Genomic DNA, 56,761 nt, shown 5'->3' with positions numbered 1-56,761 from the left:
ACTCCTCGCCGAACCGCCGGTCCCGCGTCGCACCCGGCGCGCGGTCAACGGTTACTGTTCTGCGCCGTGAGTGGTGAGAACGCGCTTCCGAGTCGCGCGGCAGGAGCCGGAGGGCACGGGTCATGATGCGGCGCAGTCCCAAGCGGCTGGCGCACCCCTTCATCGGTGGCCGCACCGACGAGGAGGAGCTGACCAGTCGGCCCGACCACGCGCTGGTGGGCGTGATCCGGATGCCGGGCAGCACGATCAGCCCGGTGCGCTCCATCATCCGCCGGATCATCGGCGCGATGCTCGCGCTGGCCGCCACGGTGTTCATCGTGTACTTCGGCCGGGACGGCTACCGGGACTCCGCGGGCGGCGAGCTGGACCTGCTGGACGCCGTCTACTACGCGACGGTGTCGCTGTCCACCACCGGCTACGGCGACATCACCCCGGTCACCTCACAGGCCCGGCTGGTGAACGTGCTGGTCATCACGCCGCTGCGGGTGCTGTTCCTGATCGTGCTGGTCGGTACCACACTGGAAGTGCTCACCGAGCGCTCTCGGCAGGCTTTCAAGATCCAACGCTGGAGGTCCAAGGTGCGCGACCACGTGGTCGTCATCGGATACGGAACCAAGGGTCGTTCGGCGGTCACCGCACTGCTCGGCGACGGCGCGGAGCCCGGGCGCATCGTGGTCGTCGACACCGACCAGCGATCGCTGGAAACCGCGTCCGCGCAAGGCCTGGTCACCGTCAACGGCTCGGGCACCCGCTCGGACGTGCTGCGCGTGGCGGGGGCGCCGCGGGCGCGGGCGATCGTGGTCGCCCCGGCCCGCGACGACACGGCCGTGCTGGTCACGCTGACCGCGCGGGAGCTGGCGCCGAAGGCGCAGATCGTCGCGGCGGTGCGGGAGGCCGAGAACGTGCACCTGCTGCGCCAGTCCGGCGCGGACTCGGTGGTGGTGTCCAGCGAGACGGCGGGCCGCCTGCTGGGCATGGCGACCTCGACGCCGTCGGTGGTGGAGATGTTCGAGGACCTGCTGACGCCCGACGCGGGCCTGGCGATCGCCGAGCGGGAGGTCGAACCGCAGGAGATCGGCGGCTCCCCGCGACACCTCTCGGACATCGTGCTCGGCGTGGTGCGCGACGGTCAGCTCTACCGGGTGGACGCGCCGGAAGCCGACGCGATCGAGGCCGGCGACCGGCTGCTCTACGTCAAGAAGGTGACGCCCGCGGACGCCTAGCGGGCACGGCACCGAATCCGGCGCACCGGCCGTGATCCCGCCATTGCCCCGAGTGATGGTCGGCGCCATCCGGCTTTCTGCCAATATCGGTGCCGTGGGAAGGCAACGAGGTTCGGCGTCGGTGGCGCCGATCCTGCTTGTCCTCGGAACGCTCGGGATCGCGGTGGCGGCGGTCACGCTGTGGCCGCTGGTGACGGAGGCCGGGCAGGCGATGCGACCGGCGACGGCGACCGTCATCGAGTCGCGCCCGTGCGGCACCGCCTCGGCGCGAGACCTCGTCGAGGTCCGGATCGACGGCGCGGTGCAGCGAGCGCCATTCGACGGCTGCGGCCACGCCCCCGGCCAGCAGCTGCCGGTGCAGGTGCCCGCCGACCCGGGCGAGGACTTCGTGGTCCGCCCGGCGCGATCGACCGACTCCGAGCTGAAAGGCCAGGAGCAGCGCGCCAACTGGGTCCTGCTGACCCTCGCCGCGGTCGCCGGCGGCGGTTACGGGCTGATGCTCCGCCGGTCCTGAGCCCCGTCAGTCGACGTCGGAGGCCGCCGCCCGCCAGGTGTTGCACTCCGTGATCCGGTTCTTCCGGAACCCCTGCTCCACCCAAGCGGCGTTGGTCGACGTGCTGCCGTGGTCGCGCACGTTGGTGTGCTCGTCGCCGCGATCGGAGGAGTCCTCCAGCGCCGGGAAGATGTAGTCGTTGCTGACGCCGCCGTTCTGCAACGCGGCCAGCGTCATGCCCTCGAAGCACGTCGCCTGCAGCTCGGAGCGCCGCGTCAGTTCCAGCCCGGCCGACGTGGAGCTGCCGCCCGCGTCGTAGGACGCGTCGCCGTAGGCGCTGTTGATCCCGGTCATGCCCTGCAGCGCATGGCCGAATTCGTGCGCGAACTGGCCGAGGTACACGCCGGCCTCGGTGCGCTGCTCGACCTGGGCGTAGTAGCGCCCGGTCATGTAGATCGTGTGGTTGCCGGGGCAGTACATCGCGGTCTGGTTCCACCGCCGCGTCCCGCAGGGCGTTTCGATGTTGTCGCCGGTGGTGATCACGGTGGGCGTCCGGACCGGCAGGTCGGCGTTCTCCAGCGCCGGCGCCCACGCCTGCATCAGGCAGGGCAGCGCGGCCTGGTAGAAGCGGTCCTGCGCGGTGACGTCGGTGCTGAAGCGGGGCAGGTCGCACGAGGTGTTCATCGCGCCGTTGCCCGGGATGTTCAACGGGTGGTCGCCCAGCGCCGAGACCGGTTTGACCTCGTCGTCGGAGCCCCTGGTCGACGTGGACGTCTCGGATTCCTCGTTGCCGCTGGTCGTCGTGCCGTCGGAGGTCTCGGTCTCGCTGGAGTTCGTCGACGTGGAGCGGCTGCTGGTGCTGCTGTAGTCGGAAGCCCGGCTCGAGGTGATCGAGGCGGCCATCGCGCCGACGGTGCCGACGCCGAGCAGAGCCACGCCGACCAGCACCAGCGCGACGATGACACCGGTGTTGCTCTTGCGCTGCGGCGGCCGCATGTGCGGCATCGGCTGCGGCGGGCGTTGCGTTGTCAATCGCACGGTCGTCTGCGGCGGCAGCGGGCGCGCGGCAGGAGGTGGTGCGATCCGACGGGTCGGCTGGTCGAAGATCGGCGCTCCCTGCTGCGGGCGCAGGGGTTGCGTGCCGGGCGGCGGTAACGGAGGACGGCGTTGCTGCGGCTGCGGGCCCGGGCCTTGAGGTGGCTGTGGCCGCGGGCCTTGCGGTGGTTGCGGCCTGGAGGCCGGACCTTGCGGTGGTTGCGGCCGGGGGACCGGACCTTGCGGCGGGCGGGGGGCCGGACGCTGTTGCCCGCCGCGCGGGCCCTGCGGTGGCCAGGGCGGGCGGGGTGGCCGCGGGCCGCGCGGTGGCGGGGGCGGCTGCGTCATGCGGTCTTCCTCGCGGAGTGTCGAATGTGGACCGTTGGTCCAGGTTCAGCTGGCCGCCACCGAGCAGTCATTTCCCCCGACTTCCTCGCCATCAATCCCACCGTTGTGGACCAGAGCTTAGCGACGGGCGGCTATCGTTCGGGCCGTGTTGACCAAACGGGGGCTGGCGGTCGCCCTGACCGGACTGCTGTTGGGCGCGCCGAGCGTGGCCTCGGCGCAGGAGCAACCGGTAGATGCGTTGCCCGGCACGGTTTCCAGCAGCGTGAACCTCAAACTGCAGCGCGACGGCCTGGTCTCGGTCACCGAGCGGATCAACGTTCCCACAGGTCAACAAGTCGAGCGCACGATGCCGCTGCGGCAGTCCGCGGGGCCCGGCGCGGACCGGGTCTTCACGGTCTCCGACGCCGTGCTCGACGGCGGCGGTGCGATCCAGGTCGAGGCCGACAAGGTGCATCTGACGCTGCAGCCCGGGGTCTCGACGCTGACGTACTCGGTTCGCGGTGCCGTGGCCGACGCCGGTGACCGGCAGGACGTCCGCTGGCAGGTGTCCGGCGGCTGGAACGTGCCGGTGGACCGCGTCGAGGTGTCGATGCTGTCGCCGAAGGTGCCGCAAGAGATCATGTGTCTCGCGGGCCCGCTCGGCAGTGCGAACCGCTGCGCCCAGTTCGAGATCACCCACACCCAGTCGATGCACGCGCTGACCTACGGCCTGCAACCCGGCGACCGGATGGACATCACGTTCAAGGTCCCGGCGGGAACGGTGCCGGCGAACGCGGTGACCGAGCAGTACTTCAGCCTGGCAAGGGCGTTCTCGCTGACGCCGGCGACGGCGGTCGGCCTGCTCGCGATCGGTCTGCTGCTGATCGGTGGCCTCGGCCTCGTCTGGTACGCCCGCGGCCGGGACGTGCGCGCGTTCGCCGAGGACGTGGGCCAGGTCGAGGTGCTGATGACCGATTCCCAGGGCACTGTCGAGTTCGCGTCCCCGGACGGCGTGCTGCCCGGCCAGATCGGCACGGTCATCGACGAGCGGGTGGACCCGGTCGACGTGACGGCGACGATCATCGACCTGGCGGTCCGCAACTACCTGTGGATCGAGGAACTCCCCGGCCAGGACTGGCGAATCGTCCGGCTGAACCCGGCCGACGATTCGCTGCGACCGTTCGAGAGAGCGGTCTACGACCTCCTCGTCGGGCAGGCGGAAGAGGCGCGGCTGTCCGAACTGCGAGACCTCGACGCAAGCCAGGTCCGCGCGGCGCTGTACGCGGAGGTCGTGGAGAAGGAGTGGTTCGCGCGGCGCCCGGACGTCGACCGGAACCGCTTCTGGTGGACGGGTCTCGGCGTGATCATCGGCGGAGCGGCGCTGACGACGGTACTGGCGCTGACGACTTCGGTGGCACTGCTGGGGATCGGCGTGCTGATCGCCGGCATCGCGATGATGTTCAGCGCCCGCCTGATGCCGGCGCGAACGCGACGAGGCAGCGCGCTCGTGGTGCAGGTGAGGGGCCTGCGCGGCTACCTGCACGAGGCGTCGGCGGAGTCGCTGCCGTCGAAGGACCGAGAGACGGTGTTCTCCCGATCGCTGCCGTACGCGCTGGTTCTGGAGGAAACGGACCGCTGGCTGGCGGAGTTCGCGGAACTGGACCTGGGAGTGGACGGAACGCCGGGCCTGTACTGGTACGGAACCCAGACCGAGACCCCGAATCCCCAGAACTTCCACCAAACCTTCCCGGCACTGGTGGAAACCCTGAACAAAAAAATCAACCGCTAACACCAGCGCCGGGCCCTCGGTTCATTGAGCTGGAGCACGCGCAGCGGAACTGGTTGAGGTGGCGTTCACCTCGGAGGTCACGGCCATTCGGGGCTCGAAAGGTCTGACGGCGACACGCATCACGATGGAAGAGCGCCGCTGGTCGGAGTTCTTGAGCGAGGTCACGTCGACGCGTGCGGCGAGTCGCGGAAGGTCGCCGAGCGCGTCTCACCAAGACCTCCGGAGTAAAGACAGGTAGGTCTCAGTGCCTTCGGCGTGCCAGGTCCAGGCTCTTCGAGCTAGAGGATGCTGCGGAAATGCTGGACGGATAGTCGAGCACTGCCTCCCAAACGGACCCGACATGATCGCAGCGCCATGAGAGCAGAACCCCGACGACACGAGGTGTTCAGTGACTGCGTTTTCCAAGCCCCTGATCGCAACGGCTGCGGGCCTGAGCCTGCTAGTGCTCACCGCATGCGCGGGCGGTGGTAAGACCGCCAGGAGTGGTGAGGAGACGTCTTCCGCTCTGGCCTCGGCGTCGAAATTCGCACTGGCGAGCTTCGATCCGTGCACGTTCTTCGAGTCCGACGAGCTGACTTCGTTCGGTGTTTCGACGAAGAGCGAGGAGTTCACGCAAGTTAGCTTCCAGCCAGGCTGCGAGTGGAGGGGAGAGGAGTTCACCCTCGGCCTCCAGAAGAACGCAGATGAGACGGTGCAGAGCCTTGGCGAGGGTGGTGGCTTCGACAGCTACGTGCCCACGACGGTTGGCGGTCGCGAGGGGGCAGAGCTGTTGGTTGCCGGGGCGACAGGGCAGGGCTTGTGCAACTACGTCGTTTCCACAGGTGGCGGAATTGCGATCTACCAGCTCACTGGCGCGATGCGAGACTCCGTGGCCGACCCGTGTGGTGATCTGAAGAAGATCGTCGATCAAACGGCTTCGCGGCTGCCGAAGTGACCGAGGAGCCGGCGGGAACGAAGCCGGCCCGGCCGGACTTCCGCCACCTCGCGTGATCGCTGTCTGCAATCACTTGGCGTCGGATCGTGACAACGCCGTTGACCTGCGGCTGAACGGGTGGGCCAGAGCTGCTTCAGGTTTGTCGGGAACCGTTACGGACGCCCCTGCGTCAGGTTAAAGTGTTCACCGTTACCTGGGGAGATCGCAGAGTCCAGAGGGGTCTGGGATGACAAGCGCAGACGCAAGTGGGTTCGCTGCAGCCAAGGAAGGGCTGAAGGCGATCAGCGGCCGCACGCAGTGGATCAACCAGCAGGTCGGCTCGGGCAAGCTGTCGCTTGATCCCGACGTCGCCGACAAGGCTGCGAAGCGCTGCGAGGAGGAGATCCGCGAGCTGGCTCGGCTTCTGCGTGACTCCGACCAGATCACGCGTTTGAGCGGACTGGGGAACTACCCGGATGGGCAGCAGCTGACGCAACGGTTCGTCGACAAGGCCTCGGCACCAGGTGCGGGCGCGCTCGATTTGGTCCGTCAGCTGCAGGACGAATTGCAGAAGCAGGCAGACGCGTTTCGAGCGGCTGCCAAGGACTACCGTGCGACCGACGAACAGATCTCCGACGACCTTCAGCGAGGTATTAAGTGAGTTTGGTTTCCCGGTCCTTGGCTGTCGGTGTCGCTGGCCTGGCGTTGGTTGGACTGTCTGCCTGCTCCGGTAGCCCGGGCAAGGGCAGCGAGGAGACGTCCACGCCCACGTCCGCGACGCAGAAATCCGGCTTGTCGAACTTCGACCCGTGCAACTTCTTCACGCCAGAAGAGCTCAGCGCGGCGGGTGTTTCCGGCCCTAGCCGCCCGGCGGACGCTTTGAGTTCACAGCCTGGCTGTGACTGGGAGGGCAAGGACGTACTGCTGACGCTCAGCAAGAACGAGACCGAAGATTTCGAGAAGTACAGCAAGAACAACTTCGAGACGTTCGATGTGATCGACATCAATGGCCGGAAAGCGGCGCGTGCTGTGACCGCTGGCTCTGGGGGGCAGGGGATCTGCTCCGCGATCATCAGCGCGGGTGGCGGCATCGTCGACGTGAACGTGGCCGGCATCATGCGCGACTCCGTGGCGGACCCTTGCGGCGAGGCGGAGAAGATCGCACGTCAGATCGAGCCGAGGCTTCCAGAATGACCGAGGAGGAGTGATGGGACTTCTCAGTACCCTCGACAACGCCGGTTCCCGGGTCTTCGGCTGGGAGAGCGCTGCGGAAGAGGAACGCAAGAAGCACGGCGAAGAGGCCAACAGGGTCGCCCAGCAGCAGCAGAGCCAGCTGGCGCAGCAGAACTCGGGCCTCAACGTCACCGGCTACGATTCGCCTGGCATCAGCCAGTGCATCAACTGGTCTGGCTTCAGCCATGGGCAGATCTACCAGACCAATCAGGAGTCGATCGATCAAGGCAAGGTCGGCCAGTCCGCCGAGGCGTGGAAGAAGCTCGCCACGGGCCTGCGCGAGCGCGGGAACAACTACGCCACGGACCTCGCCAAGATCGTCGACGGGGGCTGGGAAGGCGAAGCCGCTAACAACGCTCGCGAGGTCGGCAAGCCTGCTTCCGACTGGATGAAGGCCAGCGCCGACGCCTTCGAGATGACCGGGAACAACCTGCACGCCGCGGGTGAGGCCGCCGGTCAGGCCAGCAAGATGGTCGAGAAGCCCCAGGGCTTCAGCTGGGGCGAGGCCGCCTCTGCTTCTATCCCGTTCGGGCTCGCCGGCGGTGGCGTCAACGCGCTCAGCCAGATGGAGGAGCAGGAGCAGGCGGAGAAGGCCGCGCAGGAGACGATGGCGCGCGTCTACAGCCCCACGCTCACCCAGGTCGACGCGAAGATGCCGCAGTACAAGGGGCCCGACGGCAACACCAAGGAGCCGCCGCCCGTGCCGCCGCCGCCCCCCACGGAATGGGGCGGCGGAGGTCCTGGCAATCCCGGTGGTGGACCCGGCGGCGGAATGCCGGGTGGTGGGACCGGCAAGCTTCCCGGCGGTGGCATCCCCGGTGGCGGCATCCCCGGTGGCGGCATCCCCGGTAGTGGCATTCCCGGCGACGGGCGCCCCATCGGTGCATACGACCCCAATAATCTCGGTAGCGGTATCCCCGGTGGCGGCTACACCACGCCGTCCGGAACCGGCAGCCAGTGGGCCGATCAGCCCGGGCTTCCCGGCGGTGGCGGAGCCGGGCTCCCCGGCGGTGGCGCCGGTGGCGGGCTCGGCGGCGGTGCCGGCGGTGCCGGGATGGTCGGTGGCATGGCCGGCGGGATGGGTGCCGGAGCCGGTGGCATGGCCGCTGGTGGCCGGGCCGGTGTCGGTGGACTCGGTGCCGGGGCTGGTGCCGGCGCGGCCGGCGGAGCTGGTGCTCGAGGCGCCGGTGCCGGACGAGGCGCGATGGGCGGCATGAGTGGTGCCGGTCAGCGCGGCCAGGGCACCGAGGACCAGGAGCACGAGCGCCCGTCCTGGCTCGAGGAGCAGGACGACATCTGGATGAACGACATGCCGAAGACCGCCCCGCCGGTGCTCGGCGAATGATCCGGTGCTGACCGGTGGTGCCGAACTCGGCACCACCGGTCGGTCACGCTTGCAGCGGGCAATTCACAAGGGGAGAAACAACAGTGGGCGTGTTGGGGCGGTGGCAGCTTCAGCCGGTGCACTTGGACATCGTGCTCAAGTACCTGAAGATCGACGGTTTGACCCTGCCGTTGAGCAGCCGTTCTTTCGGGTACACCGCCGATCAGTTCAGCCAGATCGCGATAGGTGAGCTGGACCGGATGGCCGCCGCCGGCGTCGTGATCAACGACGAGGTCGCGCCGCCGCTGGTCACCGCGCTCAAGACGCTGGCCAACCCGTACCTGTGGGTCGACTCGCTGTGGTTCCCGCAGGTCGGCTCCGATCACTGCTGGCGGGCGCTGGCGGTGTTCACCGACGGCAACCGGGTCGTGCTCGGCGTGCAGACGCCGAGCGAGGATCCGCAGCGCGGCGGCATGCTGACCGTCGAGGTCCACGAGAACGCCCCGCTGCCGCAGGTCCTGCTGGCCACGCTGCCGCCCACCAAGCCGGGCGGCCAGGGGCCGGTGCGCGTCCCGCAGAGTTCGCTGGTGCAGCAGCAACAGCCCGACGACTACGACCAGATGAGCATGATGCAGTCGGCCACCCCGAACCGCGGCAGCAGCGGCGACCAGCAGGTCACGCTCTACGAGGCGATCGGGAAGGCGCCGCACGCGCGCATCGGCCAGATCTCGGCGAACACGCGCGACCAGTACGGCCGCCGGAAGCGTTCCCCGGTGGTGTCCTGGTTCGACAACGAACCGGACGGCCGCTACCTGAACCGCGTCGAGCGCGGCAGCTCCGGCGAGCAGGTCTTCGCGATCTTGCCGGCCGACGCGCGCACGATCGGCGCCGAGATCGATTCCCTCATCGCTCAGGTCCGCTGACCACGCCCCAGCACGCGGGCGCTGCTCCACCGCGGCTGGACGCTGCGCGCCGGGAATTCGCCACCTACGCCGGGTGATCACGACACGCCGAAGAGTGGCGAAGGGGGCGCCCACGACTTGACAGTCCGCACGTAGGCTGCATGGCATGGTCGAACCCCAGCTGCATCGCGTTACTTTGCCCAATGGGCTGCGCGTGGTGTTGGCACCGGACTCGGCGGCGGGCCAAGCGTCGTCGGGGCAGGCCCCTGTGGTCGGTGTCAGCGTGCACTACGACGTGGGCTTCCGCTCGGAACCGGAAGGGCGCACCGGTTTCGCGCACCTCTTCGAGCATTTGATGTTCCAAGGCAGCGAGAGCTTGGAGAAGCTCGCGCACTTCCGGCACGTCCAGGGCTCCGGCGGCACCTTCAACGGTTCGACGCACCAGGACTACACCGACTACTACCAGGTGCTGCCGTCGGCGGCGCTGGAGCGGGCGTTGTTCCTCGAAGCGGACCGGATGCGGGCGCCGAAGATCACCGAGGAGAACCTGCGCAACCAGGTGGACGTGGTCAAGGAGGAGATCCGCCTCAACGTCCTCAACCGCCCCTACGGCGGGTTCCCGTGGATCTTGCTGCCGCCGGTGCTGTACTCGACCTTCGCCAACGCCCACAACGGCTACGGCGACTTCACCGACCTGGAACAGGCGACCGTCGACGACTGCGCCGCGTTCTTCGACACCTACTACGCGCCGGGCAACGCGGTGCTGACGGTCTGCGGTGACCTCGACGTCGAGCGCACCATCGATCTGATCAACAAGCACTTCGGCGACGTGCCGGCGCGCGACGTCGCACCGCGGCCGTCGTTCGGCGAGCAGTTCCCGTCCGGAGAGCTGCGCGGCAAACACGTCGACGCGCACGCGCCGCTGCCCGCCGTCGCGCTGGGCTACCGCCTGCCCGACCCGGTCGGCGAGCTCGACGCCTACCTGGCGAACGTGGTGCTCGCGGCGATCTTGTCCGACGGTGACGCCGCCCGCCTGCAGCAGCGCCTGGTCTACCAGGACTCGCTGGTGGTCGACGTGCACGCCGGCTGCGGCCTGATGGGCTCCCCGCTGGACGCCCGCGACCCGGACACCTTCACCGTGACCGCGATCCACACGCCGGAGGTCGGCCTCGACCGGGTGATCGGAGCGGTCGACGAGGAGCTGGAGAAGCTGGCCGCCGACGGTCCCAGCGAGGACGAGCTGTCCCGCGTCACGGCGCGCTGGTCCGCCAGCCTGTACCGAGGGCACGACCGGGTGGTCACCCGGACTCTCGACCTGGGCAGCGCCGAGTTGCTGCACGGCCGCGCGGAGCTGATCTCCGAGCTGCCGAAGCGGATCGGCCAGGTCCGCGCGGAGGACGTCGCGGCGGCCGCGAAGGCGTTGCGGCCGGAGGCGCGAGCGGTGCTGGAGATCGAACCCGCAGGTGACGAGAACGCGACAGGAGGTGCGGCATGACCCCCGCAAAGCACCGCAGCGCCGAGGAGATCGGCCGCACCGAGCTCGGCCCGCGCCCGCTGCCGCAGCTCGGTGAGCCCCGCACCGGCCGCGCACCGGCCGTCGTGGACACCGTGCTGGACAACGGCCTGCGGGTGATCGCCGCCCGGCACGGCGTGGTCCCGATGGTCGAACTGCGCCTGCGGATCCCGTTCGCCGGCGAGGACCCGAAGCACCCGGCCCGCGCCGAGCTGCTGGCCGAGACGCTGCTGACCGGCACGGAGCGCCGCAACCGGGTGCAGATGGACACCGACCTGGCCGCGGTGGGCGCCGATCTGAGCTCGGTCGTCGACCCGGAGCGGCTCAGCATCACCGGCGACGCGCTGGCCACCGGGCTGGACACCCTGCTCGACGTGCTCGCGGACGCGCTGACCGGCGCGGTGTACCGCGACGAGGAGATCGAGGGGGAGCGCGCCCGGCTGGTCGAGCGGATCACGGTCGCGCGATCGCAGCCGCGGATGATCGCCCGCGAGGAGCTGCAGCGCCACCGCTACGGCGACCACCCGTTCGTCCGCGAGGTGCCGGTGGCCGAGGACGTCGCCGCGGTCACCGCCGAGGAGGTCCGCACCCTGCACCGCGAGTCGGTGCTGCCGCGCGGCTCGGTGCTGGTGCTGGTCGGCGACATCGACCCGGATCAGGCGGTGGCGGCCGTCGCGCGCAACCTGGCGGACTGGCAGTCCGAGGACAGCGCGCGGGAGCTCCCGTCGCTGCCCGCAGTTCAGGGTGGTGACGTGCGGCTGGTGCACCGGCCCGGCGCGGTGCAGTCGCAGCTGCGCTTCTCCGCGCAGGCGCTGCCGCGCACGGACCCGCAGTACCCGGCGCTGCAGATCGCGAACCTGGTCTTCGGCGGCTACTTCTCCTCGCGGTTGGTGGAGAACATCCGCGAGGACAAGGGCTACACCTACGGCGCGCACTCGTCGTTCGAGTTCACCCGGGGCAACGGCACGGTCCTCGTCGACGCCGACACCGCCAGCGAGGTCACCGCGGCCGCGCTGCTGGAGACCCGGTACGAGCTGGCGAGGCTTGCGCTGGTGCCGCCGACCGAGTCGGAAGTGGAGTCGGCCCGGCAGTACGCCATCGGAAGCCTGCTGACCTCCACGGCCTCGCAGGCCGGGATGGCGTCCACGCTCGCCGCGCTGGCCACGGCGGGGTTGGCGCAGGACTGGCTGGTCTCGCACCCCGAGCGGTTGCGGGCGGTCACGGTCGAGCAGGTGGCCGAGGCGGCGAGCTTGTTCGCGCCCACGTCGTTCACCGGAGTGGTCGTCGGCGACGCGGACAAGCTCGCCGACCAGCTGCGGCTGCTCGGGGGAGTGGTGCTGCCATGACGCGGTTAGACGGTGAGGCGGGCAGATGACTACCGAGGTATTGGCCGGGGCGGGTTTCCAGCTGGATTCCGCGCCCCTGCTGTCCAGGTCCACAGTGGACCGCAGAGAGACGCTGCGGGACGCCCCGGACGGCGGGGCCCAGCTGTGGGCCACCGGACGGGTCGTGCTGGTGGACGCCAAGGGACGCACTCAGATCGGCCAGGATTCGCGGCTCGTGGTGCACCCTGCGACGGACTTCGGCGAAGGCCCGGTCCCCAACGCCGTCCTGCTCGGCGTCGAGGACGAGATCGGCTACTGGGGTTTGCGCAGCGAGCGCGACGGAGCCCAGGACGACTGGCGGGACCTGCGCACCGGCGGTTGTCTGCTCAACGACACCGACGCCGGTCTGTTCACCACCGCTGTCGGCCTCCTCAGCTGGCACGACAATGCCCGCTACTGCGCGGTGTGCGGCGCGGCGACGAAGCGGGTCCGCGCGGGGTGGGCCCGGCGTTGCACGGGCTGCGATCGCGAGGAGTACCCGCGCACCGACCCGGCCGTCATCTGCCTGGTGCACGACGGCGCGGATCGCGTCCTGCTGGCCCGCCAGCCGATCTGGCCGCCGGAGCGGTACTCGGTGCTCGCCGGTTTCGTCGAGTCCGGTGAGTCGCTGGAGGCCTGCGTCTCGCGCGAGATCGCGGAGGAAGTCGGGGTGGCGGTCTCGGACGTCCGCTACCTCGGCAGCCAGCCGTGGCCGTTCCCGCGGTCGCTGATGCTGGGCTTCGCCGCGATCGCGGACCCGTCGGCGCCGCTGATTCCGGCGGACGGGGAGATCGAGGACGCCCGCTGGGTGCACCGCGACACGGTCCGGGCGGCCCTGGAGTCCGAGGGCGAGGCGGTCGACGGCTTGCGCCTGCCGCCGGGGGTGTCCATCGCCTACCGCATGATCAAGGGCTGGGCCACCTGGCAGGACTGATGCGAGGAGCCGGTCGGGACCTTCCCGGCCGGCTCCGCGCGTCCGCATGAGCAGCCCTCCTCCGCAGTTCAGCGCGGCTGCGGGCCCGGTTCTCGCCGGCGGATCACGGCCGACACGCGGTTGCGGGTGCCGGGGTGTGGCCTCGAACGCGGGAGCAGGTCTGCGAAGATGCCGGGCATGACCGAACAGCCGCGACTCCTGGAAGGTTTGGATCCGGAGCAGCGGCAGGCGGTCGTCGCACCACGCGGCCCCGTGTGCGTCCTGGCAGGCGCAGGCACCGGGAAGACGCGCACGATCACCCATCGCATCGCCTATCTCGTGCAGCGCGGCCTCGTCGCGCCGCAGCAGGTGCTCGCGGTGACCTTCACCGCCCGGGCGGCGGGGGAGATGCGCACCCGGCTGCGCGCGCTCGGCGGGGCCGGCGTCCAGGCGCAGACCTTCCACGCCGCGGCCTTCCGGCAGCTGCGCTACTTCTGGCCGCGCGTGCACGAGACGCAGATGTGGCAGCTGACGGACAACAAGTTCCGGCTGGTCATGCAGGCGGCGAACAAGCTCGGGCTGTCCACCGAGCGGGAGGACGTGCGGGACCTGGCCGGCGAGATCGAGTGGGCCAAGTCGTCGCTGATCGGGCCCGAGCAGTACCCGGCAGCCGCGGCCGCCGCCGGGCGGGAGACACCGGTGCTCCCGGAGCAGCTCAGCAAGGCCTTCGCGGCCTACGAGCAGCTCAAGAACCGGGCGCAGATGCTGGACTTCGACGATCTGCTGCTGCACATCGCGGCGATCCTGGACGACCAGCCGGAGATCGCCGAGGAGTTCCGCGGCCGGTACCGGTCGTTCGTCGTGGACGAGTACCAGGACGTCAACCCGCTGCAGCAGCGGGTGCTCGACTCGTGGGTGGGCAACCGCGACGACCTCACGGTGGTGGGCGACGCGAACCAGACGATCTACTCGTTCGCCGGCGCGTCGCCGAAGTGGCTGATCGGCTTCCCACGCAAGTACCCGGAGGCGACGGTGGTGCGCCTGGAGCGGGACTACCGGTCGACGCCGCAGGTGGTGGGCCTGGCCAACCAGGTCATCGGCGCGGCGCGGGAACGGCCGGCGGGCACCCGGCTGAAGCTGGTCGGGCAGCGCCCGCACGGGCCCCGGCCGGATTTCGCCGAGTACGACGACGAGACCGACGAGGCCGAGGCGATCGCGCGCAAGATCGCTCAGTTGGCCAAGCGAGGCGTCGCGCTGTCGGAGATCGCGGTGCTGTTCCGGGTCAACGCGCAGTCGGAGGTCTACGAGAAGGCGCTGTCCGACGCCGAGATCCCCTACCAGGTGCGCGGTGGCGAACGGTTCTTCGCGCGGGCGGAGGTGCGGCAGGCGATGGCCACGCTGCGCACCGCGATCGCGCACGGCGCCGATGAGGAAGACCTGCCCGCGACCGTCCGTTCCGTGCTCCGCGAAGTCGGCCTGACCGACGAGCCGCCTGCCGGTGGCGCCGCGCGTGAGCGGTGGGAGTCGTTGATCGCGCTGGTGGAGCTCGCGGAGGAGCTGACCGCCGCGGAGCCCGACGCGGGGCTGGCCCGCTACGTCGCGGAACTCGACGCGCGCGCCGAGTCCCAGCATCCGCCGACCGTCGAGGGCGTCACCCTGGCCTCGCTGCACGCGGCCAAGGGCCTCGAATGGGATGCGGTGTTCCTGGTGGGCCTGGTCGAGGGAACCCTGCCGATCATGCACGCCGACACCGACGCGGCCGTCGAGGAGGAACGCCGTCTGCTTTACGTCGGGGTCACCCGCGCCCGCGAGCACCTCTACCTGTCGTGGGCGCTGGCGCGCGCCGGTGGCCGCCGCTACCGCCGGCGCAGCCGCTTCCTGTACAGCCTGGTGCCGGACGAACATCCGGCGGCGCTGCCCAACAAGGTCAAGCAGCGCGAGCTGATGTCGCGGCCGAAGGCCGCGAAGCCGCATTGCCGCATCTGCAACGCCGCCCTGACGGGCACGATGGACATCAAGCTCGGCCGCTGCGCGGACTGCCCGTCTGATGTGGACGAAGATTTGCTGTCGCAGTTGAAGGCGTGGCGCAGCGAGCGGGCCCGGCAGCTGAAGGTGCCCGCCTACGTGGTGTTCACCGACGCGACGCTGACCGCGCTCGCCGAGCAGCGGCCGCTGGACGCGAGCGCGATGGTGGGCATCTCCGGGATCGGGGCCTCGAAGCTCCAGAAGTTCGGTTCCGACGTGCTCGCCCTGATCCAGGGTGACCGCCGAGACACGCGCTGAAACGCCTGGTCGCACGGCTTTTTCAAGCGATCGAGCGGATTCTTCGAAAAATACGTTGCGACCGGCACGGTGGTGCCAATAACCTGCAAGAGCGCGAGCCGTGGTTGGGAGAAACCGCGGCCCTGATCCCCGAAGGGAGGTGGCCTTGGTGTCCACGATTCTGATGTCGAGCACCCCGAGCCACCTCATGGCCGGGGCCATCGCGCCGTTCCACGTCACTTTCGCGCCATTCCCAGCTGCTGCCGAGCACGAAGCCGGCTATGGCCGAAAGTTCCAGCCGCGCTGGTTCAACGCGATCCCGCTGACTGTTGTCGACCCATGTCGGTCCGTTCGTAGGCGATTCCTCGATCCACTGATCTAGGAACGTCTCTCAGGCTTCTTGAAGGCCGCGGACCCGCAACGGGTCCGCGGCCTTCTTGTCGTTCCTGTTTTCCCTTCATTCACAACCTGCCGCCGATCAACTACTGGAGGAAGTTTCATGTTGACCGCGAGTGTGCCGATATCCAGCTCGGCCGAGGGCTTGCTGGCAGACGAGGACACCGTGGCCGGCCTGTTCGGCAGCCCCGCGACGCTCGAAAGCCGACTGCCCTGCCGCCAGGACCCCGACCTGTGGTTCGCCGAGAACCCGCGGGAGCTGGACCAGGCCAAGTCGCTGTGCGCCGCCTGCCCGATCAAGGCCGAGTGCCTGGCCGGGGCGCTGTCCCGCGGCGAGCCGTGGGGCGTCTGGGGTGGCGAGATCTTCGAGCGCGGCGCGGTGGTCGCCCGCAAGCGTCCGCGCGGCCGTCCGCGCAAGCACCCGCTGCCCGCCGACACCCCGGCCGCGGGCCGGCCCGCGCGGCGAGGCCAGGAGCGAGCGGCATGACCTACCACCGAACCATCGACCCCATCACCGGCAACCGGATCAAGAGCGAGGTACGCATGTTCATGCCCGAGGACCTGTCCCGGATACGAAGTAACGAGCTGATCGACGAGGCTCATCGACATCGGTTAGCCCGGGAGATCTCGGCCGGCCGCTGGTGGCGCTGGCTCGCCGACTACGCCGGTCGGCGCGCGCAGCAGGCATCGCGATGTCCGTGAGCCGCCCGAGATCGGGATCGGCTCGATAGCATTCGATAGCGGTGCAATTCTGAATTGGCTTGCGCCGCAACGGATTCCAGTCGTCGTTCCATGCGGACTTCCCGGCCGCGCCCGCCGGTCGGGAAGTCCGCGATCCCGGCGACCGGAATCCCTTGCGCAGGACGAGACTCGATGCGCTCGAGCGCTCGCGCACCTTGACAACACGGAGCACCGGCCGGGGCATTGCCCGTATCGTGATGCCCCGTGACTGGACACTCGCACGACAACATCGACTGGGACGAGCACCTGCAGCGGCTCCGGGACGGCGATGAGCTGAACGCGCCGGAGATCGCCGAACTCGTCGCGAAGCTGCTGCGCCCGACCGATCGCAACGTGATCGAGATAGGCGCCGGGGCGGGTGGCACGGCGGCGGCGTTCGCGGCGGAGTTGGCGGATTCCGGTGGTGCGCTGACCGTCGTGGACACGGCGCCGCAACTGCTCGCGGCGGCGGAAGCCCGCGTCAAGCAGGTCTCCGACCGGGTCGAGGTTCACGCCGTCCAAGCGGACGCCGCCGACGACTCGCTCGCGGAGGCCATCGCGAAGGCCGGGGCGCCCGCGCAGGCCGACGTGGTCTTCGCGGCGTTCGTCGTGCACCACCTGCCCGATCAGCTGGCCGGCGTGCGCCGGCTGGCGAACCTGGTGCGCCCGGGCGGGAGGCTGGCGATCGTCGAGTTCGGGCTCGAAACGAAGGTGCTGCCGCCGGACGTCGGCCTCGCCGAACCGGGGCTGGAAGCCCGGTTGACCGCCGCCCGCCAGGACTGGTTCCGGCAGATGCGGGCGGAGATGACCGGCACGGTCCGGATGCCGATGGGGTGGGGCAAGGCGCTGTCCGAGGCGGGCCTGGCCGACGTGCGCTCGTGGAGCTACCTCGTGGACCGCCCGGCTCCGGTGTCCGGAGTAGCCCTGCAGGCGGTGCTCCGCCGGTTGCAGTTCCTCCGCAGGGACGCGGAGAACCGCGTCGGGCCGGCGGACCTGGCGGCGCTGGACGAGCTCCTCGACGAATCCGGCGAGCACTACGCCGGAACCCGCGACGACGTGTACTACCTGACGGCCAACACGGTCCACCTCGGCACCCGGCCGGCGAGCTGAGGCCCACCCGGTCCGCGGTCCGCGAGTAAGCGATCAGTCGGAGAAGCCCGGCTGCCACCGGGCGATGATGTCGCGGGCGCCGACCTCGGCGTCGAGCTGGCAGAGGATCCCGGTGGCGCCCAGCGTGACCCGGTGGATCAGCAGGTAGTCCGGCGGCAGGTTCAGCGACCGTCCGGTCCGGAAGTCCGGGCTGCGCAGGTCGCCGACCCGCTCGGCCTGGCGCTGCAACCAGCGCCGGGTGAAGTGGAACATCGGCGTGCGGACCGGGTCCACGAACGGCGCCAGGTAGGCCAGCACGTCATCGGCCTGGATCTCCCGATCGGCCTGCACGAACCGCTCCGCGCGCAGCAATTCCAGCAGCTCGTCGGACTTGTCCTCCAGGGCGAGCCGGACCATGCGGCCGAACGTCGCGGGCACACCGTCGGGCAGCCGGGAGACCGCGCCGAAGTCGATCACGCAGAGCCGACCGTCCGGCATCAGCATGAAGTTGCCGGGATGCGGGTCGGCGTGCAGCAGGCCCGCCCGGGCGGGCGCGGAGTAGTGGAACTCGGCGAGCAGCCGCCCCGCCGCGTCGCGTTCCTCCCGTTCGCCGTCGGCGATGATCTGGGCGTACGGTTTGCCGGTCACCCACTCCGTGACGACCACCTTCGGGGCGCTGGCGATCACGGCCGGAACCAGGACGGCATCGTCGCCCCGGAACGCCTTGGCGAACGCCCGCTGGTTGTCGGCCTCGATGCGGTAGTCGAGCTCCTCGACCATCCGGTCCTGGAGTTCCGCGAGCAGCGGCTTGACCTCGGCGCCGGGGGCCAGCGACTGGAAGAGGCGGGAGAAGCGGATCAGCTGGCGCAGGTCGGAGCGCAGCGCCTCGTCCGCGCCCGGGTACTGGACCTTGACCGCGACCTCGCGTCCGTCGTGCCAGGTCGCCCGGTGCACCTGCCCGATGCTCGCCGCCGCGGCGGGGGTGTCGTCGAACTCGGCGAACCGCTTCCGCCAGGCGGAGCCCAGCTGCTCGGCGAGCACCCGGTGCACGCTGCTCGCGGGCATCGGCGGTGCCGCGGATTGCAGCTTGGTCAGCGCCTCGCGGTACGGGCCGGCCATCTCGTCCGGCACAGCGGCCTCGAACACGCTCAGCGCCTGGCCGAACTTCATCGCGCCGCCCTTGAGCTGGCCGAGGACCGCGAACACCTGCTCAGCGGTCTTGGCCGACACCTCGGCGCTGATCTCTGCCGGGTTCTGCCCGGTGAGCCGCTTCCCCCACCCGGCGGCCAGGCGGCCGGCGACACCGAGCGGCAGGCTGGCGAGCTTCGCGGTGCGGTGTGCCGCCCGGCGGGGAATGTCGGCCACGAATTCTCCTTGATGCGCGCAGGAAAACCCTCTCGACGTCCGAAGAGGTATTCGAAATCGAGAAACCCAGTCACATGCTAGAGGTTCCCTGCGGCACCTTGGGGCGTGATCGACGTGTTGGCCGTCAGGTTTGCGCCACCGGTCGCATTCGCGATTCCGCCGGACAAGGGCAAACAGGTCGGCTCCTCAGCCCTCCAGGCCGAGCTGAACACGGATGTATCCCCCTGGCTCCGGCGCGGCGGATGCGATGTCGAACGCCGGAGCGAAGCGTCGGAGATGCGGGCGGGTGGGCGGCCTGAGCGGCGGCCCACCCGTGCCCGGTCACGCCTTGCCGAGGATGCGGGTCATCTTGGTGCCGCAGACCGGGCAGGTGCCCTTCGCCATTCGGCGACCGTTGGTCTCCGAGACCTCGCCGGAAAAGTCGCGCTTCTCCCGGCACTTCACGCAGTAGCCGTTGTACGTCTCGGCCACGGCTCCCCTCCTTCATGTCGTGATCCAGCGTCGTTGCTGGCTCGTCTGCCCACCTCCGGGCGGCTGGGGGAACGGTACATGTGGGCCATTCGACATGCATGCATTACGAGCATCGCATGTTCGACTTAACGGAGTAATCCCTCGGGGGATCACGATGCGTGAGCGCTGAGGTCCGGCTCACAGCGCGGGCCGTTTGTCGGGCGCACTCGCTAAGGTCCACTCCCGTGGCTGAACCCCAGGTCGAGGTGCGCCGCAGCAAGCGCCGCCGACAGACGGTGAGCGCCTATCGCGACGGTGACAAGATCGTGGTGCTTCTCCCGGCGCGGATGAGCCGCGCGGAGGAAAAGCGCTGGGTGGCGGACATGCTCAGCCGCCTGCAACGCAGCGAGACACGTCGGCGCTCGCCCGCGCGGGAGTCCGACGAAGCACTGATCCAGCGGTGCCGCGAGCTGTCCGCGAAGTACCTCGACGGCCGGGCGCAACCGCAGGGTGTTCGGTGGGTGCCACCGATGCGCACGAGGTGGGCTTCCTGCACGCCCAGCGACGCCACCATTCGGGTGAGTCAGCGCCTCCGAGATGTACCCGGATGGGTGCTCGATTACGTGCTCGTGCACGAGCTCGCGCACCTGCTGGTGCCCGGCCACGGGGCCGACTTCTGGAAGTGGGTGCGCCGCTACCCGAAGACCGAGCGGGCCATCGGCTACCTGGAGGGGGTGTCCGCGGCCGTCCAGCTCGGCATCGGGCTGGACGACGACGCGGAAGAGGCCGAAGCCCGCACATGACGAGAGGCACCTCCGGGAGTCCGGAAGTGCCCCGTCCGCGCTCGGTCAGTTCTCGTCGCGCTTCGGCGAATCGTCGCCCTCGTCGTCGGACTTCGCCGCCTCGTCGGCCTCGGCGCGGCGGATCGCGGCGATCGGGTCGTCCAGGTCCGCGGAGCCCGAGCCCCAGCGATCGGCGAAGTCCAGCGGCTCGTCCAGGTCCGAGCTGTCCGGCAGCAGGTCGGGGTGGTCCCAGATCCGGTCCCGGCTCTCGACGCCGTGCCGCTCGGTCATCAGCCGCCACAGGTTCGCGGCGTCGCGCATCCGGCGGGGCCGCAGCTCCAGGCCGATGAGCGTGGCGAAGGTCTGCTCCGCCGGCCCGCCGGTCGCGCGCCGCCGCCGGACGGTCTCGCCCAGCGCGCCGGCACCTGGCAGCCGCTCGCCGATGGCATCGGCGACGACCACGTCGACCCAGCCTTCGACGAGCGCGAGCAGCGTCTCCAGCCGGTTCAGCGCGGCCTGCTGCTCGGGAGTGGTCTTGGGTTCGAGCATCCCGGAGCCCATCAGCTCCTGCATCGAGCTCGGGTTGGTCGGGTCGACCTTGCCGGCCAGGTCCTCCAGCGCCGAGGTGTCGATGTGGATGCCGCGGGCGTACTCCTCCACGGTCGCAAGCAGCCGCTGGCCGAGCCACGGGACGTGGCTGAACAGCCGGTGGTGCGCGGCCTCGCGGGCGGCGAGGAACACGGTCGCCTCGCTGATCGGCCGGTCCAGGCCCTCGATGAAGCGCTCGATGTTCGCGGGCAGCAGCGCCGCGGTACCGGCCGGGGCGAGCGGCAGGCCGACGTCGGTGGAGGTCAGCACCTCGCCGCCGAGCTGGGCGAGGCCGTTGCCGAGCTGCGAGCCGAAGGTCATCCCTCCCATCTGGCCGAGCATCGACAGCAGCGGGCCCGCGGCCTGCTTCGCCTCCTCCGGCAGCGCTTCCAGCCAGGCGCTGGACATCCGCTGCGCGACCGGGTCGCACAGCCGCTGCCAGGTGGGCAGGGTCTTCTCCACCCAGTCCACCGACGACCAGGTCTGCACCGACCGGACGCCGGCGGGCAGCGAGGTGGTGGCGTCGAGCCACAGCTCCGCCAGCCGGACCGCGTCCTCGATCGCCTTGACCTGGTCCTGGCTCGGGCGTTCGGTGCGCTGGTTGTTGTGCAGCTGCTGCACCGCGAGTTGCTTGGCGAGCTCGTAGTTCACCGGGCCGGAGCCGCTGCCGCCGGAATGGCTGAGCGCCTGGCCGAGTTGGGTCAACATCTGGCCGAGCTGGCCGATGTCGAAGTTCGGCATGCCGCCCGGTCCCGGCATGCCGCCGAAGCCGAAACCGGGCATGTCCCCGGAGCCTCCGGCGCCGCCCTCAGAGCGGCCTTGCGACGAGTCGCCCTTGTCGGGATCGTCGGGGTCCTGCGAGCTGAACCCGAACGGCAAGTTGGTCATAGTTCCACGGTACGCGGCCTTCGCCACCTCACAGAAGGTGTCCGGAGCTCGCTGGACGCGAACACGTACGCTGTCACCTCGTGAACCGCCGTACGTGGACGCTGCTGACAAGTGTCGTACTGGTAGTCGCCTTCGGTCTGCTCGGCGCGTTCGCCCGGGTGCCGTACGTGGCGCTCGGTCCGGGGCCGACCTACGACACCCTCGGGATGGACGGGAACGTCCCCGTGATCGGCATCGACGGGCAGCAGACCTTCCCGACCGGCGGGCACCTGAACATGACGACGGTGTCGGTGACCGATCAGCTGTCCCTGTTCGGCGCGTTGGGGCTGTGGGTGAGCGGCCGGTACGCGCTGGCGCCGCGCGAGCTGTACTTCCCGCCGGACAAGACCGAGCAGGAGATCGAGCAGGAGAACACCAAGGCCTTCAGCGACTCGCAGACCACCGCCGAGACCGCGGCCCTGCGCTACCTCGGCTACCCGATGAAGGTCCTGGTCGGCGAGATCGTCAAGGGCAGCCCGGCGGACGGCGTCCTGGAGCCCGGCGATCACCTGCTGGCCGCGAACGGCAAGCCGGTCACCGATCCGGCCTCGTTGAAGGCGGCGTTGGTCGGCACCAAGGCCGGCGACCGGGTGGAGATCCGGTTCCGCCACGCCGACCAGCCCGAGCAGGTCGCGAGCGTGCAGCTGGGCCCGAACCCGGGCACTGACCCGCAGGGCTTCCTGGGCGTGGCCGCGATCGACCGGCCGGACGTCAACTTCGACATCAAGATCAGCCTGGCCGACGTGGGCGGCCCGTCCGCCGGGCTGATGTTCACCCTGGCGATCATCGACAAGCTGACGCCGGGCGAGCTCAACGGCGGTCAGTTCGTCGCGGGCACCGGCGAGATCAGCCCGACCGGCGAGGTGGGCCCGATCGGCGGCATCCCGTTCAAGATGGTCAAGGCCCGCGAAGCGGGCGCGACGACCTTCCTCGTCCCGGCCGGCAACTGCGCCGAGGCCAAGGCGCAGGCGCCGGAGGGGTTGCAGCTCGCCAAGGTCGCCAACCTCGGCGACGCGACCAAGGCCCTCGATGCCCTGCGCGGCGGCCAGGTTCCCGCCAGCTGCTGATCCGCGGCGCGGTGGAGATCGGCACGCCGACCTCCACCGCGAACCGGTCAGTCCGCGAAGGTGGCGTGGAGCGCGGTGAGCAGGTTCGGGGCCAGCGACGGGTCCTGGATGAGCTCGTCGCCGGGCTCCGAGTCGGACGCGCGCAGGCGCATCACGCACGTCTCGCCACCGTCCCGCAGCACCGCCGCGACCAGTCGCGCTTCGTGGCGGGCCGGGTGTTCGGCGGCGACCTGCCGGTCCCGCTCGCTGTCGCCGGGCAGCTCCGCCTCCGCCTCCGGCGGCAGCACCACGATCTCTTGCACCACCGCGCAGCCGGCCACCTGCTCCGGCCACGCGATGCCGCTCAACGCCTCGGCGAGGTCTTCGGCGGGCAGCGCTTCCTGCGCGATCGGGGTCAGCGGCGAGGCCGGGTCGAGCTGGTCGGCCAGCCCGGGTTCGGCGGCCAGCAGTTGGCCGGTGGGCACGAGGGCGAACACCTGGGTGGGCTGGTCCCAGCCCGCGGCGTGGACGAACTCCTCGATCTCGCGAGCGGCCGACGGCAGCGCCGCGGCCAGGTCCTCGGGGGTCTCCGGTGGCATGCCGTAATGGTCGCACCGCCGGGCCGGGCGGCCGCCGCCGGCCGATCCGATGACCTGTGAAAGATGTCCGCTTAATCCAGTTCGCGAAGCCGCTTCCAGGAACTTCACGGAGGGGTCGTAGAGTTGAACATCACGAGGGCGGCCGAACCACCGGTACCGTCCCAGGCCTGCTGATCGTCACCAGGAGCGTGCGTTGTGGCCATGCGGCCCCCGGTAGGAATGCCGAAACTGTCCCGGAGAAGCCGGATCCTGCTGATCCTCGGCGGCATCGTGCTGGTCGCCCTGATCGCCGGATCGCGAATGCTGGGCACCTACGTGGACTGGCTGTGGTTCGGTGAGGTCCACTACCGGCAGGTCTTCACCACCCAGCTGCTGTCCCGCGTCGGACTGGGGGCGGCCGCGGCGGTCTTCCTCGGCGGCGTGCTGGCCCTGAACCTGTGGCTGGCCTTCCGCAACCGGCCGGTGTTCGTGCCGGTCAGCGGCCCGGACGACCCGCTGGCCCGGTACCGCACCGTGGCCACCGAGCGCTCCCGGCTCTTCGGGCTCGGGCTGCCGATCGTGGTGGGCGTGATCGGTGGGCTCGCCGCGCAGGCCGACTGGCAGACCCTCCAGCTGTTCCTCAACAGCGTGCCGTTCGGGCAGGTCGACCCCGAGTTCGGCAAGGACATCAGCTTCTACACCTTCGAGCTGCCGTTCTGGCGGTTCCTGCTGTCGTGGGCGTTCATCGCGATCACCGTGTCCTTCATCGGCGCGCTGATCACGCACTACATCTTCGGCGGCATCCGGCTGGCCGGCCGCTCCGGGCAGCTGTCCATGCCGGCGCGGGTGCAGCTGGCCGTGCTGGCGGGCCTGTTCGTGCTGCTCAAGGCGGTCGACTACTTCCTGGACCGCTACGACCTGCTGCTGTCGCAGCGCAACCCGCTGTTCACCGGTGCCAGCTACACCGACCTGAACGCGGTGATGCCGGCGAAGCTGATCCTGATGTGCATCGCGGTGTTCTGCGCGATCGCGTTCTTCGCGGTGATCTTCCTGAAGAACCTGCAGATCCCGGCCCTGGCCACGGTGCTGCTGGTGCTCTCCAGCGTGGTGGTCGGCGCGGTGTGGCCGGCGCTGATGGAGCAGTTCTCGGTGCGCCCCAACGCGAACGAGCGGGAGGCGCAGTCGATCGAGCGCAACCTCCAGGCGACGAAGGCGGCCTTCAACATCGGCGAGCCCAACGTCCAGTTCATCGACTACCCGGGCCGCACCCAGCTGCAGCCGGCCGAAGTTGCCGCGGACAAGGGCACCATCCCGAACATCCGGCTGCTCGACCCGAACGTGCTGGCCCCGACGTTCACCCAGCTGACCCAGCAGTACAACTTCTACGGGTTCACCGACAAGCTGGACGTCGACCGGTACCGGGACGCCAACGGCCAGCTGCGCGACTACCTGGTCGCGCTGCGCGAGATCAACACCGACGGCCTGGCCGTGAACCAGCAGAACTGGATCAACCGGCACACCGTCTACACGCACGGCAACGGCTTCGTCGCCGCGCCTGCCGACCGGGTCGACTCCACGTTCAAGGAGGGCGCCACCCAGGGCGGCTACCCGGTGTTCCAGATCAGCGACGTGGCCAACAACGGCCAGGGCGCGATCCCGGTCGAGCAGCCGCGCGTGTACTACGGCGAGCTGGTGGGCCGCAACGACTACGCGATCGTCGGCGGCAACCCGGGCGAGGCGCCCCGCGAGTACGACACCGACCAGCAGCAGTACACCTACACCGGCGCGGGCGGTGTCCCGGTGGGCAACCTGTTCCAGCGCATGGTGTTCGCCGCCTACTACGGCGAGCGGAACTTCCTGTTCAGCGGCGCGATCGGCGATGACTCGAAGATCATCTACGAGCGGAACCCGCGGGAGCGGGTGCAGAAGGTCGCGCCGTGGCTCAAGCTCGACGGCGACCCGTACCCGGCCGTGGTCGGCGGCAAGGTCAAGTGGATCGTCGACGGCTACACCACGCTGAACAACTACCCGTACGCGGAGCTGACCGAGCTCGGCGAGGCCACCAACGACACCCTCACCGGCGTCGAGCGGCAGCCCAACCAGCAGATCAACTACATCCGCAACTCGGTGAAGGCGACCGTCGACGCCTACGACGGCACCGTGGACCTCTACTCGGTCGACGAGAAGGACCCGGTGCTCAAGGCATGGGAGGGCGTCTTCCCGGGCGTGGTCAAGCCGGCCAGCGAGATCACCCCTGAGCTGCGCGACCACTTCCGGTACCCGGAGGACATCTTCAAGGTGCAGCGCTCGCTGCTCACCCAGTACCACGTCGACAACCCGGGCGACTTCTTCTCGAACCAGACCTTCTGGCAGGTGCCGTCCGACCCGACCGGCCGCGGCAACACCGCCACCGCCAACGGCCAGCAGCCCCCGTACTACGTGCTCGCCCAGGTCGGCGAGCAGGGCCAGCCGCAGTTCCAGCTGACCAGCGCCCTCACCGCGCTGCGCCGCGAGAACCTGGCGGCCTGGGTGTCGGCATCCTCCGAGCCGGACAACTACGGCAAGCTGACGGTGCTGAGGCTGCCGACCAACAACTCGACACCGGGTCCGAACCAGGTCCAGAACCAGATGGAGTCGACCCCGGCGGTCACCGAGAACCGGACGCTGTTCAACAACCCGAACGTGACCGCGATCTTCGGCAACCTGCTGACCCTCCCGGTCGCGGGCGGGCTGCTGTACGTCGAGCCGATCTACATCCAGCGCAACGAGCAGAACTCCTATCCGCAGCTGGCCCGAGTGCTGGTGTCCTTCGGCGGCAAGGTCGGCTTCTCCGAGACCCTGTCCGGGGCGCTGGAGCAGGTGTTCGGCTCGGGCGCCGGACAGGCCACCAACCCGGGCCAGAACGGCCAGCAGCCGCCGCCGGCCCAGAACCAGCAGCCCCCGCAGCAGACCCCTGGCACGCCCCAGCTGTCCCAGGCGGTCACCGACATCCGGGCGGCCCTGGAGCACGTCCGCAAGGCCCAGCAGTCCGGCAACTTCGCCGACCTCGGCTCGGCCTACCAGCAGCTCGACGACGCGATCAAGCGCTTCGAGCAGGCGCAGGGCACCGGCGGCTGATCGGCAACGGCAACCGGGGCGGGGACTGCGCAGGCGGTCCCCGCCCCGTCGTCTTTCCGGCGTCCGATCGAGTGCAAATGACGTGCGTCACTTCTGTGGCCAGAGGATTTGCACTATGGTCCACCGGCCCGTAAGGTTAGTGACACAACGACGCGGGGTGGAGCAGCTCGGTAGCTCGCTGGGCTCATAACCCAGAGGTCGCAGGTTCGAATCCTGTCCCCGCTACCATTGGAATGGTCAAAGTCCCCCGACTGGCGTCGGGGGGCTTTTTTCCTTTGTCTTAATTCCTATACGGGGGCCGAGCCCCCGTAGGCCCCCACGGTGCGGTGGTCGCTTTTCGCTTGCTCCTCGCCTCGGGGAGCGTTCCCGGCCTGGGTTCTGGACCAGCCTGTTGGTTCTGTCGTGCGGATCGGTGCGGGGACTTGCGTGCGATGGGGTCTTGCGTTGGGTGGGGCTCGGCGCTTGTGGTGGTTCGGTGGTCGTTGGTCCTCTGTTGGTTGCTTGGTGGGGTTCTGGTGGTCTTGGTTGGTTTTGGCTGGTGGGGTGGGGGTTTTGGGGTTTGGGGACCCCCCTGTTTCCGGCTTTTTCGGGGTGTGTAAAGTACTCCGTACAACAGAAAAACGCACACGGCGCGGGGTGGAGCAGCTCGGTAGCTCGCTGGGCTCATAACCCAGAGGTCGCAGGTTCGAATCCTGTCCCCGCTACTATTCGAACGGAAAGCCCCCGACTTCGGTCGGGGGCTTTCCGTTTTGTCGGATCGTTCTCCTATGAGAGGCCTTTGGCCCATTGGCGGGCGCACGCCGGGGAGCAGACCCGGCCATCTCCTCGGACCGTGTTCGTCGGGCGCATCGCTCGCCCGCAGACGATGCAGGAGTCCGCTTCGCCGTCTCTCTGCATGGGCACCAGTGCCTTGGCTCGCTTCGCTTGCTCGGTGACCTTGTTGGTCATCTTGGTCTTGCTCTCGTTGACCTTGGTACGCAACCAACTGCGATGCACGCTCCGCACCTCCTGAACCGGCCCCTCATCGGCCGCCGACTGGTCGGCCAAGTGCAGGGTGCGTGTCGCCTGTCATAGTTGGGCAGCTCCAGAGCGTGATAGCACCTCATTGCGCCAGGAAGACCCCCCATCCAGGCGAACCCGGGTAATGCTCGTCGCAATGAGTGCAGCCGCCAGGCCGCCCGCGTGTGCGCCCCGTGTCCGGGGTCGCTGCTTCGCCAGTCGTCCGGAGCGCGCGCCAATGGCGCAACCGTTCGTCCACTTGGACCAGCCCACTGCAACCACTGTGGACAGAACTGGGGACCACTGTGGACAGCGACGCGGTGGCATGGCACCGTGGCAGATGTGACCGAGCTGAATGCGACATCCGCTGCCCTGTTGGGACTACTGCACGAAGGTCCGAAGACCGGTGGCCAGCTGGTTGCGGCCGCCACCGAGCGCTTCGGAGGGTTCTTCAGCGTGACCCGCAGCCAGGTTTACCGCGAGCTGCCCGCGCTGACCGACGCCGGCCTGCTGCGCCTCGGCAAGCAGGGACCGCGCTCGAGCCAGCAGTACGCGATCACGGCCGCAGGCAAGCGCGCCTTCAAGTCGTGGCTGAACACCGAGCCGGGACCGGACAACGTCCGCAGCCCGCTGATCCTCCGCCTGGCCTACTCGGGTTCCCTGACCCCGAAGCAGCGCGCCGGGCTGGTCGAGTCGGCCCGCGGCCAGTACGCGGTGAAGATGGACGAGGCGAAGAACGCCGCCAAGGCCGCGACCGACCCGTACGAGAAGGCCGCCGCGGACTTCACGGTGTCCTACAACCGGGCGATCATCAAGCTGCTGGACTCGATTCCGGACTGAACCACCCCGGACCGGGCGGTGGCGGTCGCCACAACGGCCAAAACCGCTCATGACCGGAAACGGGCCGTCCTCGTGGGCGGCCCGTGCTCGGTGAAGTACGCTGAGCACTGTGAATCCCGACGTCGCCGCCTCGCTCAAGGAACTGTCCAACACCCTCGAAGGCATCGAGAGCGTGATGGATCTGGACGCCCTGCGCGCCACTATCGCCGAGCTCGAGGCCGAGGCCGCCAAGCCGGACCTGTGGGACGACGTCGAGCACGCGCAGCGCGTCAGCAGCCAGCTCGTGCACCGGCAGGCCGAGCTGCGCAAGATCACTGAACTGCGGCAGCGCCTCGAAGACCTCGAAGTCCTCTACGAGCTCAGTGAGGACGAAGGCGACACGGCCGGGCTGTCCGAGGCCGCCGATGAGCAGGACCGCCTCCGGAAGGACCTCGAAGCCCTCGAGGTGCGCACCCTGCTCTCTGGTGAGTACGACCCGCGCGAGGCGATGGTGACCATCCGCGCCGAGGCCGGCGGCGTCGACGCTGCCGACTTCGCCGAGATGCTGATGCGCATGTACCTGCGCTGGGCCGAGCGGCACTCCTACCCGGCCGAGGTCTACGACACGTCCTACGCCGAAGAGGCCGGCCTGAAGTCGGCGACGTTCCGGGTCAACGCCCCCTACGCCTACGGCACGCTCTCCGTCGAGCAGGGCACGCACCGGCTGGTGCGCATCTCGCCGTTCGACAACCAGGGGCGGCGGCAAACCTCCTTCGCCGGCGTCGAGGTGCTGCCGGTCGTGGAGGAGACCGACCACGTCGACATCCCGGAGAAGGACATCCGCGTCGACGTCTTCCGCTCCTCCGGTCCCGGTGGGCAGAGCGTGAACACCACCGACTCCGCCGTGCGGATCACGCACGTCCCGACCGGCATCGTGGTGTCCTGCCAGAACGAGAAGTCGCAGCTGCAGAACAAGGCCGCCGCGATGCGCGTGCTCCAGTCGAAGCTGCTGGCCCGCAAGAAGGAAGAGGAGCGCGCCGAGCTGGACGCCCTCAAGGACAGCGGGTCGAGCTGGGGCAACCAGATGCGGTCCTACGTGCTGCACCCGTACCAGATGGTCAAGGACCTGCGCACCGAGCACGAGGTCGGCAACCCCGACGCGGTGCTCGACGGCGACATCGACGGGTTCCTGGAGGCCGGCATCCGCTGGCGCCGCCAGCAGCAGAGCGTGGCCTGACCTGCACCGCGCGCTAACGCCCTGACCGGCGACGAAGTCGCAGGTGATCGGTGGTTCCGCCGCCGGTCCGGGTGAGTGATGTCCCCCTAACGGTCGCAGGTAAACTCACGCCCCGTGATCCGCCTTGAGCACGTGTCCAAGACGTACAAGACGTCGACCAGGCCCGCTCTCGACGATGTCTCGGTAGGCATCGAAAAGGGCGAGTTCGTGTTCCTCATCGGGCCCTCCGGGTCCGGCAAGTCGACGTTCATGCGGCTGCTGCTGCGCGAGGACGTGCCCACCCGCGGTCAGGTCTTCGTCGCCGACTGGAACGTCGCCAAGCTGCCGCGGCGCCGCGTCCCGCGGCTGCGCCAGCGCATCGGCTGCGTGTTCCAGGACTTCCGGCTGCTGAACAACAAGACCGTCGCGGAGAACGTCGCCTTCGCGCTGGAAGTGATCGGCAAGCCCCGCAACGACATCCGCCGCGTGGTGCCGCAGGTGCTGCAACTGGTGGGGCTTGAGGGCAAGGCCGACCGGATGCCGCACGAACTCTCCGGTGGTGAGCAGCAGCGCGTGGCGATCGCTCGGGCGTTCGTCAACCGGCCGCTGGTGCTGCTCTGCGACGAGCCCACCGGAAACCTCGACCCCGACACCAGCCAGGACATCATGCTGCTGCTGGAGCGGATCAACCGCACCGGCACCACGGTCGTCATGGCCACCCACGACCACTCCATCGTCGACTCGATGCGGCGCCGCGTCGTCGAGCTCAGCCTCGGCCGGGTCATCCGCGACGATGCCCGCGGCGTCTACGGCGTCGGCCGCTAGAGAGTGTTTCGAAATTGGTTTGCGTAGCGGTGCGGGTGGCGGAACCTCAGATGCCCCCTCGCTGTGGGATCCCCGACATCATGAATGCCAATTCACCACGTCGGGGCTGTCCTCGCAGGGAGAACTCCAGGGGAGTGGGCACTGAGAACCCGCGGCGGTGCGAGTTGAGTCCCACACCGCAAGCGGCTACCGCCGCTTATAAAACACGACCTAGCCCCGACGGCGGTCGACCCGCACCTGAGGACAACACCCCCGACCGGCAGGAAAGCTGACACAAGATGCGCGCGAGCTTCGTATTCAGCGAGGTCGTCAACGGCCTTCGGCGCAACGTGACGATGACCATCGCGATGATCCTGACGACCGCCATCTCGGTCGGCCTGCTCGGCGGTGGTCTCCTCGTGGTCCGGATGATCGACAAGATGCAGGAGACCTACCAGGACCGCGTCGAGGTCGTGGTGTTCATGACGGACGACGTCAGCGCCAACGACAAGGACTGCACCCAGCAGCCGTGCGCGAACATCATGGCCGACCTCAAGCGCGTCCAGGGCGTCGAGTCGGTGAAGTACGAGGACCGGCAGAAGGCGTTCGAGAACTTCAACAAGGTCTTCGAGTCGCAGCCCGAACTGCGTGACGTGGCCCGCGCCGAGGCGATGCCCGCCTCGCTGCGCGTCAAGCTGTCCGACCAGGAGCGCTTCCCGGCGCTGCAGGAGCAGTTCAGCGGGCGGCCCGGCGTGGACAGCGTCGTCGACCAGGCCGAATACCTGAACCGCCTGTTCGACGTGCTCAACGGGGTCCGCAACGCGACGTTCTCGATCGCGCTGGTGCAGGCGCTCGCCGCGCTGCTGCTGATCTCCAACACCATCCAGCTGTCGGCGTTCACCCGGCGCACCGAGACCGGCATCATGCGCCTCGTCGGTGCCACCCGCTGGTACACGCAGCTGCCGTTCCTCCTGGAGGCCGTGGTCTCCGGCCTCATCGGCGCGGTCCTGGCGATCGGCGGCCTGCTGATCTCCAAGGCAGCCTTCATCGACCGGGTCATGTCGCCGGTGTTCGGCACGGGCATCATCCCCAACATCGAGTGGGGCGACATCGCGCTGATCTCGCCGATCCTGCTCCTCGTCGCAGCAGTGGTCTCGGCCATCACCGGTTACGTAACGCTCCGCCTGTACGTCCGGCTGTAGCGGGATTAGCGGTGCCGCGGCTCGCGTTGCAGGCTGCGGCACCGAAAGTCACGTGACACGAAAGCTAGAGTTGTTCGTATGGTGAAGGAACGCGGCCGCAAGGTCATCGCGCAGAACCGCAAGGCGCGGCACGACTGGGCGGTGCTGGACACCTACGAAACCGGCATTGTGCTGACCGGTACCGAGGTCAAGAGCCTGCGCCAAGGCAAGGCGCAGCTCGTCGACGGCTTCGCCACCGTCGACGACGGCGAGGTCTGGCTGCGCAACGTGCACATCCCGGAGTACACCGAGGGCACGTGGACCAACCACGAGCCGCGCCGGTCCCGAAAGCTGCTGCTGCACAAGCACGAGATCATCCGGTTGATCGGCAAGATCAAGGAGAGCGGGCTGAGCCTGATCCCGATGACGCTGTACTTCAGCGACGGGAAGGCGAAGGTCGAACTCGCCCTCGCACGAGGCAAGAAGGCCCACGACAAGCGGCAGGACCTGGCCAAGCGCGACGCGGACCGCGAGATGCAGAAAGCCATCGGGCGCGCTCGTAAGGGCATGCGGTAGTGCCGCCGCGCAGCGACGCGGATGTGCCGACCTGGGTGGCGGAGCTGGGGCTGCCCGGGCTGGTCGACATCCACACGCACTTCCTGCCGGAGCGGGTCCTGCGCAAGGTCTGGGCCTACTTCGACGCGGCGAGCACGAACTACGGCTTCGAGTGGCCGATCCACTACCGGTACGCCGAGGAGGCCCGGGTCCAGGCGCTCCGCGATCTCGGGGTGACGACCTTCGCTCCGCTGGTCTACGCACACCGGCCCGGCATGGCGGCCTGGTTGACGGACTGGGCGATCGACTTCGCCGGGCGCACTACCGACGCGGTGCCGACGGCGACGATCTTCCCGGAACCCGACGTCGCGGACTACCTGGCCAAAGCGCTCGACGCGGGGGCGCGGTGCGTGAAGGTGCACGTCCAGGTCGGCGCCTTCGACCCGCGCGACGAGTTGCTCGATCCGGCGTGGGGACTGCTCGCCGAGGCAGGTGTGCCGGCCGTGGTGCACTGCGGCGACGGCCCGCTGAAGGGCGAGCACACCGGGCTCGACGTGTTCGAAGGAGTGCTGCGGCGCCACCCACGGCTGCTCGCGGTGCTGGCGCACGCGGGCATGCCCGACTACGGAGTGGCGCTGGATCTCGTGGACCGCTATCCGGGCGTGCACCTCGACACCACGATGGTCGGAACCGCATTCACCGAACAGATCGCGCCGCTGCCTGAGGACTGGCCGGCCAGACTGGCCGCCCACGCCGACCGGATCGTGCTGGGCACCGACTTCCCGAACATCCCGTACCCGTACGCCGAACAGCTCGCGGCCATCGCGAACTGGGCCGAAGCAGACGACCGCCTCGGCGCGGACTTCCTGCGTGCCGTGCTGCACGGCACGCCGTCCCGGCTGCTCGGACTCTCTTCTTGATCGTTTAAGGGATATGGGAATGATCGCCGGGACGCGAGGCGTTATGCTGGTGTACACCGGTTCGAAAGCCGAGCCGGCTGCAAGGGGGTGAACGGTTTCGACTCCGTACGTTGATCCAAGGGAAGCGTGCCGGTGCAGGCGGGAGACCACCGTGAGAGTCGCCGCAATTGAATAAGCGCCGACAAGAGTCAGCGCGAGTTCGCCCTCGCCGCCTGAGCGAGGAGCGACTCTGTCGGACCGGGATCGCCTCCGACCCGGGATCCGGCATCATTTAGGAGGCTCTTACCGCCAGGTCCGGTCGCGGGACCTGGTGGGACATCGAACAGCGACTGGGCTTGTCACACCGGCTAGTTCGCGAGACCGGTGAAGCCGAGCAGAGACACAGCGGACTGCGCACGGAGAAGTCTTGGTTAGGCGACGGAGGACCCGGGTTCGATTCCCGGCACCTCCACTTCGGTGGGAGGCGAGTGCTCGCGTAGAGCGCTCGCCTTTCCTCGTTTTCGGATCATTTTGGGGGGCCGAGCCCCCCAAGCCCCCCACGGTGCGAGGGGCACCTTTCGCGGGCTCCTTGCCTACCGAGCGTTCCCGGCCTGGTCGGGGACCAGCACACACCCTTGTGTCGGCCCTTCGGGGGGTCGCGCCTTCGGCTCTCCGTTGTGATCGTGGCCTTTGGGTGTGCGGAGCTTGGGGTGTCGCCGGTGCTCGTCTTTGGTTCGGGTTGAGCGTTGGGCGCGGCGGCTCGTTCGTTGCGTCGGGCGCGGCGGTTGGGCTGTCGCGGCGGGTGGCCGTTGCTTGCTGGTGGCGTTTGGGTTGGCGCTGTGGTGGTCGGCGTAATCGTCGTCGTGGGTGCCGTTTTCGGGCGCGGTGACGTGGCGATCGATCTTGTCTTTGGTTTCGGTGATCTTGGCCTTGATGCCGGTGAGTTCGGCTTGTTCGGCTTGTTGGGTTTGTTGTCCGGCGTGGTGTTGCCGCCGGGCTTCGGTTGCCGCTTCGGCGATTAGTTACGTGGTGGTCGCGGTAGGACCGGGCGACGGCGTCGGGCATGGCTGCCTCTGCGGCGTCGGTGTTGAGGCGGCAGCGCGGCGCTGGTGAGGGGCCTGGACTTCGGAGATCTGGGGTCGGCGTACCGGGCGCTCTTCTTGGTCGGAACTCGTACTGGTGAACGAGCGCTTGTTGGGTTACGCTTCAGCTCCCTTTCGCAATTCAAGATGTTTATTCCGGATTGTGGAATTCGTTGGGAGTTCAGTTCTGTCGCCGGCCGTCTGCGGGCGGCCCTCATCATGCGACGTCACATCGGAGGTAGCGCTGTGGAAACAGCATCCGGCCGGTCTCAACGATCGCCCGACGGCAAGGTCACGTTCTCCGATCAGATCGAGAGCGCGTACAGCCGAATCGGCGTCACCAGTGCGCACAAGCAGATCTTGTTCATGATCCTCCTCGGCATCTGGTTCGACGCCCTGGAGCAGAACGCGGTCGGCCTCACCGGTCCCGTGTTGAAGGAGTCCTGGGGGCTCGGTGGGGCCGAGATCGGCTTCCTCAACACGATGACCTTCACTGCGACCGCCCTGGGACGGCTGGTCACGGGCGTGATCATCGACCGGCTGGGCCGGCGGACCATGCTGATGGTCAACCTGATCGTCTTCGCCTGCGGTTCGTTGCTGTGCGCCCTGGCGCCGAACTACGCGGTGCTGGCCGCGGGCCGCTTCATCGTCGGTTTCGGGCTCGGCGGTGAGATCTCGGTGGCGGTCATCATGATGGCGGAGTTCTTCGCCGCCCGGCACCGCGGCACCGCGGTCGGACTGATCAACGTGACCGCGGCCGGTCTCGGGAACATGCTGGCGCCGCTCTTCGGCATCGTGGTGTTCGCGATCTTCGATGGTCCGGACAAGTGGCGCTGGATCTTCGGTCTGCTGTTCCTCCCGGCCATCCTGATCATGTTCTTCCGTCGCTACGTGCCGGAGACTCCCCGATTCCTGGCCGCCAGCGGGCGGATCGACGAAGCCAACATCGTGATCAACCGGTTGGCCCGGGCCCAGCTGAGCGGACCGATCGAGAACCCGGAGCAGTTCCTGACTCAAACCGGCGCGCAGGAGCCCGGGCAGCAGCCTCGCTCGGACTGGCGCGCCGTGCTGCGGGGCCGGCTGCTGCGCCGCACGTTGCTGCTCACCGTGGCCGTGTGCATGTCCTACGCCGCGCAGATCTCGATGCTGACCCTGATGCCCACGATCCTGGTGGCCACCGGCTACAACCTCACTTCCAGCCTGGGCTTCACCCTGCTGATGCAGTCCGGTTCGCTGGCCGGCGCGATCTTCGCGGCCCTCGCCGCCAGCCGGCTGCCCCGCAAGAAGGTGCTCACCGGCGGTGCCATCCTCGGCTGCCTGGCCGGTCTGTCGATCGCCCTGTTCTCCGGCAACATCGCTCTGGTGCTCGTTTTCGGCTTCCTGTTCAACTTCGCGTTGATCATCCTGAACACCACGATCTGGCTGTTCGCCCCGGAGCTCTACCCGACGCGGGTTCGGGGCATCGGAACCTCGATCATCCTGGCGATGGGATCGCTGTCCGGCGGCCTGTTCCCCTTGGTGTCCGGCTTCGTCTTCGACGCCAGCGGCCTGACCGGCATGTTCACGCTGCTGGCCGCGCTGTTCGTGATTCTCGGCATCGCGGTCCAGTTCCCGCCGGAGACCTTCGGCAAGCCGATGGAGGAGGACGAGCAGATTGTCCACGCCTGAGACCGGACGGGTACTCCTGGTCAACCCGAACACCAACCGGGCCACCACCGAGATGATGCGCGCGCTCGCCGCGAGATCGCTGCACGGCAGCGGGCTTGGCGTGGACGGGATCACGGCGGCCGCCGGCCCGTCGATGATCGTCGACCCGGTGGCGCTGAAGGAGTCCGAGAGCCACGTTCGTGATGCCGTGCTGCGGGCGCTGGATGCCGCCGAGGAGGGAGGTCACCGGTATCTCGCCGTGATCGTCGCCGCGATCGGGGACCCGGGCCGCAGCCAGCTCGATGAGGAGCTCGACCTGCCGGTCGTCGGAATCGGCCAGGCCGCCATCCTCGCCGCGGGCCAAGCGGGACGCCGGTTCGGCATGGCCACCAGCACGCCCCTGTTGGTGGACTCCCTCGCCGCTCTGGTCGCCGAACACCGGATGTCCCAAGGATTCACCGGGGTTCGGTTGACCGAGTCGGAGCCGCTGGTACTGGCGGCCGACCCCGAGCAGCAGTTCGCCGAACTGGCCGCAGCGGTCGACCAGTGCACGGAGGCGGACGGCGCCGACGCGGTGATCATCGCGGGTGGGCCGCTCAGCGAGACGGCCCGCCGGATCGCGGACTCTCGCACCTGCGAGATCGTGGAACCCATCCCGAGTGCGGCCAGGTGGGTGTTGCAGGAGCTGCGACTGTCCGGGCTCTGAACCGGGTCCGACCACTCGCGGTCGTCGATTGGGCGGAGGCGGTCGTCTCCTCGCCGTTCTACGGCGGGAGGCGACCGCGCTCGCGCGAATAGTCCTAGATGGACAGTCTTGTTAAGGCTCTGCTGTCGTTCGGGATGATCATCTTTCTGTTGGTCACTCGGGGTTGGTCGGGCTTTTCCCGCGCCAGAGGACTGTGATGGTTGCTAGGCCCGCTATTGCGGGGAGTGCTCCTAGGGTTGCGTGGAGGGGTGGGATTACGTTTGCGTACTCGCCTCCGGTGAGGGTTAGGTTCATCAGGGCCGTCGTGGCTCCTAGGGCGAACAGTGCCGTTGATGCCGCTCGTGACCAGCGGGTTTGCTTCTTCACTCCGCGGATCGTCCACAGCCAGCCCGCTGTTCCGAGGACTCCGATCGTCGCCAGGTAGCCCGCTATTGCGTTGCGGTCCATCGCGATCAGCTCTTCCGGCCAGTTCGGGTAGGCCTCTCGCACGTGGGCGCTCAGGGCGTCCACCGTTGCGATGTCGAGCAGGGGCGCCAGCGTTGCGATCGCCGTGAGTGTCAGTCCGGCGTACATGAACCGGGTTGCTTTTCTCGTTGGGGGCGCTTCGGTGGTCTGCATGGTTCCTCTTCTGGCCGACCTGATTCTTACGATGTAAGTTTTGTGCTCGCCACGGTAGACTTACGGTGTAAGAAGTGCAACCGCTTTGGAGGGGTGCCATGCCGGCCAGTCGCACTCGTGGTCAGCGCGCCGGGCTGACGCGTCGCGCCGTGTTCGAAGCGGCCATGGCGCTGGCCGATCGCGAGGGCCTGAAGGCTTTGTCGATGCGCCGGCTGGGTTCTGAGCTAGGCGTGGAGGCGATGACCCTCTACCACCACGTGTCCAACAAGGACGCCCTGTTGGACGGGTTGGTCGAGCAGCTCCTCGCCGAGGTCGTGGTGTCTCGGCTCGACGGGGAGTCGTGGCAGGCCGGGCTGCGCGACTACGCGCATTCCCTGCTGGCCGCGCTGCTCGCGCATCCCAACGTGGTTCCGCTGGTCGTCTCGCGTCCCGCCGTCACGTCGCAGAATCTGCGGATGATGGAGGATGCGCTCGATGCGTTGCGCGCCGCGGGTTTTTCGCTGGACGTCGGGTTGGACGTGCTGCACTCGTTGGCCGGATTCGTCGTCGGGCACGTCGTGACCGGCGGTCGGCGGGATGCTGTCGAGCAGGTGCGACATCTGTCCGATGTGGACGCTTCGGAGTTCCCGCTGTTGGCCGAGGCCGCCGCTCGGGTTGAGCGGCGGCAGGGCTCGAACTCCCGCTTCGACTTCGCGCTCGATGCCATGCTGGCCGGGCTCGAAGTCGCCCGGACTTCGGGCCGGTAGGGCTCAGGCGACTTCGCCGCCGACTCCCGAGCGCCCCTGGGGGACGCCGACCAGGTGCACGGACACGTCTTCCCGGATCTGGTCGCCGAACACCTCCGTTGCGGCTTCGGTTATGGACGTGATCAGCACTGCCGGGTCGAAGCGGGTCAGGCCCGCTTCGCGCATGTTCAGGGTGATCTGCACCGCCTCTCGCGTCGCCGGCGCTCCGCCGGAACCCCAGCGGTGGCGCGGGATTCCGAACAGTTCCACGACCACCAGTGGCCGGAAGTTCTCGCCGTAGACCTCGGTCGCCGCGTTGGTCAGGGCTTCGATGAGCTTTCGCTCGGTGCTTCCGTCGAGCATCTCTTCGTGCAGTTTCGCGGTGAAGTGCGGCATGGTCGGCCTCTTCGGTCGTCGTAGCATCGATGGAGGAGCGGTTTTGCTTTGAAAGCAAAACTTCTTTGCAAGCAAAGCTATTGGTTGGATGTGGTGGATGTCAACGAAGGACCGCGATCCGGGTGTCGACGATGCGATCCGGGCGCTGCTGCTGCTCATGCCGCGGCTGGTCGGGCGCGCCAAACGGCTGCGGATCCCCGACGAGCTCCAGTCGCTCGCGCTGGCGCCGCGGCACCTCTCGCTGCTGTCCTACCTGCTCTTCGACGGGCCGATGACGGTGAACGAGCTGGCCACCAGGCTGGAGGTGGCGCCGACGACGGTGAGCCTGATGGTCGGCGAGCTGAGCCGCAAAGGCGTTCTGGAGCGGCGGGAGGACGAGGCGGACCGGCGACGCCGGATCGTCAGCATCACTGATGAGATGCTGCCCGCGATCGACGGCTGGCTGGCCCGTGGCGCCGCCGCATGGCGCAACGCGCTCGCGCCGCTGACGCCGGAGCAGCGGCGGATGTTCATCGACACCCTGCACGCCTACGAGCTCGGCGTCGCCGACGAGTCCTGAGGTCGTCAGGCCGGGAGGGCCGCCCACGGGTCCACCGGGACGACCCTGGTGCTCCGGCCCTCGTCGTCGAGGATGCGGCCGTGGACCTTGGTCGTGCGCAGGACCAGCTTCCGGTCCACCACCTCGGCGTCGGGGTGGTCGTGGGCGATCCGGATCAGTAGGTCTTCCAGGTGGTTCAGCGAGCGCAGGCCCACGATCAGGCCCAGGTTCGTCGGGCTCGCGACCGCCGCGCAGTGCCGGGTTTCCGGCCAGCCGCCGAGGGATTTGCCGATGCGCTGCACCTCGGTGTCCGGCACCGCCAGCCACAGCAGAGCCATCGCGTGCCAGCCCGCCAGCGGCCGGGCCACGTCGCAGCGGAATGCGATGTCGCCGTGGCGGCGGAGCCGGTCGAGGCGGCGCTTCACCGCCTGCGGCGAGGTGTTCAGCTCTGCCGCCAGGCTCGCGTAGCTGCGCCTGCCGTCGTGGCCGAGCGCCAGGAACAGGGCCCGGTCGGCGGCGCCGAACGGCCGGATCTCGCGCGGCCTCGGCCCGACCGCTTCGCGGACCTGCTCGGCCTGGCTCCGGTTCATCACGCCGAGCCGCCAGATGATGCCGCCGAAGGTGCTGCCGAAGACGTGGCTGCGGACCTTGGTGACCTCCGCCGGCACCGGCAGGGTCCGCAGCAGCACGTTGGAGATCGCGCCCAGCGTCGGCGCCATGACCAGTGCGAAGACCTGGTACTCGCCGGTGGTCACGCCGACGGTGATCACGTGCGGCAGTTCGGCGAGCTGCTCGGCGACCCGCAGCTCGGTGCCCGGCGCGCAGGCGAACTCCACGGTCGCGCCCTTCGCCGAGCTGTTGCCCAGCGCCACGGTGATCCAGGCGGCGCCGGCGTCGGTGAGCCGCTGCCAGCGGCGTGCCAGCGTGATCGGCGCCAGCTCCAGCACCTCCGCCAGCGCGGTCCAGCTCGCTCGCGGATTGATCTGCAGGGCGTCCACCAGCGCGAGATCCACTTCGTCCAGCACCGGGCGGCCTCCTCGCACGTGACGGCCGGATGACGGCGGCGTCGTTTTCCGACATTCAAACCGCACCTCGCGGAGATATCCATCGTTCTGCGGTTGTTGTGACGAGATTTCCCCACGCTGCATCGCATGGTGAGCGGCGAACAGCGATTCGAACTGGTCCTGGCGGGTGCGCGGGTGATAGACCCGGAGACCGGCCTGGACGAGATCCGCGACGTCGGCATCAGCGGCGGCCGGATCGCGGCCGTCTCGGCGTCCCGGCTGACCGGCGATGCGGTCGTCGACGTCTCCGACCGCGTGCTCGCGCCAGGCTTCATCGACATGCACAGCCACGCGCAGACGATCACCGGGCTGCGGCTGCAGGCCCTCGACGGCGTGACCACGGCGCTGGAACTGGAAGCCGGTGCGCTGCCGGTCCGGACCGCCTACGCCGAGGCGACCGCCGAAGGGCGGCCGATCAACTTCGGCTACTCCGCGGGCTGGGCGCTGGCCCGGATGCGGCTGCTCGACGACGCTGCGCTGGGCACGTCGTTCGACATGTTCTCGAAGAACCAGGGCGCGCCGAACTGGCGCCGGCCCGTCGGCGCCCGCGATGTGGCGCGGGTGCTGGACCTGCTGGAGGAGCAGATCCACGACGGCGCCCTCGGCATCGGGGTGCTCGTCGGCTACGCGCCCGACTCGGGCCGCGACGAGTACTTCGCGGTGGCCTCGCTGGCCGCGCGGCTCGGCGTGCCGACGTTCACCCACACCCGCTTCATCTCCACCGAGGAGCCCGGGACCTCGCTGGAAGGCGCGCTGGAGGTGATCTCGGCGGCGGCCGGGACCGGCGCGCACATGCACATGTGCCACCTCAACAGCACGTCGAACCGGATGATCGACGACATCGCGGGCGCGGTGGACCGCGCCAGGGGATACGGCCTGCAGGTCACCACCGAGGCCTACCCGTACGGCTCGGCGTCGACGGTGATCGGTGCGGCGTTCCTGGCGCCCGAGCTGCTGCACCGGCTCGGGATGGTGCCGAAGAACATCCTCTGCCTGGCCACGGGGGAGCGCGTCGCGGACGCCGCGCGGCTGGCGGAGCTGCGGGAAGCCGATCCCGGCGCGCTGATCCTCTTCGACTGGCTCGACGAAACCGATCCGGCGGACCTGGCGACGCTGCAGCGCTCGTTGCTGTTCGCCGACACCGCGATCGCCTCGGACGCGGTGCCGCTGGCGGGGCAGGACGGCGACGCCTGGCCGGTCGCCGACGATGTCCTGACGCATCCGCGCAGCGTCGGCTGCTACGCCCGGACGTTCGGCTGGCTGGTCCGCGAGCTCGGCGTGCTGTCGCTGGCCGAAGCCGTCCGGCGCTGCACGCTGCTGCCGGCGCAGATCCTCGAAACCGCGGCGCCCGCGATGAAGCGCAAGGGCCGGATCCAGGTCGGCGCGGACGCCGACATCGTGGTGTTCGACCCCGGCGCTATCGCCAGCGGCGCCACCGCAACCCGGGTGCGGCCCTCCACCGGGATCGACCACGTGCTCGTGGGCGGCACCTTCGTGGTCCGCGACGAGCAGATCCAACTCGACCGCCTGCCCGGCGAACCGATCTTCGGTCGCCACCGCAACCGCATGGAGCAACCATGACCAACACCGCCGTGGCACCCGACGCCCTCTACCGGCGGGTGGGTTGGCGGATCCTGCCGCTGCTCATCCTCTGCTACACCTTCGCCTACCTGGACCGCGTCAACATCGGGTTCGCCAAGCTGCAGATGCAGGAGGACGTCGGGATCAGCGAGTCGGTCTACGGGCTGGCCGCCGGGATCTTCTTCCTCGGCTACGTGATCTTCGAGGTGCCCAGCAACCTGCTGCTGACCAAGATCGGCACCCGCAAGACGATCTTCCGCATCATGATCCTCTGGGGACTCACCTCGGCGGCGATGATGTTCGTCAGCGACGCGACGTCGTTCTACGTCCTGCGCTTCCTGCTCGGCGTGTTCGAGGCCGGCTTCGCGCCCGGCATCATCTTCTACCTCACCTACTGGTACCCGCCGGCCCGGATGGCCGCGGCGGTGGGGCTGCTGATGCTGCCCGGCCCGATGGGCTCGATGCTCGGCGGTCCGGTGTCCTCGTGGCTGATCACCCACTTCGAGGGCGTCGCCGGATTGCACGGCTGGCAGTGGATGTTCCTGCTGGAAGGCCTGCCGTGCGTGGTGCTCGCGGTCATCGTCTGGATGACGCTGGCCGACACCCCGGACCAGGCGAAGTGGCTCAGCACCGAGGAGAAGGAACTGCTGCGCCGCGACCTCGCGGTGGACCAGGACAAAGGCAAGCACGACTTCCGGCAGGTGCTGCGCGACCCGCGCGTCTACGCCCTGGCGATCGGTTACTTCTGCCTGATCAGCGGCCTGTACGCGGTGAGCTTCTGGCTGCCGACCATCCTGAAGGAGAACGGGCTCACCGACACCGTCACGATCGGCCTCTACTCGGCGCTGCCGTATGCGTTCGCGATCGTGCTGATGATCGTGCTGGGGCGGCGTTCGGATCGCACCGGCGAGCGCCGGCTGCACAGCTCGATCACCGCGCTGATCAGCGCGATCGCGCTCGCCGTCGCGGCCTTCACGGCCAGCAGCTTCGCGGTTTCGCTGATCGCCATCATCGTCGCCACGGCATGCATGTGGGCGTCGTACTCGGTGTTCTGGGCGATGCCGTCGGCCTACCTGAAGGGCACGGCGGCGGCCGGCGGCATCGCCCTGATCAACAGCATCGGCCTGCTCGGCGGGTTCATCAGCCCGACCCTGATCGGTTTCGTCAAGGACGCCACCGGGAGCACCGTGGTGGGCCTGCTCTCGATCGTGGCCCTGCTGCTGATCGGCAGCGTCGCGATCTACGCCAACCGGCTTCCGGCGAGCTGAGGCCGGAGCTGCCGGCGCCGGGCGACCAGGCGGGCGATCAGGACGACGAGCTGGCACAGCGGGGAGGGGAAGCCGAGGGCCAGGCCGATCGCGATGTCGATCAGCGGCGCGGCCACCGTCGCGGCGAAGACGCGGTTCGAGGCGGTCGGCAGCTTCTCCTTCGCCGCCCAGCCGGTGCGGCGCCAGGGCTTGGCGACGGACAGCCACGCCTGGAAGGCGATCGCCGAGGCCATCAGCGCGGTGCCGACCAGCAGCGCCGGCGGCGGCGCCAGGCCCGCCCGGGCGGCTTCGACCGAGCCTTTCAGCGCGTCGGAGAGGAGGAAGATCCCGGCGTAGAGCTGGACGATGGTGATCGCGAACTTCGCCAGCACCCACCAGTTCCGGAAGAAGCCCCAGGGCGTCGACGCCGCGAGCATGAAGCCGGTGAACGCCGCGGCGTTGGCGAAGGGCGCGAGCAGTTGCGTGTCCACCACGTGCGCCATCGAGGTCGCGCCGATCCGGACCGCGGGATCGTCGCTGGTGGTGCTCGTCGCCAGCAGGGTGAAGAGGACCAGCGCCTGGGCCATCCAGCCGACGGAGGTGATCACGTGCAGCCAGACGACGGCCTGCCGCCACCGCTGGGAGTTTCGCTTCGACACCGCACCAGACTGCGGACCGCCTCACCTGCGGACATCCGGCGGCGCCCCGGGAATCTCCCCGATCCGGCCCCTAGGGTTCGCTACTCGGTGACCCAGGCGCCGTAGAGGCACGGGCCCACGACGATCGCGTTGTGCTCTTCGGCGTCCGCGAGCAGGCGTTCGGTCAGCGTGTCCGGGGCGACGTCTTCGGCCGTGGCGATCCCGAGGCGCTTCATCGGCGGCACGATGCCCTGGACGATGTTCGACCAGCCGAAAGCGGCCGAGCGCGAGCCGCCACCGGCGACCGCCTCCATCGTCATCTCCGGTTCCGGCAGGCCCGCGTCGCGGAACGCCGAGAGCCCCATGCGCAGGTCTGCGCCCGCACCGGCGAAGGCGTCGGCGAGCCACGAGCGAATCTGCTGCCGCAGCGGCGTTTCCACGACTCCGGCATGGCTGCACCCCCGGTCGGCGGCACGGTCGGCCGACCACTATCCGCCCTGGTAGCCCGGGGCTTGGAAGATCCCCCGGTCAATGCCTGGCCCGCAGCGCGGCGAGCAGGCCGATCGCGGCCACCACCGCGACGGCGATCGCGTAGGCGTTGGCGGTCACGCCAAGCCCGACCTGCGTCACGGCGATGCCCGCCGCCACCGCCGGGAGGCTGAAGGCCGAGTAGTTGACCGTGTACACCGTCGCGAACAGGGCCGCCCGGCTGTTCGGCTCGGCCAGCTGGGACACGCCGCCGAACGCGCCGAGGAACGCGGCGCCGAAGCCGAATCCGGTGATCACCGTGCTGCCGAAGAACAGCGGCGCCAAGGTCGTGGCCAGCGCGACGAGGGTGCCGGCCAGGCCCACCAGCAGCGTCGGCACGCCGGCGATGATCGCGGTGCGCGGGGCGACGCTGCGGAACGCGACCGATCCGATCGCGCTCGTGCCCATCAGGCAGCAGACCACGAAGCCGCCCACCAGGTGGTTGGTGATGCCCAGCAGCTCGATGGCCAGGGACGGGCCCAGCGACATGTAGAAGCCGGTCATCGACCAGGTGGTGATCAGGATCGGCACCACGGTGAGGAACCGGCCGCGGGCGTCGGTGGGCACGCCGATCGTGGGCCGCAGCGAAGCCAGCGCACCGGGCCGTCGCGGCGACGTCTCGGGCATCAGCGCGATGCCGACGGCGGCCACCGCGCACGCCGCGAGGAGCAGCACGTAGACCAGCGTGGTCGGGGCGGGCGCGTACTCGACGAGCAGGCCCGAGCCGATCGCGCCGGCACCGAGACCGATGCCCGGGGTGGCGGTGTTGATCAGCGGGGCCAGCTTCGGGCGGAGGTCGACCAGGCAGGCGCTGGTCGCGCCGGTCGCCAAACCCGTTGCGAGGCCTTGCAAGATGCGTGCCGCCAGCAGCCAGCCGCTGCTGTCGGCGGTGATGAACGCGAGCATCGCGACGGCCTGGGTGGCGAGCGCGGCGAGCAGCGCCGGGCGGCGGCCGATGTGATCGGACAGGGCGCCGACGGTGACGAGCGCAGCGAGGAGTGCGATCGCGTAGACCGCGAAGACCACCGTGAGCGTGATCGCGGAGAAGTGCCATTCGGCCTGGTAGACGGAGTAGAGCGGGGATGGGGCCGCGGCGGCGCACATGAAGGCGAGCAGCGTGGCTGCGAGGGTCCAGAACGCGGCGGTGCGTGACAGACGTCCAGGGCGGGGCTCGTCGGTAGCCTGGGCTTGCGGGGCCGGCGGGGCAGAGGTCACCAGTTCTCCTACGCGGGTGTCGACGTTCTTGGAGACGCCGCCCGGCGCCGGACAATTCCTGCTGCGGCCCGCATTTCCATCCAGTGGGCGCGGAAAACGCCCGATTCCAGGCGAAATCGGACATCGCTGCCGACGTTGGGCCGGTTTCCGATTCTGCCTGGAAGGTCGTTCCAGAATCGTTCCGCCCGCCTCATCCGAAGGTGCCCGATGCCTGACACCGGCGGCGGTTTCGCGCGAAACCGGCATCCCGCCCCACGAGGAGTGGCGGTTTCGCGCGAAACCGGCGCCCTGCGTCCCGGACGGCCACGGCTCGCACCTCAATTCTCCTAGAACCCGGAGGAATCCGAGCGCTGCGGCTCGTCTGCCAGGGCCGTGAGGAAGGCCCGTACCGCCGGGCGCGTGTCTTCGGCGCGCCAGGCGATGGCGAGCTCCGCCGGGGACAGCCCGGCGACCGGGCGCGTGGTGACGCCGGGGCGGGCGTAGAGCTCCGCGTTGCCCTCCGCGAGGAGCACCACGCCCAGCCCCGCCGCGATGGCTTCGAACACCTCGTCCGCAGCCTCCGCGACCGCGCCGATCACCGGCGCGCGGCCCTGCCGGGCATCGGTGGCCAGCCAGAAGTCGCGGAGGTCGGCCGCTTCCGGCGGGAGCGCGATGAACGGTTCGTCGAGCAGGTCGGCGAACGGGATCTCCGGCTTGCCCGCCAGCGGGTGGTCGTCCGGCAGGGCGATCACCCGCCGCTCGCTGAACAACGTCCGGGTGCTGATGTCGCGCGGTTGCACCGGCCGCCAGACGAACGCGACGTCGGAGCTGCCGTCCGCCAGTCCCGCGGTCGGATCCGTCCAGTCCACGAGCCGCAGCACCACGCGGCAGTTCGGCATCTGCTCGCCGAACCGGCGCATCGCCCGGCGCTGCAGGCCGCGGCCGACGGCGGTCTGCATGCCGACGACCAGTTCGCGCTGCTCCGCCGCTTCTCGTGCGGCTTGCTGCGCGCGTTCCCACGCGGCGACCGTCGCGGTGGCATCGGGCAGCAGCGCTTCGCCTTGCGGGGTGAGCACCACGTCGCGCGACCGGCGCTCGAAGAGGTCGAAGCCGAGCTCTCGTTCGAGCACCCGGATCTGCTTCGACAGCGCGGGCTGCGAGACGAAGAGCCGTTGCGCGGCCCGGGTGAAGTGCAGCTCCTCGGCCACCGCGAGGAAGTACCGCAGGTGCCGCAGGTGGACGTCCATAACCATCGGTTATAGCAGCGGATCTTCGACATCGTGCCGGATCGGCCAGAAGATCGTTGCCATGACTGGAGAACTTCCCGCTCGCTCCCTGGGCGGCCTCGACGTTTCGGCGATCGGATTCGGCGCGATGGTGCTGTCGCCCGGCATGTACGGCGAGATCGACGACGACCGGGCGGTGCGGTCGCTGCGCCACGCGCTCGACGCGGGCACGACGTTCATCGACACCAGCGACGGCTACGGCGCGGACGGCCACAACGAGCGCATCATCGGCGAGGCCGTGCGCGGCCGCCGGGACGACGTCGTGATCGCCACGAAGTTCGGCTTCCGGGTCCCGGAGGGCGCGGAGTCGCACCGGTTCCCGGTGAACTACGCCTTCGGCGAGCTGGCGGTGAACGCCGAGCCGAAGCACGTCCGCGGCTACGCCGAGCAGAGCCTGGCCAACCTCGGCACCGACCGGATCGACCTCTACTACCCGCACTTCCCGGACCCGGTCGTGCCGATCGAGGACACCGCGGGCGCGGTCGCCGAGCTGATCCGGGACGGCCTGGTCCGGCACCTCGGACTGTCCAATGTGGATGCGGATCAGCTGCGCCGGGCGCACGCCGTGCACCCGGTCGCCGCGGTGCAGGCCCAGTGGTCGATGTGGCAGCCGATCGACGCGGATCTGCTCGCCACCGCCCGCGAGCTGGGCGTCGGCGTGGTGGCGTGGAGCCCGCTGGGCGGCGGGTTCCTCACCGGCACGGTGCGGGAGATCTCCGAAGGGGACTTCCGGCGCAACATGCCGCGCTTCGAAGCGGCGCACCTGGCCGCCAACAACGATCGCTACGCGCCGATCCGGACGCTGGCCGCGGAACTGGGCATCTCGCCGGGCCAGCTCGCGCTTTCCTGGCTGCTGCACCAGGATCCGGCCGTGGTGCCGATTCCCGGATCGCGGACGCCCGCGCACATCACCGAGAACCTCGAAGCGGCCCGGATCGGCCTGCACGCCGACACCCTGGCCCGGGTGGACCGGGCGCTGCGCGAGTTCTCCCCGATGGGCACCGGAAACCTGCGCTGACGTCGTGAGCGGCTGTGGTCGCTCCAGCGGCCAACAGCCGCTCACGACCGGATGGTTCAGAAGTTGCCGCCGCCCGCGTTGATCACCTGGCCCGTGACCCAGCGGCTGTCGCCGGAGGCGAGGAACGCCGCGATGTCGGCGATGTCGCTGGTCTCGGCGATGCGCCCCAGCGGCGTCTCCGACGCGATCCTCTCGAGGACCGGTTCGGGCTGGAGCGCGACCAGCGCGTCCGTCCGGGTCGCGCCGGGACGCACGCTGTTCACGGTGATCCGGCGCGGCCCCAGCTCCTTCGCCAGCACCCGGACCAGCTGGTCGCCGGCGGCCTTGGCGGCGCCGTAGAGGCCGGTGCCGGGCCGGTTGTTCGTGGCGACGCCACTGGAGATCACTACGATCCGGCCGCCGTCGCGCAGCCGGTTCGCCGCCTCCCGCAGCGCGACGAAGGTGCTGCGGGCGTTGGTGCCGAACAGCACGTCGAAGTCGTCGTCGGATGCCTCGGCGATGGGCGAGAAGCGGGCGGTGCCGACGTTGTTCACCAGGACGTCGAGGCCGCCGAAGTGCTGTTCCGCGGCGTCGAAGAGGGCGCGCAACTGGGCCGGGTCGGTGACGTCGGCTCGCGCCGCCACCGCTTGTCCGCCGGCCGCTTCGACCTTGGCGACGACCTCGTCGGCGGCGGCCCGGTCGGACCGGTAGTTGACGACCACGCTCATGCCATCGGCGCCGAGGCGTTCGGCGATGGCCCGGCCGATGCCGCGCGAGCTCCCGGTGACCAGGGCGACCCCGTTCACGTTCTCCTCCATCAGTCGAGTTACTCGTTAGTCGTGATCATCGACTAAATTTGTCGAGCATGTCAACCTTCGGGATAGCCTTCGCGGATGGACCCGGACCTCTCGCGCGCCCTGATGGCCCTGCACCGCGAACTGCGCGGGCTGTACGCGGCCATCGCTCGTCGCTTCGGGCTGACGGCGCAACAGGTGGAACTGCTGTGCCTGCTCAAGGACCGCACGCCGTCCTTCGGCGAGCTCGCGGCCCTGCTCGGCTGCGACAAGACCAACATCACCGGCATGGTCGACCGGCTGGAGCGGCGCAGCCTGCTGACGCGCGTCGCGGATCGCAGCGACCGCCGGATCAGCCGGCTGAGCCTGACCGACGAGGGCCAAGCCCTGGGCGGCGAGCTCCGCGAGGCCTTCGCCGCGCAGGTCGCCGAGCGCTGGGGCGGCTTGCCGCCGGAGGAGGCCGCGGCGATCGTGCGCCTGGCGCAAGCTGATCGCGAGCGCTGAGTCACGACGCGACGACGGTGCCGATCCACAGGAAGTCGCGGGCTCGCGTCAGGGCTACCAGGCGTTGCCTGTGCAGCGCCTCGCGCTCTTCCCGGTAGCCGCCGGACAGCAACGGCTCATCGGGCAGGAACACGCTGCGGAACTCGGTGCCCTTGGCGCGGTGCACGGTGCCGACGTGGATCGGCTCGGATTCCCGGCCGTCCCAGCGGTCCAGCGGCCGAACCGCGAAACCCGCCGCGCGCAGCACCCGTTCCCAGTGCTCCGCGGCGCCGTTGGTGCGGGTGAGCACGGCCGCGGCGGTGCCGTCGTCGAGCCGCCGGAGCGCGGACACCAGCGCCTCGTCCTGGTCGTCGCCTTGCCACTCGACGACCCGCCCGCCGCGCAGCACCGGCAGCGCCGAGCGCAGCGGGACGGTCGGGCCGCCGTCGAGGTCGTCGAACCGGTTGACCGCGTCGAGCTCCCCGGCCTGCTCGACGATCGCGGTGCGATTCCGGTAGTTGCGCCGAAGGATCTCGCCGCGCCCCTGCAACGAGATCCCGGCCTCGGACAGCCGCCAGCCACCGGCGTACACCTGCTGCTGGCCGTCGCCGACGAGCAGCAGCTGGTTCGGCCCGTCGCCGCTGATCGCGTGCACCAGCCGCAGCCCGATCAGGGTCAGGTCCTGGACCTCGTCGACGACCACCGCGGTGTACTGCCGGGGCAGCGGGCTGCGTTCGAGCTCCGCCAGTGCCCGCATCAGCACGTCGTTGTGGTCGGACACGTTCCGCTCGCCCAGCGCGCGCTCGTACTCGCAGTAGAACTGCCAGACGTGGGCCCGGAATTCGGACGGCAGGTTCGCGCCGCGGCCCTTGCGCGGCACCGCCCGGTAGGCCTCCAGCGACCGGATGCCGCGGCCCTTGATCACCCGGTCGATCTCGTCCTTCCAGTAGCCGCGCGCGGCCCGGAAGTTCCGCAGCGGAGCGGACAGCTCGGTGCGCTGCCACACAGCTTCCAGGGCCTGCTCCACCTGCGGTTCGTCGACGTCGGCGGCCCGGCCGCGCTCCTCCAGGAACTTCCGCGCCCAGGCGTGCAGGTGGGTGAACTCGATGCGCGGCGCGATGTGCGGGGCCAGCGACCGGAACTGCGCCTCGGCGATCTTCGGCAGGTTGCTCAGGTGCGTGGTGAACAGCAGCGGCCCGGTGCTCCGCCGCGCCAGGTAGGCCAGCCGGTGCAGGGCCAGCACGGACTTGCCGGTGCCCGCCGGGCCGGTGATCCGCGCCGGGCCGGAGTAGTGCCTGCGCACCGCGCCGTGCTGGGCGTCGTCCAGGAAGATCCGCCAGTCCCGGAACGGCCGGTCCAGGGCGTGCTCGACGCGCTCGCGACGCAGGTCCCGCACGTCGAACAGGCCCGCGGTGCCGGTCTGGCCCGGCCCGCGCTGCTGCGGGATCCGCTTCGGGTTCCACATGATCGGAGTCAGGTCGAAGGTGCGGCTGTCCAGGTGCCGGGCGATCGCCAGCGCATCCGCGGCCGTGAGCAACTCGTCGCCGCGTCCCAGGATCCGGTCCAGCTCGGCCTCGGTGATCGCGAGGTGCTCGCCGGTGTGCCCGCGGCTGCCCTGGTGGTCGACGGGATGCACGACCACCGTCCGGGCCGCGGACTCGGTCAGCTCGCCCGGCCCGATCGACGCGCCGGCCAGCAGTTCCGCGGTCCACAGGAACGCCGCCCGCGAGTCCTCCCAGCCGGGTTCGGCGTCGCGCAGCAGGACCACCAGCACCCCGGTCGGCCCGACCAGCACGGCGTCGGGACGATTGGCCGGGGTGTGCGGCGCGAACTGGTTGAGCAGCGGGTACCAGCCGTTTTCGCGCTCAACGGCGAACCGCTGCAGCACCCGGTTCTGCCAGGTCGGCAGGAGCCTGTCGCGCAGTTCCGCCTCGGCCTCGCGGCGCAGCCTCTCCTGGCGGTGGTGGAAGGTCCCGGTCACGGCGCCTCCAAATCTCGCGGGGCACCCACGGCCGGGCGGCGGGCACGAGCGCAGGAATCGAGATCGTCGCTCATGACGCCTCCGGCATCCGATGGGAAACCCGCCCCCGGTCGACGGCCGGAGCCGCCGAGGGTCGACCACGGTAAGAGCACGCTGGGTATTGACATTAATGCGTTGCGTGTCGTTTTCGGGTGCCCTCGGGCGGGATCACCTGGATGTCGCAGGAGCCGTCAGACGAGCTCCTCGCGGACCAGAACGTCCAGCGTGGACAGCGGAAGCGCGCCGTGCCGCAGGATCGCGTCGTGGAAGCGGCGGATGTCGAAGGCGTCGCCGAGCCGGTCGCGGGCCGCGGCCCGGATCCGCTCGATCTCCAACCGCCCCACCAGGTACGACAGCGCCTGGCCGGGAATGCTGATGTAGCGGTCGACCTCGGACGCCGCTTCCAACGGGGACAACGTGGTGTGCGAGAGCATGAAGTCCAGCGCCTGCTGCCGGCTCCAGCCGAACTCGTGCAGCCCGGTGTCGACCACCAGCCGGGCGGCCCGCAGCAGGTCCTGCACGACCATGCCCAGCCGCGCCAGGTCGCCGGAGTACAGGCCCATCTCGTCGGCCAGCCGCTCGGTGTAGAGTCCCCAGCCCTCGCTGTAGGCGGTGATGCCGACCAGCCTGCGCAGCAGCGGGAGATCGGTGCGCTCCTGGGCCAGGCCGAGCTGCAGGTGGTGGCCGGGCACGACCTCGTGGTAGGCGATCACCTCTGATGCGAAGCGGGGTCGCTGCTCGGCCCCCTGGGTGTTCGCGAAGTACACGCCCGGCCGCGAGCCGTCGAGCGCGGGCGAGATGTAGAAGCCGATCGGCGTGCTTTCCGACGCGGTGCCCGGCACCGGCCGCACCTCGCACGGCTGGCTCGGCAGCAGCCCGAACCACTGCGGCGCAACGGCTTCGGCCCGGTCGATCGCCTCGCGCGCCGCGGCCAGCATCTCCTCGCCGTCGCGCCAGTACAGCTCCGGGTCGGATTGCAGGCGGCGCAACACCGCGTCGGGATCGGATTCGCTCCAGATCCTCGCGCCGAGCTCGCCGACCTCGCCGCGCAGCGACGCGAGGTGGGCGCGCCCGGTGTCGTGGAGCTCCTGCGGGGTGCGATCGGTGGTGGTCTGGGCGTGCACCAGCCGCCGGTAGGTCTCGCGGCCGCCGTTGATCCAGCACAGCCCGGGCTTGTCGGCGGCGCGGGCGTGCGGGGCGATCTCCTCGGCGAGCACGTTCCGGTACTCGCGCAGCGCCGGGTGCACCGCGTCGGTGAGCAGGCGCTTGCGCTCGGCTTCCAGGGCCGGGGCGGGCAGTTCCGGGGCCAGCAGCGGATCGGCTTCGGGCGTGGCGAGGTAGCCGTCGAGGTGCTCGATCGCGTCGTCCACGAGCGGCCGCACTGGGACGCGTCCGGCGGCGATCCCGTCGCGGAGCCGTTGCGCGGCGGCTGTGGTGAACTCGGGGATCCGCCGCAACCGCTGGAGGAAGTCCTCGCCCTGCCCGGCGTCGGCCACCGGCACTTGGCCGAGGTGGAACAGCAGGCCCGCGACCGGCGCGAACAGGTTCCCGATCACGGTGTACTCGGCGGGGCGGGCGTCGAACTCGTCGACCAGCGCCTGCGCCTGCTGCACGACCACCGCGATCGTCAGCCGCTGCTCAAGGTCGGCGTGCGAGGTGTCCACGGCCATCGCGCGGACGCGGATGTCCTCGGCGCGCGTCCGCAGCGCCAGCTCGGCCTCCGCGGAGATGCTCGGAAGCCGGTCGTCGCGGTCCCGGATCCCGTAGAGCGTCGCGCTGACCGGGTCGGCGTCGAACATGACGGACAGCAGCTCGTCGGCGAGTTCAGTGGGCGTGCTCACAGCACTCCATCCTGCCTCAACCTTTCGACGAGAGTCTGCTTTAAGCGGCGGTAGCCGCTTGCGGTGTGGGACTCAGCTTGCACCGCCGCGGGTTCACGGTGCCCACCCCTTCCGGGGTTCCTCCAGCGAGGACAGCCCCAGCGTGGCGTATTGGACACACATGAGTCGGGGATCCCGGAGTGAGACGGCCGCAGTAACTCCCGCAGGGGGCCGCTACCCGCACCGCCAGGAAAACCACATTTGAAGCACTCTTCTGCGCGCTGCGTCGATCGGGGCGGGGACAATGAAGGCGTGGACCCGCTGCACGATCCCGATGACGAAGCCCTGCTCGACCCCCGCCAGGCCCGCGACCTCGCCGGGTTGGTCGAGACCGCGAGGCTGGCCTCGGCCGTCGTGCGGTACGGCCTGCGTACCCGGGTCGGCGCCGCGACCGTGGTGCTCAACCAGGACAACCCGCTGCCGGCCGCGAACCACGCCTGCGCGCTGTGGGGAACGCTCGCCGAGGTCGCCGGAACCTTGCTGGAACTGGAGCAGGTCTTCGCCGAGGCGGGCCGCGACGAGGCCGTCGTCTACGCCTCGCCGACGACGGTCGCGGAGATCGAAGGCATCGCCGACGACGCCGGATGGCGCGCGGTGGAAGAACTCGTGGCGATGCTGCACCGGGGTCGCCAGTACGCCAGGGGAGAGGCGCGCCCGGCCGAAGACCGCGACCTGCCCGCGATCGTGGAGCTGATCGCCGACGACGCCGAGCTCTCCGACGCGGGCGAACGCCGGTTGCTGCGCAACCTCGGACACCGGATCGACGACCCGCGCTGCGTGCTGCGCGTCGTCGACGACCCCGGCGCCGACCGCATCGCCGGATTCGCGCAGGGCTTCATCGAGCGCGGCATCGGACTGGTCGAGCAGGTGATCGTGCGGCCCGGTCGCCGGCGCCGCGGCGTCGGGCGGGAGCTGGTCGCCGACGTCGTCGACGAGCTGCGCGAGCGGGGATCGCTGCTGGTCGCGGCGCACACCGAAGAAGGCGGCACGGCCGAGCGGTTCGCGGAGGCCTGCGGTTTCGAGGTGGTCTACGGCGTGACCGCTTACGCGCGCCGGATCGACGAACTCCTATGATGTGCGCCGCTCGCCCGGAATAGCGGTGCGGGGCAGGCGTTGACACTGACGAAACAGTCTCTGCGGCGCGGTTACTCGATTGACCGCGCCGCAGTGCGCTGCTTCCATTAGTTTGCCTAAACACTTGGGAGGAACGGTGTCGAGCAGCCCGGTCACGGCGGACGAGACCACCGAACCCGTCGACAGCGGCGACTCCGGCATCAGCTCCCTACCTCGCGAGATCTGGATCCTCGTCGTCGGCAGCTTCATCGTCGCCGTCGGCATGGGCATCGTCGCGCCCGCGCTGCCGACGTTCGCCACCAGCTTCGACGTCGGCGTCACCGCCGCCTCCTTCGTGATCAGCGCGTTCGCCCTGATGCGGCTGGCCTTCGCGCCGGTCAGCGGCCGCCTGGTGTCGTTCTTCGGCGAGCGCTCGATCTACGTGTGGGGCATCACCATCGTCGGCATCAGCACCGCCGCCTGCGCGTTCGCGGGTTCCTACTGGCAGCTGCTGATCTTCCGCGCGCTCGGCGGCACCGGCTCGACGATGTTCACGGTGTCGGCCGTAGCGCTGCTGGTCCGCCTCGCCCCGCCGCACCTGCGCGGCCGCGCGTCCGGGGTGTGGGCGACGAGCTTCCTGCTGGGCAACGTCTCCGGGCCGATCATCGGCGGCGTCATGGTCGGCTACTCGCTGCGCCTGCCGTTCGTCACCTACGGGATCGCGTTGTTCCTCGCGGCGTTCATCGGCTGGCTGATGCTGCGGACGTCGACGCTCGCCGCGCCGCAGCCCGACAACGGAGCGCCGTCGATGACGGTCCGCGAGGCGCTCGGCCAGCGCGCCTACCGGGCGGCCATGCTGTCGAACTTCAGCAACGGCTGGGCCGTTTACGGCGTCCGCATCGCGCTCGTGCCGCTGTTCGTGGTCGAGGCGCTGCGCTCCACCCAGTCGATGGCCGGCGTCGCGCTTTCCGTGTTCGCCGTCGGGAACGCCGCGGTGCTGCTGCTGTCGGGCCGGATGGCCGACAAGCGCGGCCGCAAGCCGCTGGTGCTCGTCGGGCTCCTGGTCTCCGGCCTGGCCACCGCGTCGCTGGGCTTCACCGACTCCGTCCCGTGGTTCCTCGTCGCCTCGCTGATCGCGGGCATGGGGGCCGGAATCCTCAACCCGGCCCAGAACGCGGCGGTCGCCGACATCGTCGGCGCGAAGGGCAAGGGCGGGCCGGTGCTGGCCGCGTTCCAGATGTCCGCCGACTTCGGCGCGATCCTCGGCCCGCTGATCGCCGGCGTCCTCGCCGACACGGTGTCCTACCAGGCGGCGTTCGCCATCACCGGCTTCACCGCGGTCCTCGGCGTGGTGGCCTGGATCGGCGCCCCCGAAACCCGCCCGTCCGGCCCGGCTCGCCCAGAACCGGCCGCCGACGCGGCGTAGCCGCCGGCCAGGGCGATTTCGCGCGAAATCACCGCCCCGACCCGCTCCGGGCGGACCCCGGACTCGATCGAGTCGCCGAACGCTCCGCCGCGCCGCAGGCTGGGGGCACGATGGGGCAGGTGTCCGGCCGCGGACCGCTGGGTATCCCGGCACTGGCGTCGATCCCGCGGCGTCGTGGTCCGCGCCTGCCTGCGATGCGGGAGGACGACATGAGCACGACAACCGGCATCCCCGGCTTCGAGCTGGCCGAGGGTCTGCTGCTGCAGGAGCTCCGCCACCTGCACGCGACCCGCAACGACACCTTCCTGCACGGCTCGCCGGACGCGTTGCGGGAGCACACGGCGCGCACCTTCGAGCTCGAACAGGAGTACCTGCGGCGGCACCCGGAACGCGAGGTGGATCCCCGCCGCACCCGCTCCGGTGCGAGAGGAGAGCCGCAAAATGCCTGAACCACGTGTCGTGATCGTCGGCGGCGGGCACGTCGGCCTGACGCTCGCGCTGCGCCTGCAGCGGAAGATGAAGCCCGGCGAGGCCAAGGTCACGGTGATCGACACCCAGCCCCACATGACCTACCAGCCGTTCCTGCCCGAAGCCGCGGCCGGGTCGCTCGAACCGCGGCACGTCGTCGTGCCGCTGCGGGAGGCGCTGCGCCGGTGCGAGGTGCTGACCGCGCAGGTCTCCGCCATCGACCACGCCACCCAGCAGCTGACCGCGACCCTCGGCGACGGCACCGTCGAGCGCTTCGGCTACGACATCCTGGTGGTGGTCCCGGGTTCGATCTCGCGGGCGCTGCCCATCCCCGGCCTGGCCGAGCAGGGCGTCGGGTTCAAGACCATCGGCGAGGCGATCTTCCTCCGCAACCACGTGCTGTCCAGATTGGACATCGCCGCGAGCACGACCGACGAGCGGCTCCGCCGGCGGCTGCTGACGTTCGTGTTCGTCGGCGGCGGCTACGCGGGCATCGAGGCGATGGCAGAGCTGGAGAGCATGGCCCGCTACGCGATCCGCAGCTACCCGCAGGTATCGGCGGGCGACATGCGCTGGGTGCTGGTGGAGGCGATGGGCCGGATCATGCCCGAGGTCAGCCCGCCGATGAGCGAGTACACCAGGCGGCGGCTGGAGGAACGCAGCATCGAGGTGAAGCTGAACACCACCGCCAAGTCCTTTGTGGACGGACATGCGGTGCTCTCCGACGGAGACGAGTTCGACACCGACACGGTGGTGTGGACGGCGGGCGTCAAGCCGCACCCGATGCTGGAGGACAGCGACCTGCCGAGGGACGCCAAGGGCCGCCTCGAATGCACGGCCAAGCTCCAGGTCCGCGGCACCCACAACGTGTTCTCGGCCGGCGATTGCGCCGCGGTGCCGGACCTGACCAGCAGCGACCCGGACGCCCTGTGCAGCCCGTCGGCGCAGCACGCGGTCCGCCAGGCCAAGGTGCTGGCGGACAACCTCCTCGCGATGCTGCGTGGCGGACCACTCGTCAACTACAAGCACAAGTACGCGGGATCGGTGGCCGGGCTCGGCCTGTTCCAGGGCGCCGCCGAGGTCTACGGGATCAAGCTCAAGGGCCTCCCGGCGTGGATGCTGCACCGCACCTACCACCTCGCGAAGATGCCGACCGCGTCCCACAAGGCGCGCATCCTCGGCGACTGGCTGCTGGAACTGCCGTTCCGCCGCCAGGTCGTCGCGCTCGGCGAACTCCACGACCCGCGCGCCGAGTTCGTCAAGGCGGCCAACACCCGAGGCCTGCCGAAACCCCACGGCCACGCCGTCTGACCCGTGCCCGGCGCCGAGGAATTCGTCCCGTCCGGGGCCCGGTTGCCAGGCCTGCGCGAAGCGGTTCAGGGCTGCCGGGGCTGCGGTCTCTACCGCGACGCGACCCAAGCCGTGTTCGGCGCCGGCCCGGAGACGGCGAAGGTCGTGGTGATCGGCGAGCAACCCGGCGACCAGGAAGACCGGCGGGGCGAGCCGTTCATCGGGCCCGCGGGCGGGATGCTGGACCGCGCGTTGGCGGAGGTCGGCATCCGGCGGGA

Annotated in this window: 55 protein-coding genes, 2 tRNA genes and 1 other RNA gene (1 of these 58 only partly in view); 42 read left to right on the top strand and 16 right to left on the bottom strand. The window is 69.7% G+C overall.

Annotated elements, in window-relative coordinates; genetic code table 11:
• Window positions 1–230: 230 nt before the first annotated feature.
• Both BLW84_RS06285 and BLW84_RS06280 read left to right on the top strand, forming a co-directional pair.
• Entirely contained in the window at window positions 231–1,223 is a 993-nt protein-coding gene (locus tag BLW84_RS06285) for a potassium channel family protein (RefSeq protein WP_245760984.1), read from the top strand.
• Between the two features lie 94 nt (window positions 1,224–1,317).
• Window positions 1,318–1,737 (top strand): hypothetical protein, encoded by a 420-nt coding sequence (locus BLW84_RS06280; RefSeq protein WP_093262433.1) that lies wholly within the window; start codon window positions 1,318–1,320, stop codon window positions 1,735–1,737.
• A gap of 6 nt (window positions 1,738–1,743) precedes the next feature.
• Here BLW84_RS06280 and BLW84_RS06275 read toward each other — a convergent pair whose 3' ends face one another.
• Window positions 1,744–2,754: a neutral zinc metallopeptidase gene (locus BLW84_RS06275; protein ID WP_425441681.1), complete on the bottom strand. Its 1,011-nt coding sequence runs from the start codon at window positions 2,752–2,754 to the stop codon at window positions 1,744–1,746.
• A gap of 490 nt (window positions 2,755–3,244) precedes the next feature.
• On the opposite strand from BLW84_RS06275, the gene BLW84_RS06265 reads away from it, so the two are divergent.
• From BLW84_RS06265 to BLW84_RS06205, 14 genes are all read left to right on the top strand, one after another.
• The gene (locus BLW84_RS06265) at window positions 3,245–4,867 is read left to right on the top strand and encodes a DUF2207 domain-containing protein (protein ID WP_093262285.1); all 1,623 of its coding nucleotides are present in this window, start codon (window positions 3,245–3,247) and stop codon (window positions 4,865–4,867) included.
• A 388-nt stretch (window positions 4,868–5,255) separates the two neighbouring features.
• Window positions 5,256–5,801: a DUF3558 family protein gene (locus BLW84_RS06260; protein ID WP_093262283.1), complete on the top strand. Its 546-nt coding sequence runs from the start codon at window positions 5,256–5,258 to the stop codon at window positions 5,799–5,801.
• 226 nt (window positions 5,802–6,027) lie between these two features.
• The gene (locus tag BLW84_RS06255; RefSeq protein WP_093262281.1) at window positions 6,028–6,441 is read left to right on the top strand and encodes a hypothetical protein; all 414 of its coding nucleotides are present in this window, start codon (window positions 6,028–6,030) and stop codon (window positions 6,439–6,441) included.
• On the top strand, window positions 6,438–6,974 hold the full coding sequence (locus tag BLW84_RS06250) for a DUF3558 domain-containing protein (RefSeq protein ID WP_093262279.1): 537 nt from the start codon (window positions 6,438–6,440) through the stop codon (window positions 6,972–6,974). The genes BLW84_RS06255 and BLW84_RS06250 overlap by 4 nt, the downstream gene beginning before the upstream one ends.
• 13 nt (window positions 6,975–6,987) lie before the next feature.
• Entirely contained in the window at window positions 6,988–8,358 is a 1,371-nt protein-coding gene (locus BLW84_RS46020) for a PPE domain-containing protein (RefSeq protein WP_143060871.1), read from the top strand.
• Between the two features lie 116 nt (window positions 8,359–8,474).
• Window positions 8,475–9,260 (top strand): ESX secretion-associated protein EspG, encoded by a 786-nt coding sequence (locus tag BLW84_RS06240; protein ID WP_245760962.1) that lies wholly within the window; start codon window positions 8,475–8,477, stop codon window positions 9,258–9,260.
• 145 nt (window positions 9,261–9,405) lie between these two features.
• Window positions 9,406–10,734, top strand: coding sequence for a M16 family metallopeptidase (locus BLW84_RS06235; protein ID WP_093262275.1), 1,329 nt, complete (start codon window positions 9,406–9,408; stop codon window positions 10,732–10,734).
• Window positions 10,731–12,098 (top strand): M16 family metallopeptidase, encoded by a 1,368-nt coding sequence (locus BLW84_RS06230; protein WP_093262273.1) that lies wholly within the window; start codon window positions 10,731–10,733, stop codon window positions 12,096–12,098. The genes BLW84_RS06235 and BLW84_RS06230 overlap by 4 nt, the downstream gene beginning before the upstream one ends.
• A 25-nt stretch (window positions 12,099–12,123) precedes the next feature.
• The gene (nudC, locus tag BLW84_RS06225) at window positions 12,124–13,050 is read left to right on the top strand and encodes an NAD(+) diphosphatase (RefSeq protein ID WP_093262271.1); all 927 of its coding nucleotides are present in this window, start codon (window positions 12,124–12,126) and stop codon (window positions 13,048–13,050) included.
• A gap of 177 nt (window positions 13,051–13,227) precedes the next feature.
• Complete coding sequence (locus BLW84_RS06220) at window positions 13,228–15,312, top strand: ATP-dependent DNA helicase UvrD2 (protein WP_093262430.1); 2,085 nt, start codon at window positions 13,228–13,230, stop codon at window positions 15,310–15,312.
• Window positions 15,313–15,460: 148 nt separating this feature from the next.
• On the top strand, window positions 15,461–15,673 hold the full coding sequence (locus tag BLW84_RS46015) for a hypothetical protein (protein ID WP_143060870.1): 213 nt from the start codon (window positions 15,461–15,463) through the stop codon (window positions 15,671–15,673).
• Window positions 15,674–15,790: 117 nt separating this feature from the next.
• Complete coding sequence (locus BLW84_RS06215; RefSeq protein WP_093262269.1) at window positions 15,791–16,174, top strand: WhiB family transcriptional regulator; 384 nt, start codon at window positions 15,791–15,793, stop codon at window positions 16,172–16,174.
• Window positions 16,171–16,389, top strand: a complete 219-nt coding sequence (locus BLW84_RS06210) for a hypothetical protein (RefSeq protein ID WP_093262267.1) — start codon at window positions 16,171–16,173, stop codon at window positions 16,387–16,389. Before BLW84_RS06215 ends, BLW84_RS06210 begins: the two co-directional genes overlap by 4 nt.
• Before the next feature lie 243 nt (window positions 16,390–16,632).
• Window positions 16,633–17,517, top strand: coding sequence for a methyltransferase (locus BLW84_RS06205; RefSeq protein ID WP_093262265.1), 885 nt, complete (start codon window positions 16,633–16,635; stop codon window positions 17,515–17,517).
• A gap of 33 nt (window positions 17,518–17,550) precedes the next feature.
• On the opposite strand, the gene BLW84_RS06200 is transcribed toward BLW84_RS06205, so the two are convergent.
• Both BLW84_RS06200 and BLW84_RS47265 read right to left on the bottom strand, forming a co-directional pair.
• Complete coding sequence (locus BLW84_RS06200) at window positions 17,551–18,861, bottom strand: ABC1 kinase family protein (protein ID WP_093262262.1); 1,311 nt, start codon at window positions 18,859–18,861, stop codon at window positions 17,551–17,553.
• A 321-nt stretch (window positions 18,862–19,182) separates the two neighbouring features.
• Window positions 19,183–19,332 carry a DUF5679 domain-containing protein gene (locus BLW84_RS47265; protein ID WP_010693945.1) on the bottom strand — a complete coding sequence of 50 codons (150 nt, stop codon included), beginning with the start codon at window positions 19,330–19,332 and terminating at the stop codon, window positions 19,183–19,185.
• Between the two features lie 224 nt (window positions 19,333–19,556).
• Between BLW84_RS47265 and BLW84_RS06195 the strand changes: the two genes are divergently transcribed.
• Window positions 19,557–20,114, top strand: coding sequence for a M48 metallopeptidase family protein (locus tag BLW84_RS06195; RefSeq protein ID WP_093262260.1), 558 nt, complete (start codon window positions 19,557–19,559; stop codon window positions 20,112–20,114).
• Window positions 20,115–20,159: 45 nt separating this feature from the next.
• Here the strand turns inward: BLW84_RS06195 and BLW84_RS06190 are convergent, their stop codons facing one another.
• On the bottom strand, window positions 20,160–21,569 hold the full coding sequence (locus tag BLW84_RS06190; protein ID WP_093262258.1) for a zinc-dependent metalloprotease: 1,410 nt from the start codon (window positions 21,567–21,569) through the stop codon (window positions 20,160–20,162).
• 80 nt (window positions 21,570–21,649) lie between these two features.
• Between BLW84_RS06190 and BLW84_RS06185 the strand changes: the two genes are divergently transcribed.
• Window positions 21,650–22,675: a YlbL family protein gene (locus BLW84_RS06185; protein ID WP_093262256.1), complete on the top strand. Its 1,026-nt coding sequence runs from the start codon at window positions 21,650–21,652 to the stop codon at window positions 22,673–22,675.
• A 47-nt stretch (window positions 22,676–22,722) separates the two neighbouring features.
• On the opposite strand, the gene BLW84_RS06180 is transcribed toward BLW84_RS06185, so the two are convergent.
• Entirely contained in the window at window positions 22,723–23,253 is a 531-nt protein-coding gene (locus BLW84_RS06180) for a PPA1309 family protein (RefSeq protein WP_093262254.1), read from the bottom strand.
• 201 nt (window positions 23,254–23,454) lie between these two features.
• Here BLW84_RS06180 and BLW84_RS06175 point away from each other — a divergent pair, with 201 nt between their 5' ends.
• The 3 genes from BLW84_RS06175 (at window position 23,455) to BLW84_RS06165 (ending at window position 27,053) form a co-directional block, all read left to right on the top strand.
• Window positions 23,455–26,349 (top strand): UPF0182 family protein, encoded by a 2,895-nt coding sequence (locus BLW84_RS06175; protein ID WP_093262428.1) that lies wholly within the window; start codon window positions 23,455–23,457, stop codon window positions 26,347–26,349.
• 151 nt (window positions 26,350–26,500) lie between these two features.
• Window positions 26,501–26,577 (top strand) — tRNA-Met (locus tag BLW84_RS06170).
• Window positions 26,578–26,979: 402 nt separating this feature from the next.
• Window positions 26,980–27,053, top strand: a tRNA-Met gene (locus tag BLW84_RS06165).
• Window positions 27,054–27,114: 61 nt separating this feature from the next.
• Here the strand turns inward: BLW84_RS06165 and BLW84_RS06160 are convergent.
• On the bottom strand, window positions 27,115–27,396 hold the full coding sequence (locus BLW84_RS06160; protein ID WP_245760961.1) for a hypothetical protein: 282 nt from the start codon (window positions 27,394–27,396) through the stop codon (window positions 27,115–27,117).
• Window positions 27,397–27,690: 294 nt separating this feature from the next.
• On the opposite strand from BLW84_RS06160, the gene BLW84_RS06155 reads away from it, so the two are divergent.
• From BLW84_RS06155 to BLW84_RS06110, 10 genes are all read left to right on the top strand, one after another.
• Window positions 27,691–28,188 carry a PadR family transcriptional regulator gene (locus BLW84_RS06155; protein ID WP_177226309.1) on the top strand — a complete coding sequence of 166 codons (498 nt, stop codon included), beginning with the start codon at window positions 27,691–27,693 and terminating at the stop codon, window positions 28,186–28,188.
• A gap of 109 nt (window positions 28,189–28,297) precedes the next feature.
• Window positions 28,298–29,404: a peptide chain release factor 2 gene (gene prfB / locus BLW84_RS06150; protein ID WP_093262252.1), complete on the top strand. Its 1,107-nt coding sequence runs from the start codon at window positions 28,298–28,300 to the stop codon at window positions 29,402–29,404.
• A gap of 114 nt (window positions 29,405–29,518) precedes the next feature.
• Entirely contained in the window at window positions 29,519–30,208 is a 690-nt protein-coding gene (ftsE, locus tag BLW84_RS06145; protein WP_093262250.1) for a cell division ATP-binding protein FtsE, read from the top strand.
• A 278-nt stretch (window positions 30,209–30,486) separates the two neighbouring features.
• The gene (gene ftsX, locus BLW84_RS06140) at window positions 30,487–31,389 is read left to right on the top strand and encodes a permease-like cell division protein FtsX (protein WP_093262248.1); all 903 of its coding nucleotides are present in this window, start codon (window positions 30,487–30,489) and stop codon (window positions 31,387–31,389) included.
• Between the two features lie 78 nt (window positions 31,390–31,467).
• Window positions 31,468–31,944, top strand: a complete 477-nt coding sequence (gene smpB, locus BLW84_RS06135; RefSeq protein WP_093262246.1) for an SsrA-binding protein SmpB — start codon at window positions 31,468–31,470, stop codon at window positions 31,942–31,944.
• The gene (locus BLW84_RS06130) at window positions 31,944–32,843 is read left to right on the top strand and encodes an amidohydrolase family protein (RefSeq protein ID WP_093262244.1); all 900 of its coding nucleotides are present in this window, start codon (window positions 31,944–31,946) and stop codon (window positions 32,841–32,843) included. The genes smpB and BLW84_RS06130 overlap by 1 nt, the downstream gene beginning before the upstream one ends.
• Window positions 32,844–32,926: 83 nt before the next feature.
• Window positions 32,927–33,297, top strand: a transfer-messenger RNA (tmRNA) gene (gene ssrA, locus BLW84_RS06125).
• Window positions 33,298–33,661: 364 nt separating this feature from the next.
• Complete coding sequence (locus BLW84_RS06120) at window positions 33,662–33,844, top strand: hypothetical protein (protein ID WP_093262242.1); 183 nt, start codon at window positions 33,662–33,664, stop codon at window positions 33,842–33,844.
• Window positions 33,845–33,931: 87 nt separating this feature from the next.
• Window positions 33,932–35,572, top strand: coding sequence for an MFS transporter (locus tag BLW84_RS06115; RefSeq protein ID WP_218157209.1), 1,641 nt, complete (start codon window positions 33,932–33,934; stop codon window positions 35,570–35,572).
• A complete protein-coding gene (locus BLW84_RS06110; protein WP_093262240.1) occupies window positions 35,559–36,257 on the top strand; it encodes an aspartate/glutamate racemase family protein in 699 nt (232 codons plus the stop codon). The genes BLW84_RS06115 and BLW84_RS06110 overlap by 14 nt, the downstream gene beginning before the upstream one ends.
• Window positions 36,258–36,410: 153 nt before the next feature.
• Here the strand turns inward: BLW84_RS06110 and BLW84_RS06105 are convergent, their stop codons facing one another.
• Window positions 36,411–36,875: a hypothetical protein gene (locus tag BLW84_RS06105; RefSeq protein WP_093262238.1), complete on the bottom strand. Its 465-nt coding sequence runs from the start codon at window positions 36,873–36,875 to the stop codon at window positions 36,411–36,413.
• 98 nt (window positions 36,876–36,973) lie between these two features.
• On the opposite strand from BLW84_RS06105, the gene BLW84_RS06100 reads away from it, so the two are divergent.
• Window positions 36,974–37,621, top strand: a complete 648-nt coding sequence (locus BLW84_RS06100; protein ID WP_093262236.1) for a TetR/AcrR family transcriptional regulator C-terminal domain-containing protein — start codon at window positions 36,974–36,976, stop codon at window positions 37,619–37,621.
• A 3-nt stretch (window positions 37,622–37,624) separates the two neighbouring features.
• On the opposite strand, the gene BLW84_RS06095 is transcribed toward BLW84_RS06100, so the two are convergent.
• Window positions 37,625–37,996: a tautomerase family protein gene (locus tag BLW84_RS06095; RefSeq protein WP_093262234.1), complete on the bottom strand. Its 372-nt coding sequence runs from the start codon at window positions 37,994–37,996 to the stop codon at window positions 37,625–37,627.
• A gap of 97 nt (window positions 37,997–38,093) precedes the next feature.
• On the opposite strand from BLW84_RS06095, the gene BLW84_RS06090 reads away from it, so the two are divergent.
• Entirely contained in the window at window positions 38,094–38,555 is a 462-nt protein-coding gene (locus BLW84_RS06090; protein WP_093262232.1) for a MarR family winged helix-turn-helix transcriptional regulator, read from the top strand.
• Window positions 38,556–38,560: 5 nt separating this feature from the next.
• On the opposite strand, the gene BLW84_RS06085 is transcribed toward BLW84_RS06090, so the two are convergent.
• Complete coding sequence (locus BLW84_RS06085) at window positions 38,561–39,559, bottom strand: Lrp/AsnC family transcriptional regulator (protein WP_093262230.1); 999 nt, start codon at window positions 39,557–39,559, stop codon at window positions 38,561–38,563.
• A 126-nt stretch (window positions 39,560–39,685) separates the two neighbouring features.
• Between BLW84_RS06085 and BLW84_RS06080 the strand changes: the two genes are divergently transcribed.
• Both BLW84_RS06080 and BLW84_RS06075 read left to right on the top strand, forming a co-directional pair.
• Window positions 39,686–41,179 carry an amidohydrolase family protein gene (locus BLW84_RS06080; protein ID WP_093262228.1) on the top strand — a complete coding sequence of 498 codons (1,494 nt, stop codon included), beginning with the start codon at window positions 39,686–39,688 and terminating at the stop codon, window positions 41,177–41,179.
• On the top strand, window positions 41,176–42,447 hold the full coding sequence (locus BLW84_RS06075; protein ID WP_093262226.1) for an MFS transporter: 1,272 nt from the start codon (window positions 41,176–41,178) through the stop codon (window positions 42,445–42,447). Before BLW84_RS06080 ends, BLW84_RS06075 begins: the two co-directional genes overlap by 4 nt.
• Here the strand turns inward: BLW84_RS06075 and BLW84_RS06070 are convergent.
• From BLW84_RS06070 to BLW84_RS06055, 4 genes are all read right to left on the bottom strand, one after another.
• Window positions 42,420–43,013 (bottom strand): hypothetical protein, encoded by a 594-nt coding sequence (locus BLW84_RS06070; RefSeq protein ID WP_245760982.1) that lies wholly within the window; start codon window positions 43,011–43,013, stop codon window positions 42,420–42,422. The two genes, BLW84_RS06075 and BLW84_RS06070, sit on opposite strands and share 28 nt — an antisense overlap.
• A 152-nt stretch (window positions 43,014–43,165) precedes the next feature.
• On the bottom strand, window positions 43,166–43,504 hold the full coding sequence (locus BLW84_RS06065) for a hypothetical protein (protein ID WP_093262222.1): 339 nt from the start codon (window positions 43,502–43,504) through the stop codon (window positions 43,166–43,168).
• An 88-nt stretch (window positions 43,505–43,592) separates the two neighbouring features.
• Complete coding sequence (locus tag BLW84_RS06060) at window positions 43,593–44,807, bottom strand: MFS transporter (RefSeq protein ID WP_245760960.1); 1,215 nt, start codon at window positions 44,805–44,807, stop codon at window positions 43,593–43,595.
• Window positions 44,808–45,133: 326 nt separating this feature from the next.
• On the bottom strand, window positions 45,134–46,033 hold the full coding sequence (locus BLW84_RS06055) for a LysR substrate-binding domain-containing protein (RefSeq protein ID WP_093262218.1): 900 nt from the start codon (window positions 46,031–46,033) through the stop codon (window positions 45,134–45,136).
• 61 nt (window positions 46,034–46,094) lie between these two features.
• On the opposite strand from BLW84_RS06055, the gene BLW84_RS06050 reads away from it, so the two are divergent.
• Entirely contained in the window at window positions 46,095–47,090 is a 996-nt protein-coding gene (locus tag BLW84_RS06050; protein WP_177226308.1) for an aldo/keto reductase, read from the top strand.
• A gap of 56 nt (window positions 47,091–47,146) precedes the next feature.
• On the opposite strand, the gene BLW84_RS06045 is transcribed toward BLW84_RS06050, so the two are convergent.
• Window positions 47,147–47,887 carry an SDR family oxidoreductase gene (locus tag BLW84_RS06045; RefSeq protein WP_093262216.1) on the bottom strand — a complete coding sequence of 247 codons (741 nt, stop codon included), beginning with the start codon at window positions 47,885–47,887 and terminating at the stop codon, window positions 47,147–47,149.
• A gap of 75 nt (window positions 47,888–47,962) precedes the next feature.
• Here BLW84_RS06045 and BLW84_RS06040 point away from each other — a divergent pair, with 75 nt between their 5' ends.
• Complete coding sequence (locus BLW84_RS06040) at window positions 47,963–48,367, top strand: MarR family winged helix-turn-helix transcriptional regulator (RefSeq protein WP_093262214.1); 405 nt, start codon at window positions 47,963–47,965, stop codon at window positions 48,365–48,367.
• Between the two features lies 1 nt (window position 48,368).
• On the opposite strand, the gene BLW84_RS06035 is transcribed toward BLW84_RS06040, so the two are convergent.
• Entirely contained in the window at window positions 48,369–50,327 is a 1,959-nt protein-coding gene (locus tag BLW84_RS06035; protein WP_093262212.1) for a UvrD-helicase domain-containing protein, read from the bottom strand.
• Between the two features lie 230 nt (window positions 50,328–50,557).
• Complete coding sequence (locus tag BLW84_RS06030) at window positions 50,558–52,207, bottom strand: DUF885 domain-containing protein (protein WP_093262210.1); 1,650 nt, start codon at window positions 52,205–52,207, stop codon at window positions 50,558–50,560.
• Between the two features lie 291 nt (window positions 52,208–52,498).
• Here BLW84_RS06030 and BLW84_RS06025 point away from each other — a divergent pair, with 291 nt between their 5' ends.
• The 5 genes from BLW84_RS06025 to BLW84_RS06005 form a co-directional block, all read left to right on the top strand.
• Window positions 52,499–53,320, top strand: a complete 822-nt coding sequence (locus tag BLW84_RS06025) for a GNAT family N-acetyltransferase (RefSeq protein WP_093262208.1) — start codon at window positions 52,499–52,501, stop codon at window positions 53,318–53,320.
• Between the two features lie 136 nt (window positions 53,321–53,456).
• Window positions 53,457–54,725, top strand: a complete 1,269-nt coding sequence (locus BLW84_RS06020) for an MFS transporter (RefSeq protein ID WP_177226307.1) — start codon at window positions 53,457–53,459, stop codon at window positions 54,723–54,725.
• Between the two features lie 209 nt (window positions 54,726–54,934).
• The gene (locus BLW84_RS06015; protein ID WP_093262418.1) at window positions 54,935–55,174 is read left to right on the top strand and encodes a DUF6158 family protein; all 240 of its coding nucleotides are present in this window, start codon (window positions 54,935–54,937) and stop codon (window positions 55,172–55,174) included.
• The gene (locus tag BLW84_RS06010; RefSeq protein ID WP_093262206.1) at window positions 55,167–56,504 is read left to right on the top strand and encodes an NAD(P)/FAD-dependent oxidoreductase; all 1,338 of its coding nucleotides are present in this window, start codon (window positions 55,167–55,169) and stop codon (window positions 56,502–56,504) included. Before BLW84_RS06015 ends, BLW84_RS06010 begins: the two co-directional genes overlap by 8 nt.
• A 3-nt stretch (window positions 56,505–56,507) precedes the next feature.
• Window positions 56,508–56,761, top strand: the start of a protein-coding gene (locus BLW84_RS06005) for a UdgX family uracil-DNA binding protein (protein ID WP_093262204.1). The gene runs 376 nt beyond the window's last position; only the first 254 of its 630 coding nucleotides appear in the window; its start codon is at window positions 56,508–56,510; the stop codon falls past the right edge of the window.

It is taken from the genome of Saccharopolyspora shandongensis (assembly GCF_900106995.1).
Classification (GTDB): domain Bacteria; phylum Actinomycetota; class Actinomycetes; order Mycobacteriales; family Pseudonocardiaceae; genus Saccharopolyspora; species Saccharopolyspora shandongensis.
The sequence above is the reverse complement of the archived record's forward strand: the minus strand, read 5'-3'. Positions and strand labels throughout refer to the sequence as shown.

Coding starts and splice junctions, on each gene's coding strand:
- BLW84_RS06285 (WP_245760984.1), top strand. CDS start 231: ATGCCGGGCAGCACGATCAGCCCGGTGCGCTCCATCATCCGCCGGATC.
- BLW84_RS06255 (WP_093262281.1), top strand. CDS start 6,028: ATGACAAGCGCAGACGCAAGTGGGTTCGCTGCAGCCAAGGAAGGGCTG.
- BLW84_RS46020 (WP_143060871.1), top strand. CDS start 6,988: ATGGGACTTCTCAGTACCCTCGACAACGCCGGTTCCCGGGTCTTCGGC.
- BLW84_RS06235 (WP_093262275.1), top strand. CDS start 9,406: ATGGTCGAACCCCAGCTGCATCGCGTTACTTTGCCCAATGGGCTGCGC.
- BLW84_RS06230 (WP_093262273.1), top strand. CDS start 10,731: ATGACCCCCGCAAAGCACCGCAGCGCCGAGGAGATCGGCCGCACCGAG.
- nudC (WP_093262271.1), top strand. CDS start 12,124: ATGACTACCGAGGTATTGGCCGGGGCGGGTTTCCAGCTGGATTCCGCG.
- BLW84_RS06220 (WP_093262430.1), top strand. CDS start 13,228: ATGACCGAACAGCCGCGACTCCTGGAAGGTTTGGATCCGGAGCAGCGG.
- BLW84_RS06215 (WP_093262269.1), top strand. CDS start 15,791: ATGTTGACCGCGAGTGTGCCGATATCCAGCTCGGCCGAGGGCTTGCTG.
- BLW84_RS06210 (WP_093262267.1), top strand. CDS start 16,171: ATGACCTACCACCGAACCATCGACCCCATCACCGGCAACCGGATCAAG.
- BLW84_RS06190 (WP_093262258.1), bottom strand. CDS start 21,569: ATGACCAACTTGCCGTTCGGGTTCAGCTCGCAGGACCCCGACGATCCC.
- BLW84_RS06180 (WP_093262254.1), bottom strand. CDS start 23,253: ATGCCACCGGAGACCCCCGAGGACCTGGCCGCGGCGCTGCCGTCGGCC.
- BLW84_RS06175 (WP_093262428.1), top strand. CDS start 23,455: ATGCGGCCCCCGGTAGGAATGCCGAAACTGTCCCGGAGAAGCCGGATC.
- ftsX (WP_093262248.1), top strand. CDS start 30,487: ATGCGCGCGAGCTTCGTATTCAGCGAGGTCGTCAACGGCCTTCGGCGC.
- smpB (WP_093262246.1), top strand. CDS start 31,468: ATGGTGAAGGAACGCGGCCGCAAGGTCATCGCGCAGAACCGCAAGGCG.
- BLW84_RS06105 (WP_093262238.1), bottom strand. CDS start 36,875: ATGCAGACCACCGAAGCGCCCCCAACGAGAAAAGCAACCCGGTTCATG.
- BLW84_RS06100 (WP_093262236.1), top strand. CDS start 36,974: ATGCCGGCCAGTCGCACTCGTGGTCAGCGCGCCGGGCTGACGCGTCGC.
- BLW84_RS06095 (WP_093262234.1), bottom strand. CDS start 37,996: ATGCCGCACTTCACCGCGAAACTGCACGAAGAGATGCTCGACGGAAGC.
- BLW84_RS06090 (WP_093262232.1), top strand. CDS start 38,094: ATGTCAACGAAGGACCGCGATCCGGGTGTCGACGATGCGATCCGGGCG.
- BLW84_RS06080 (WP_093262228.1), top strand. CDS start 39,686: ATGGTGAGCGGCGAACAGCGATTCGAACTGGTCCTGGCGGGTGCGCGG.
- BLW84_RS06075 (WP_093262226.1), top strand. CDS start 41,176: ATGACCAACACCGCCGTGGCACCCGACGCCCTCTACCGGCGGGTGGGT.
- BLW84_RS06070 (WP_245760982.1), bottom strand. CDS start 43,013: ATGGCCCAGGCGCTGGTCCTCTTCACCCTGCTGGCGACGAGCACCACC.
- BLW84_RS06055 (WP_093262218.1), bottom strand. CDS start 46,033: ATGGACGTCCACCTGCGGCACCTGCGGTACTTCCTCGCGGTGGCCGAG.
- BLW84_RS06050 (WP_177226308.1), top strand. CDS start 46,095: ATGACTGGAGAACTTCCCGCTCGCTCCCTGGGCGGCCTCGACGTTTCG.
- BLW84_RS06045 (WP_093262216.1), bottom strand. CDS start 47,887: ATGGAGGAGAACGTGAACGGGGTCGCCCTGGTCACCGGGAGCTCGCGC.
- BLW84_RS06040 (WP_093262214.1), top strand. CDS start 47,963: ATGGACCCGGACCTCTCGCGCGCCCTGATGGCCCTGCACCGCGAACTG.
- BLW84_RS06015 (WP_093262418.1), top strand. CDS start 54,935: ATGAGCACGACAACCGGCATCCCCGGCTTCGAGCTGGCCGAGGGTCTG.
- BLW84_RS06010 (WP_093262206.1), top strand. CDS start 55,167: ATGCCTGAACCACGTGTCGTGATCGTCGGCGGCGGGCACGTCGGCCTG.